We start from the raw sequence: 56,271 nt of genomic DNA, 5'->3' as shown, positions 1-56,271 counted from the left end.
GGTTCGGTTCGAGAACGGGCATGCCCGGATTCTCCCATCCCGAACACGCCCGTCCACCACCGGCCCCGCCGTCCGGCCGCTGCGTCCGCTCCCTCCGTCGGGCCGCTCCGCCGGGCCTCTCCGTCAGGCCGCGGCCGCGGCCTGCACCGGAACGGCCTCGTCCTCGATGTGCCGGGCCCGGGCCGCCCGCAGGCCGAACAGCATCTGCGGCACCAGCAGCAGCGCCAGGAAGCCCAGCGGCAGGTACCACTCGCCGGTCGCCTGGTAGAGCCGGCCGATCAGGATCGGGCCCGGGATGGAGATCAGGTAGCCGACGCCCTGGGCGAAGGCCGACAGCTGGGCCACCCCGCCGGCCGTCCTGGCGCGCAGGCCGATCATGGTCAGCACCAGCGGGAAGGCGCAGTTGGACAGGCCCACCAGGACCGCCCACAGCCACGGCGCGCCGGCCGGGGCGAACGCCAGGCCGAGGTAGCCGGCGATGCCGAAGGAGGCCAGCACCACCACGAACAGCCGCTGGTCGCCGCGGCGGGCGGCCAGGTTGGGCAGCACGAAGGAGACCGGCACGCCGATCACCATGGTCAGCGCCAGCAGCACGCCGGAGGTGCCCTCGGAGACGCCGGCGTCCTGGAAGATCTTCGGCAGCCAGCCCATCACCACGTACGCGCCGGTGGCCTGGCAGCCGAAGAAGCAGGCCAGCGCCCAGGCGGTGCGGCTGCGGGTGATCGGCAGCTTCACCCCGGCATCCTGGCCCTGCGACGGCCCGCCGGCCCCCTGGCGCCGGGTGAGCAGCGCCGGGATCCAGAGCAGCAGGGCGAGGGCGCCGAGCGCGGCCCACACCCCGAGGCCGAGCCGCCAGTCCCCGCCGAGCGCGCTGGTCAGCGGGACGGTGACGGCCGCGGCCAGCGCGGTGCCGGCCGACAGCGCCATCGAGTACAGGCCGATCATCGGCCCGACCTTCTCCGGGAAGTAGCGCTTGATCACCACCGGGATCAGCACGTTGGCGACCGCGACGCCGGCCAGCGCCAGCGAGGTCAGCAGCAGGAAGACGGCCGTGCCGCCGGCGAAGGAGCGGGCCAGCACGCCCGCGGTGATCGCGCCCATGCCCGCGGCGACCACGGCGACCGGACCGAGCCGGCGCGCCAGGCCGGGCGCGGCGAAGCCGAACAGGGCGAAACAGAGCGAGGGGACGGCGGTGAGCAGGCCGGCCACCGTCGGGCTCATCCCGAGGTCGGCGCGGACCTGGTCCAGCAGCGGCCCGAGGCTGGTGACCACGGGCCGGAGGTTGAAAGCGGCGGCGGCGATCGCGAGGGCGAACAGCCAGCCGAGGGAGCGGCGGCCGGCCGGGGAGGGCCGCCCGGTCTGCGGCCGGGCCTGCGCCGGGGCGGGGGCGTTGGCGGGATCTGCGGTGTCTGCTGCGGACGACATGCGGGCCATCATAGAATGATGGGATGAATTAGCGCACCCGTGAATTGGCATGATGGCCCGACCCGTCCGACCCAAGGAGTCCCCCGTGGCGCTGTCCTCGCCGAGGCGCACCCCGCTGTCCGACCAGGTGATCGCCCAGTTGCGCGCCCAGATCACCTCCGGCGAGTGGGCGGTCGGCTCGCGCATCCCCACCGAGGCCGCCCTCGTCGAACAGCTCGGTGTGGCCAGGAACACGGTGCGCGAGGCCGTCCGCGCGCTCGCCCACAACGGTCTGCTCGACATCCGCCAGGGCTCCGGCACCTACGTCCTGGCCACCAGCGAGCTCGCCGGCGTGATGCACCGCCGCTTCGCCGACGCCGACCGCGCCCAGGTCGCCGAACTGCGGGTCACCCTGGAGACCTCCGCCGCCGGCCTCGCCGCCACCCGCCGCACCGACCGCGACCTCGCCCTCATCGACGCCGCCCTGGCCCGCCGCGAGGACGCCTGGCGCTCCGGCGACGCCGAGGACTTCGTCCAGGCCGACGCCGCCTTCCACCAGGCCGTCGTCGCCGCCGCCCACAACGACGTCCTCGCCGCCCTCTACGCCGACCTCGGCGAGGTCACCCGCGCCCACCTGCGCCACGACGTCGGCCCCGAACTCATCGCCGAGCGCTACCTCGGCCACGACGAGATCGTCCACGCCATCCGCGCCCGCGACCCCCAGCGCGCCTCCCACGAAGCCGGCCGCGCCATCGGCGCCTGCAACACCTCCGCCGCCTGACCCGCCCGGCACCCGGGCAGAGCCCTCTCGCCTTGCGGGAGGGCGGTTTTGACGTGCTAACGTCCCGTGCAAATTCGCGGGCGGTCGGGCTTCGGCCGGGTGTGGACACGACGGGGAGAAGTGATGGCGGATCCGGATCTGAAGCCGGGCCGGGGGCCGGGTCGCGGGGGGCCGACGAAGGTGTCGACGCAGGCTCTCGACAAGGCGGCCACCGCGCTCGACGGCATCGCCGACGACAGCACCGCGGCCGGGAAGGCCGCCGACGAGTCGACGGAGGCGGCGGCCGGGAAGCTGAGTGGCTGGGACACCGCTTCGGCGCTGCGAGGAGCGCTCAAGGAGTGGCACGAGCAGGTGTCGCAGCTCAACGGCCGGATCAACCAGGAGGCCGGGATGATGCGCCAGACCCACACCAACTACCTGAACGTCGAGCACGGCATCGCCACGTCGTTCACCGGGAAGGCGTGAGCGCATGAGCCTGCTCGGTTTCGAGGACGTCATGAAGGCCGACCCGTCGGCGATGGCCAAGGCCGCCGCCGACTGGACGGAGATGGCCCGCAAGTACCAACTGGTCCAGCACCGGCTGGAGAACGAGGTGCTCTCGGTCACCGGCAACCAGGGCCTGTGGCTGGGCTCCACCGCGTTCGCCGCCAACGCCCACGTCAACCGGACCCGCCAGCAGAGCATCGACGCGCAGACCGAGGCCAAGGCCGTCGCCTCGATCATCACCGACGCCAAGAACGACTTCGAGGCGGCGCAGAAGAAGCTGAAGCAGACCGTCGCGGACGCCCGGGCCGACGGCATGAAGGTGACCGGCACCGGCGCCGTGATGTTCGACGTCGCCGCCCTCGACCCGGCCACCCGCTCCGCCTACCACCACGAGCCGGACTACCAGCGCGAGCGCGGCGAGGCCGCCGGCAAGTGGGCGCAGCAGATCAGGATCCACGTGGAGGAGGCGACGGCCGCCGACCAGCGGGCCGCCCTCCAGCTGCGCCGCGCCGCCAAGGTCGGCGACCTGGTGAACGAGTTCAACGGCCAGGCCGTCGGCGGCGGCGACCAGGCCGACGGCAGGCGGGCCGCCGAGCTCGCCTCCCGGCTCAAGGACGGCAAGACCCTCACGCCGGAGGAGCTCGCCGAGCTCAACAACCTGATGAAGGCCAACTCCGGCAGCCCGGTCTACGGCCAGACCCTGCTCAACGCGCTCGGCCCGCAGGGCACCCTGCTGCTCGCCGACGAGCTCCAGGTCCGGATCAACGACCGGGACGGCAGGAACAAGGGCGAGTACGGCGAGTTGCAGACCAACCTCGCCAACACCATCGGCGGCGCCACCCGGGACACCGGCGGCACGTTCTACCAGGACTTCCGCAAGGGCCTGCAGGAAGCCGGCGTCAAGAACGTCAACGAGCGCCACTTCGGCGGCAGGAGCGAGCCGATCTACGGCTACCAGACGCTCACCACCCTGCTGCAGAAGGGCAACGCCGGCTACGGCTCGCAGTTCCTGAACGACCTCGGCACCGACATCCTCAAGGCCGAGCGCGACGACGAGAACCGCTGGTCCTCGCACCAGTTCAACGGCCCGCGTCCGGACCTGGTGTACGACCCCGTGGACGGCGTGCTCAAGCTGATGGGCCAGAACCCGGAGGCCGCCACCCAGTTCCTCGACCCCAAGGGGCCGGGGGCCGACGACCGCCTCAAGTACCTGCTGCGCGACCGCGAGTGGCCCACCTCGTACGTCAACACGCTGTACGGCCCGCCGATCATCGACAAGTCCACCCACCAGGCCGGCCTCGCCGCCGCCCTGGAGGCCGCCGCCACCGGCGACGTCCCCGGCGAGGGCAGCCACAACGGCGGCCCGCACACCCCGGCGCAGGCACGGGTCATGCAGGGCGTGATCGACGCGCTGGACGCCGAGGGCAAGGGCGCGGAGAACGTGCACGACGACCTGAAGAAGCCGATCGCCAACGCGTTGTCGGACTACGTCGACGACACGCACCTGATACTCAGCGAGGACGTTTCCACCGTCCAGCACGACGGCGCCTGGGAGAAGAACGGCGAGGGCCACCTCGGCGGCAGCTCCGACCACATCATCCGGGTCATGCGCGGCGTCTCCGACGACCCGGAGGCCTACGCCACGCTGTACGCCGCCGAACGGGCCAAGGCGGCCGAGGCCTTGGCCGTCCTCCCGGCCGATCCGCAGCACGCCGCGGAGGAGCGGGACATCCCGGCGCGGCAGGTCGGAACGGCCCTCGGGGCCTACGACGCGATCCGGACCTCCGTCATCCTGGACGAGAAGGACGACCGGATGGAGTGGGCCGAGAAGACCGGTGAGTTCGCCTCCACGGTGAACGGCAGCGTGACCGGGTTCATCCCGGAGGTCGGTGACCTCGCGGGCGGGCTCGTCGACCTGGGCATCTCCGAGTGGACCGACAACATCAAGGAGGATGCCCAGAACGCGGGCAACTCCAAGTCCGCCGACGCCCACTACGCCGCGCTGACCCAGGGCAAGGTCATGGCGGCCGGCTGGGGCGAAGCGACACACACGAGCCCCGGGGCGGCCAACGTGGTCAACCAGGAGATGGGCACCGGTCACACCACCGGCCACGCGAACGCGATGAGCGCCCTCGGACGGAACGGCCAGAAGTGAAGCTCTCCCGGCGTGCCTGGATGCTCATGGCCGCCGCCCTCGTCCTCGTGCTGGGGGCCGGCGGCTTCGCGACCTGGCGCTACACCAACCTGTTCCTCCCGGACCGCCTCTGCGACGGCGCCGTCGCGACGAAGGACGTCCAGCAGGTCCTGGGTGACGGCAGGATCGAGGTCGTGCAGAGCCGCCTGGCGAAGGACCGCGCCGAGCCGGAGGGCCGTTGCGTGATCAAGGTGAGAGACGGCGCCGACCTCACTCTGCAGACACACGGCGTCGCCCGCTCCGACGAGCGCAGTCTCGTCGACCCCGCGATGTCGCAGCCGGACCGGGGTCCGCTCGGCGCCTTCGCCAACGACACCGGCTGGCTGGTACTGCCGTCGGGCTGCCGAAAGCCCTCGGACAGCGCGTCGGAGGCCTTCCCGGACCGGGACGCCGACATCCTCAGCGCCGATGTGCGTCACCGCGGCAAACGCGACCTCATGTGGCAGGACAACCCGTCCAAGGAGACTCCGGACCAGGAGGCCCGCTCCGCCCTGGCCCGGCTCGCCGCCGACTTCGGCGCGGCGCTCGCCAAGTCGTCCGGCTGTGGCTCCGGCGACGTCCCGGACATGCACCTCACGGCCCCCGGCCCGGCCGTCGAGCTCGCGACCGACGGGCAGCTCTGCCACCTGCCGGGCGTGGGCACCGGCGAGAACAGTCAGGAACTGGCCCAGCGGGTCAGCGACCCGACGGCGCCGCTGCAGTCCTGCTGGGTCTACAGCCAGATCATGAGCGAGCCCGCCATCCGATTCACCGTCACCACTGACACGCGATACCCGGCCTTCGTCGCCCAGCGGGCGACGCTGGACGCCCCCCTGCCGGCAGGCTGGCGGGGCGCGGGCTCGAACGGTGCCGTCCACGCGGAGTGCGGGAAGGACGACCTGTTCCTCCACCTGTCCGGACGGGACGAATTCGTCGCCCCCAGCGACAAGTCGGCCTTCAGCACACCCCTGTTCACCTCCTGGGTCAACGCGGTGGCCGCGCAGCGCGGCTGCGAGCCGGTCGCGCCCCAGTAGGACCGACGCCGCTGCCCGGCACCCCCTCCGAAGGAAGAGGGGTGCCGGGCAGCGGCGTGCGCGGGAGGCGTCAGGCGCCGATGGCGTGCAGGCCGCCGTCGACGTGGACGATCTCGCCGGTGGTCTTCGGGAACCAGTCCGACAGCAGGGCGACGACGCCGCGGCCGGCCGGCTCCGGGTCGCTCAGGTCCCACTTCAGCGGGGAGCGGGTGTCCCAGGTGGCGGCCAGGTCGGGGAAGCCCGGGATGGACTTGGCGGCCATCGAGGCGAGCGGGCCGGCCGAGACCAGGTTGCAGCGGATGTCCCGCTCGCCCAGGTAGCGCGCCAGGTAGCGGTTGGTGGACTCCAGGGCGGCCTTCGCCGGGCCCATCCAGTCGTACTGCGGCCAGGCGAACTGCGCGTCGAAGGTGAGGCCGACGACCGCGCCGCCGTCGCGCATCAGCGGCAGCAGCGCCATGGTCAGCGACTTCAGCGAGTACGCCGAGACGTGCATGGCGGTGGCCACGGACTCCCACGGCGTGTTCAGGAAGTTGCCGCCCAGGGCGTCCTGCGGGGCGAAGCCGATCGAGTGGACGACGCCGTCCAGGCTCGGCAGGTGCTCGCGCACCTTGTCGGCGATGCCGGCCAGCTGCTCCTCGCTGGAGACGTCCAGCTCCAGGACCTGGACCGGGTTCGGCAGCTTCTTGGCGATGCGCTCGGTCAGGCTCGGCCGCGGGAAGGCGGTCAGGATGACCTCGGCGCCCTGCTCCTGGGCCAGCTTGGCGGTGTGGAAGGCGATGGAGGACTCCATCAGCACACCGGTGATCAGGATGCGCTTGCCCTCAAGGATTCCGCTCATGACTCAGTGACCCATGCCCAATCCGCCGTCGACGGGAATGACGGCTCCGGTGATGTACGCGGCCTCGTCCGAACCGAGGAACCGCACGGTGGAAGCGACCTCGGCGGGCGCCGCGTAACGGCCCAGCGGCACGTCGGCGACGATCTCCGCGCGGCGCTCCTCGCTGAGCACCGCGGTCATGTCGGTGTCCACGAAGCCGGGGGCGACCACGTTGACGGTGATGTTGCGCGGGCCCAGCTCGCGGGCCAGCGACCGGGCGAAGCCGACCAGGCCCGCCTTGGACGCGGCGTAGTTGGCCTGGCCCGGGGAGCCGGAGAGGCCGACGACCGAGGAGATCAGCACGATCCGGCCCTTGCGGGCGCGCATCATCAGCTTGGACGCGCGCTTCACCACGCGGAAGGTGCCGGTGAGGTTGGTGTCCAGCACGGACGTGAAGGCCTCCTCCGACATCCGCAGCAGCAGGGTGTCGTTGGTGATCCCGGCGTTGGCGACCAGCACCTCGACGGCGCCGTGCGCGGCCTCGACCTCGGTCAGCGCGGCGTCCACCTGGGCGCTGTCGGTGATGTCGCAGCGCACCGCGAGCACGTCGTACTTGGCCAGCTGCTCGGGCACCTCACCCGACCGGCTGGTGATGGCGACCTTGTCGCCCGCCTCGGCGAAGGCCTGGGCGATCGCGAGGCCGATGCCCCGGTTGCCTCCGGTGACGAGAACCGAGCGGCTCAACGATCCACCTCTCTCCGTTGTGTGCGCACGCCGTGATGCCCGCGTACCACTCCGTGATGTCGACGTACGCCGTAACGATGTACGCGGTGTGACGCTATCGGTCGTTCCGGCGCCGCGGCGAATCGGGCTCCCACAGCGCCGCAGCGGAGGAACTGTGGGTACCCGACAATCCGCGTCCGGCCGGATTTCGCGCGATTCGCCCACCGCCCCGCGCCGGGTTGTCGTTTCCGATGAGCGGCCCCTCCGGGGAACCCGGCGGCGGGGCACGCCCGTTGTGCCCCCTGGTGCGGCACGAGGCCGGGGCCGCCGCACCGGGGCCGACGACGGCCCGCAGCCGGACACCGGGCCCCGGTGACGAGCGGAGGCGAAGCGCGCAATGAGCGAGGCACGGGCCGGGACCACCCAACGGCGCGGACGACTGGCGGCCCTGGCCGCACTGGCGGCCGGCGCGGGAGCGGTCGCCTGGGCGCTGCGCGATCTCCCGGCGGCGTTCGGACGCCGGCCGGACGGCGAGCGGGAGGAGCGGCTGCGCAACTCCCCGCAGTACCGCGACGGCGTCTTCCACAACGCCCCCTCCAAGCTGGCCCGGGCGGCCGCACCGTCCGGCATCGACCCGGAGACGGTGCGCCGGGCGCTGTTCCAGCGCGCCGACCGCATGCCGAACGGCGCGGTGCCGGTCGTCCGCCCGCCCGACGGCGCCGGGGCGGCGGCCGAGGGCGTGGCGGTCACCTGGTACGGGCACGCCTCGGCGCTGGTCGAGATCGAGGGCTCGCGGGTGCTGCTCGACCCGGTCTGGAGCGAGCGCTGCTCCCCCGCCGCCCAGGTCGGCCCGCGCCGGCTGCACCCGGTACCGGTGGAGCTGGAGGAGCTGCCGCAGGTGGACGCGGTGCTCATCTCGCACGACCACTACGACCACCTGGACATGGCGACGGTCCGGCGGCTGGTGCACAGCCAGTCCGCGCCGTTCGCGGTGCCGCTCGGCATCGGCGCCCACCTGCGCCGCTGGGGCGTCCCCGAGCACCGGATCATCGAGCTGGACTGGGACGAGACCTGCACGCTCGGCGACCTGGCGCTCACCCTGACCGCCGCCCACCACTTCTCAGGCCGCGGCCTGACCCGCAACACCACCCTGTGGGGCTCCTGGGTGGTCGCCGGGCCGAGCCGCAAGGTCTACTACACCGGCGACTCTGGCTACTTCGAGGGCTACGCCCGGATCGGCGCCGAGCACGGCCCGTTCGACGCCGCGCTGGTCCAGGTCGGCGCCTACGACCCGGCCTGGGCGGACATCCACATGACGCCCGAGGACGCCGTCCTCGCCCACCGGGAGCTGAACGCCGAACTGCTGCTGCCGGTCCACTGGTGCACCTTCAACCTGGGCCTGCACCCGTGGTCCGAGCCGGTCGAGCGGCTGCTGGTGGCGGCGAAGGAGCACGGCGTGCGGCTGGCCGTCCCGCGCCCCGGCGAGCGGGTGGACGTCGACAACCCGCCGGAGCTGGACGGCTGGTGGGAGGGCGTCGGGTAGCCGGCCGGCCGCCGCACCGGAAATGCGCTGGCCGAAACCCCTTTGACGGGCAATGATGCGGTTCGGGAACCCCTGTGGCGACACCTGCACGCACCCGGGGCGCCCGAGCCGCCGTCCGCCCGACCAGGGAGCCCGATTGCCTCCGCTGCCCCCGACCAGCACGCCGCCCGCCGGCGCCCCGCGCGCCGTCGACCCGCTCTTCCTCGCCTACCCGCTGCACGCGCTGGCCGACGCCGCCCTCACCCGGGCCCGCGAACTCGGCGCCGCGCACGCCGACTTCCGCCTGGAGCGGGTCCGCAGCGCCTCCTGGCGGCTGCGCGACGCCCGCCCGTCCGGCACCTCCGACAGCGTCCAGCTCGGCTTCGCCGTCCGGGTGCTGCTGGACGGCGCCTGGGGCTTCGCCGCCGGGGTGGACCTCACCCCGCAGGCCGCCGCCTCGGTGGCGGCGCAGGCCGTCGCGGTGGCCCGGCTGTCCGGCGGGATCAGCCGCGCGGCGGGCTCGGCGGAGCGGGTCGAGCTGGCCGACGAGCCGGTGCACCGGGACGCCACCTGGATCTCCGCGTACGAGGTGAACCCCTTCGAGGTGCCGGACGCCGAGAAGACGGCGCTGCTCGCCGAGTGGAGCGGCCGGCTGCTGGCCGCCGAGGGCGTCTCGCACGTCCAGGCGACCCTGCTGACCGTCCAGGAGAACAAGTTCTACGCGGACACCGCCGGCACCGTCACCACGCAGCAGCGGATCCGGCTGCACCCGGTGCTGGAGGCCACCTCCGTGGACGGGCGCACCGGCGCCTTCGACTCGATGCGCACCCTGGCGCCGCCGGCCGGGCGCGGCTGGGAATATCTGACGGGCACCGGCAGCGGCTGGGACTGGGACGCCGAGCTCGCCGAACTGCCGGTCCTGCTGGCCGAGAAGATGAAGGCGCCGAGCGTCGAGGCCGGCCGCTACGACCTGGTGATCGACCCGTCCAACCTCTGGCTGACCATCCACGAGTCGATCGGCCACGCCACCGAGCTGGACCGCGCGCTCGGCTACGAGGCCGCCTACGCCGGCACCTCCTTCGCCACCTTCGACAAGCTGGGCTCGCTGAAGTACGGCTCCGAGCTGATGCACGTCACCGGCGACCGCACCGCCGAGCACGGCCTGTCCACCGTCGGCTACGACGACGAGGGGGTGGCCGCGCAGTCCTGGGACCTGGTCAAGGACGGCGTCCTGGTCGGCTACCAGCTCGACCGCGCGATGGCGAGGCTCAAGGGCTTCGAGCGCTCCAACGGCTGCGCCTTCGCCGACTCCCCCGCGCACGTCCCGGTTCAGCGGATGGCCAATGTCTCGCTCCAGCCGGCCGAGGACGGCCCGTCCACCGAGGGCCTGTTCGCGGGCGTCGAGAACGGCCTCTACATCGTCGGAGACCGTTCGTGGTCGATCGATATGCAGAGGTACAACTTCCAGTTCACCGGGCAGCGCGCCTACGCCATCAGGAACGGCGAACTCGCCGGCCAGGTGAAGGACTTCGCCTACCAGGCGACCACCACCGACTTCTGGGGCTCGATGGCCGCCGTCGGCGGCCCGCAGACCTACGTGCTGGGCGGCGCGTTCAACTGCGGCAAGGCGCAGCCCGGCCAGGTCGCCGCGGTCAGCCACGGCTGCCCCTCGGCGCTGTTCCGCAACGTCAACGTGCTCAACACCCAGCAGGAGGCGGGTCACTGATGACCGCGACGACGCAGCCCCACGAACTCGTCGAGCTGGCGCTCGGCCTCTCCCGCGCCGACGGCTGCGTGGTGATCGCCGACGAGGAGTCGACCGCCAACCTGCGGTGGGCCGGCAACGCGCTCACCACCAACGGCGTCACCCGGGGCCGCCGGCTCACCGTGATCGCCACGGTGGCCGGCGCCGAGGGCACCGCCTCCGGCGTGGTCTCCCGCGAGGCCGTCGGGCCGGACGACGTGGCGGAGCTGGTCCGCGCCGCCGAGGAGGCCGCCCGCGCGGCCGGTCCGGCCGAGGACGCGCAGCCGCTGGTCACCGCCGCCGAGCAGCCGAACTCGCCGCACTTCACCCAGCCGCCCGCGGAGACCTCGATCGCCGTGTTCGAGGAGTTCGGACCGGCCCTCGGCCGGGCCTTCGCCCGCGCCGCCGAGCAGGGCGAGCTGCTGTACGGCTTCGCCCGGCACGAGATGGTCACCAGCTACCTGGGCACCTCCACCGGCCTGCGGCTGCGCCACGACCAGCCGACCGGCATGGTCGAGCTGAACGCCAAGACCGCCGACCTGTCCGGCTCGGCCTGGACCGGCGCCGCCACCCAGGACTTCTCCGACGTCGACGTCACCGCCCTGCACGCCGAGGCCACCCGGCGGCTCGGCTGGGGCCGGCGCCGGATCGACCTGCCGGCCGGCCGCTACGAGACGCTGCTGCCGCCGTCCGCCGTCGCCGACCTCATGGTGTACCTGACCTGGTCGGCCGGCGGACGGGACGCCTTCGAGGGCCGGACGGTGTTCTCCAGGCCCGGAGGGGGCACCCGGATCGGCGACGAGCTGGCCGGACTGCCGCTGACGCTGCGCTCCGACCCGCGCGAGCCGGGGCTGGAGTCCGCGCCGTTCGTGCTGGCGCACGCCAGCGAGGACGAGGCCTCGGTGTTCGACAACGGCCTGCCGCTGGCCGCCACCGACTGGATCCGCGACGGCGAGCTGTCCGGCCTGGTCACCAACCGGCACTCGGCCGCCCTGGGCGGACTGCCGGTGCGCCCGGCGGTCGACAACCTCGTCCTGGAGACCTCCGACCAGGAGGCGGCGCCGACCCTGGAGGAGATGATCGCCCGGACCGAGCGCGGTCTGCTGCTCACCTGCCTCTGGTACATCCGCGAGGTGGACCCGGCGCGCCTGCTGCTGACCGGCCTCACCCGGGACGGCGTCTACCTGGTGGAGAACGGCGAGGTGGTCGGGGCGGTCAACAACTTCCGCTTCAACGAGTCGCCGGTGGAGCTGCTCGGCCGGATCACCGAGGTCGGCCGCACCGAGCGCTGCCTGCCGCGCGAGTGGAGCGACTGGTTCACCCGGACGGCCATGCCGCCGGTACGGGTCCCGGGGTTCAACATGAGTTCGGTCAGCCAGGCCTCCTAGCCGGAGGCCGGAGGGGGGAAGGGGTGGACGGCGTGGACGAGAAGCGCACGGTCAGGACCAGCAAGATGCTGTCGCGCATCCTGCGGCACGACCCGGGCCGGGTGGGGATCAGCCTGGACCCGGCCGGCTGGGTCCGGGTGGACGTCCTGCTCGGCGCGCTGGCGGCCCGGGGCACCCGGCTGACCAGGGCCGAGCTGGACCACGTGGTGGCGACCAACAACAAGCGCCGCTTCGCCTACTCGCCGGACGGCCTCTCGATCCGGGCCAGCCAGGGGCACACGGTGGCGGTCGACCTCGGTCTGGCCGCCACCGAGCCCCCGCCGGTGCTGTTCCACGGCACGGCGACCCGGAGCCTGGCGGCGATCTTCGCGGAGGGCCTGCGCCCGATGGCCCGGCAGGACGTCCACCTGTCGGCGGACGCCGAGACGGCGACCCGGGTGGGCGCCCGGCACGGCAGGCCGGTGCTGCTCCTGGTGGACGCGGCCGCGATGGCGGCGGCGGGCCACGAGTTCCGGGTGAGCGCCAACGGGGTCTGGCTGACCGACGCGGTGCCGCCGGAGTTCCTCTCCCAGGGCCCGCAGGGCCGACAGGGCCAATAGGAGCAAGCCCGCGGCCCCGGTCTCGTCGGCTCCCCTCCCCCGGCGTACCGTGAGAAGGCCGCGCGGCGAGGCGCGCGGGCGCGTGGACGAGGGTGGTTTGGGACATGGGCAAGAGCGCCGGCGACGGACAGGTCTACCGGATCACGGGGGCCCGCAGCAGCCTCAGCGAGGACGTCCGCGGCCGGCAGCGCCGGTACGTGGCCTCGATGCTGCTGCGGACGGCCTGCGTGCTGCTCGCGGTGGTGCTGTGGGACGTCCAGCGGTGGCTGGCCTTCGCCGCGCTGGCGGGCGGGGTGCTGCTGCCGTACTTCGCGGTGCTGCTCGCCAACGCGGGCCGGGAGCGGGCGCCGGGCCTGCCGTCGACGTTCGACGTGCCGGCGACCACGCCGCTGATGCTGGGCCCCGGTGGCGCCGGGCCGCGCGGTGCGGATGTGACGCAGGGTACTGATGGGACCGGGCGTGTGCCCACCGATTCTTCACAGGACCGGAGCTGACCGTCCGTTTTGAGCCACTATCGACCGCTTGCCGGGCCGGAAAGCTCAAAAGAAGCTCAGATTAATCATGCAAGACCTCCCCATACCCACCCCATGCCGTGACATACTGCGTACGCGCTCCGCATCCCCCGTCGGAGCGACGGACCGACGCCGGGCAGCTCCCCCCGTGGCTGCCCGGCGTCGCCATGCGCGCTTCCTTCCGGACTCCCGGTGCGTGACACACTGACGGTGACACCTCCCGCCCCACCGTTCCGAGGACGACCGCCGATGCTGCTGCCCGACGCCCCCCAGCCGGAGACCCCGATCTGCTCCGCAAAGGGCTGCCGCGCGGACGCCGTCTGGGTGCTGGTCTGGAACAACCCCAAGCTGCACACCCCGGACCGCCGCAAGACCTGGCTGGCCTGCGAGGAGCACCGCGAGCACCTCTCCCAGTTCCTCGGCGTGCGCGGCTTCCTCAAGGAGGTCCTGCCCTTCGCCGACCAGCCCCCCGCCGACCAGCCCCCCGCCGAGGGCTGAGCCTCAGCCGCCGATGGCCGACATCGGGCGGGACGGCTGGTGGAAGTCCGGCTCGCCGATGCCGGCGCCGGCCTTCTTGCCCCACATCGCGGCCCGCCACAGCGCGGCCAGTTCGGCGTCGTCGGCGCCGGAGCGCAGCGCCGTGCGCAGGTCGGTCTCGCCGGTGGCGAAGAGGCAGTTGCGGACCTGGCCGTCGGCGGTGAGCCGGGTGCGGTCGCAGGCGCGGCAGAACGGGCGGGTCACCGAGGCGATCACGCCGACCCGGCCCGGGCCGCCGTCCACCAGGAAGCGTTCGGCGGGGGCCGCGCCGCGGGCTGCGGAGGACTCGGGGGCGAGGGTGAACCGGGCGGACAGCCGCTCCAGGATCTCCTCGGCGGTGATCATCGAGGAGCGGTCCCAGCCGTGCTGGGCGTCCAGCGGCATCTGCTCGATGAACCGCAGTTCGTAGCCGCGCTCCAGGCACCAGGCGAGCAGCGCCGGCGCCTCGTGCTCATTGACCCCCCGCATCAGCACCGCGTTGAGCTTGACCGGGGTGAGCCCGGCGTCCTCGGCGGCGGCCAGGCCGGCCAGCACGTCGTGGTGGCGGTGGCGCCGGGTGAGGGTGTGGAAGGTGGACTCGTCGAGGGTGTCGAGCGAGACGTTGACCCGGTCCAGGCCGGCCGAGCGCAGCGCGGCCGCGGTGCGGGCGAGGCCGATGCCGTTGGTGGTGAGCGAGAGCTCGGGGCGCGGGTCGAGCGCGGCGCAGGCCTCGACGATGCCGATCAGCCCGGGGCGCAGCAGCGGCTCGCCGCCGGTGAAGCGGACCTCCTGGACGCCGAGGTCGCGCACGGCGAGGGTGACCAGCCGCACGATCTCCTCGTCGGTGAGCAGCTCCGGCTTGGCCAGCCACTGCAGGCCCTCCTCCGGCATGCAGTAGGTGCAGCGCAGGTTGCACCGGTCGGTGAGGGAGACCCGCAGGTCGACGGCTCGGCGGCCGAAGGTGTCGAGCAGCACGGCGGTCCCTTCCCGAGTGAGGTGCCGCCGGGAGGCGGCCGGCCCGGCCACCGTCACGGCGGGGCCGGGCCAGCTTAGTCATGACCCGCCGGTCAGTGGGCGCCCAGCCCGGTGAGTGAGCGGACCTCCAGTTCAGCGTACTTCGCCGGGTCGGCCTCGTGGCGGGAGAGCACGGTGCCGACCCAGCCGGCCAGGAAGCCGACCGGGATGGAGACCAGGCCGGGGTTCTCCAGCGGGAACCAGTGGAAGTCGGAGTGCGGGAAGAGCGAGTTCTTCGCGCCCGAGACGACCGGCGAGAAGACCACCAGCAGCACCGAGGAGAGCAGTCCGGCGTAGACGGAGCTGACGGCGCCGGTGGTGGTGAACCGCTTCCAGAACAGCGAGTACAGCAGGGTGGGCAGGTTCGCCGAGGCGGCCACCGCGAAGGCCAGGGCGACCAGGGCGGCGGCGTTGAGCTTGTCGGCGAACAGGCTGAGCACGATCGCGACCGCGCCGATGCCGGCGGCGGCCCACTTGGCGACGTGCACCTCCTCACGCTCGGAGACCTTGCCGCGCCGGATGACGTTGGCGTAGAGGTCGTGGGCGAAGGAGGCCGAGGAGGCCAGGGTGAGTCCGGCGACGACGGCGAGGATGGTGGCGAAGGCGACCGCGGAGATCACCGCGAGCAGCACCGCCCCGCCGGTGGTGCCCGGGCCGCCGCCGAGCTGCTCGGCGAGCTGCGGGGCGGCGGTGTTGCCGGCCGCGTTGGCGGCCTTGATCGCCTTGGGGCCGACCAGGGCGGCGGCGCCGAAGCCGAGCGCCAGGGTCATCAGGTAGAAGCCGCCGATGATGCCGATCGCCCAGAGCACCGACTTCCGGGCGGCCTTGGCGGTGGGCACCGTGTAGAAGCGGACCAGGATGTGCGGCAGGCCGGCGGTGCCGAGCACCAGGGCGAGGCCGAGGCTGAGGAAGTCGAGTTTGCTGGTGCCGGTGATCCCGTACTTCAGGCCCGGTTCCAGGAAGGCGTTGGCCTTGCCACTGGCGTCGGCGGCGGCGCCGAGCAGCGTCGAGAGGTTGAAGTGGTACTTGGCCAGCACCAGTACGGTCATCAGCGCGGTGCCGGCGATCAGCAGTACGGCCTTGACGATCTGCACCCAGGTGGTGCCCTTCATGCCCCCTATGGCGACGTAGAGGACCATCAGCGCGCCGACCGCGACGATGGTCCACCGCTTGGCGGCGTCGCCGCTGACCCCGAGGAGCAGGGCGACCAGGCTGCCGGCGCCGACCATCTGGGCGAGCAGGTAGAAGATCGACACCACGATGGTGGAGATGCCGGCGGCGGTGCGCACCGGGCGCTGGCGCATCCGGAAGGCCAGCACGTCGGCCATGGTGTAGCGGCCGGAGTTGCGCAGGGGTTCGGCGACCAGCAGCAGCGCGACCAGCCAGGCGACCAGGAAGCCGATGGAGTAGAGGAAGCCGTCGTAGCCGAACAGCGCGATGGCCCCGGCGATGCCGAGGAAGGACGCGGCGGACATGTAGTCGCCGGAGATGGCGAGGCCGTTCTGGAAGCCGGAGAAGGCGCGCCCGCCGGCGTAGAAGTCGGCGGCGTCCTTGGTCTGCCGGCCGGCCCAGACGGTGATGCCGAGGGTGGCGAGCACGAAGGCCCCGAACAGGGTCATGGTGAGGCCGCGGTGGTCGGTGGCGGAGCTGGCGAGCAGGTTCATTCGGTGGCCTCCCGGGGACCGTGGACGACCGCACCGCGCGCCTCGCGGATCGCGGACGCGCTCGGGTCGATCCTCCGGTCGGCGTAGCGCGCGTACCAGGCGGCGATGGCGAAGGTGGTGAGGAACTGCAGCAGCCCGAGCACCAGGGCGACGTTGATGTGCCCGACGACCTTGGTGCCCATCAGCGCGGGCGCGTAGCCGGAGAGCAGCACGTAGAGCAGGTACCAGAGCACGAAGCCGATGGTGACCGGGAACGCGAAGTTCCGGAACGAGCGCCGGAGGGTGCGGAACTCCGCGCTCTCCTCGATGAGTTGGTTTTCGCTGGGGGTGGTGGTGATCGGCGGCGATTCCACTCTGACTCCTCACTCCTTCGGCGTAGCGGTCGCACCAGTGGAAACGATCGGACGTGAGCGAAGTCACAATCCTGATGCGCGCCGCGCCATGCTAGGAGGGCCTCGCTTCACCCGAAAGAGTTTGACCGTGATCAGCCAAACCTTCACCCCTTCGCCGCAACCGAGTGACCGAAAACCACCTGTCCGGGCACACTTGAGGGGTGGCCCGGCGAGCCGGACCACCCCTGGCGGTGCGTCAACAGCGGTACGTCAGAAAGCGATCCGCACCTTCAGGGCCGAACGGTCGTCCATCGCCCGGTAGCCGTCCGGGACGCCGTCCAGGTCCACCACGCGGTCGAAGACCAGGCCCGGCTCGATGGCGCCGGACAGGACGTCCGGCAGCAGCTCGGGGATGTACGCGCGGGCCGGCGCCACACCGCCGCCCAGCGAAACGTTCCGGCCGAACATCTGACCGATGTCGACGCCCGCGCTGCCGCCGTGCGGCACGCCCACGTAGCCGACCGCGCCGCCGTCCCGGGCGATCGACACGGCGGTGCGCATCGACTCCTCGGTGCCGACCGCCTCCAGCACGGAGTGCGCGCCCAGTCCGCCGGTCAGCTCCCGGACCGCCTCGACCGCCGCCTCGCCGCGCTCCGCCACCACGTCGGTCGCGCCGAACCGGCGGGCCAGGTCGGTCCGGGCGGCGTGCCGGCCCAGGGCGATGATCCGGCCGGCGCCCAGCCGGTTCGCGGCCAGCACTCCGCACAGGCCCACCGCCCCGTCGCCGACCACCGCCACCGTGCTGCCCGGCCGCACCCGCGCCGAGACCGCCGCGTGGTGCCCGGTCGCCATCACGTCGGAGAGCGCCAGCAGCCCCGGCAGCAGCTTCTCGTCGCCCTGCGCCTCCTTGGGCAGCTTCACCAGGGTGCCGTCCGCGAACGGGACGCGCACCGCCTCGCCCTGCCCGCCGTCCGAGCCGACCTGCCCCCAGAAGCCGCCGTGCGGGCAGGAGGTCTGCAGGCCCTCGCGACAGAAATCACACGTGCCGTCGGACCAGACGAACGGCGCCACCACCAGGTCGCCCCGCCGCACGCCGCGCACCTCGGCGCCGGTCTCCTCCACCACCCCGAGGAACTCGTGCCCGATCCGCTGCCCGGCCACCCGCGACGCGACGCCGCGGTACGCCCACAGGTCGCTGCCGCAGATGCAGGCGTTCACCACCCGCACCACCGCGTCGGTCGGTTGCTGCACGACCGGGTCCGGCACCTCCTCGATCCGGATGTCGCTGGGACCGTGGATGACGGTGGCGCGCATGAGGGTTCGTCCTTCGCAGAGGTGCCCGCCGGGGTGCCGCGGGCGACCGGGGAACAATCGACCAGGTGTACGACGACTGCACCGTCCACTCTATTCCGGGCGGCCCCGGACAACCTTCCGGACGACCCCGGACCTCGGCGAACCGCCGTCCGCGGTCCGCGGAGGGCCTTATTCTGTTGGACCATGTACGCGATCCAACCCGAGACCCCCGGCGCGGCCCCGCGGAGCGCCGCGGTCCCGGCCCAGCGCTCCGCCGCCCCCGCCGGCGGTTTCGCGGTGGTCGACGTCGAGACCACCGGCCTCGGCCGCACGGACCGCGTCATCTCGGCGGGCGTCTACCGACTGGACGAGGACGGCGACGTCGTCGACCACTGGTACACCCTGGTCAACCCGGAGCGCGATCCCGGCCCGGTCTGGATCCACGGCCTCACCGGCGACCAGCTGGCCGACGCGCCCACCTTCCCGCAGATCGCCGAGGAGTTCGCCGAGCGGCTGCGCGGCCGGGTGATGGTCGCCCACAACGCGCTCTTCGACTGGAACATGATCTCCCGCGAGTTCTCCCGGGCCGGCCTGCACGCCCCGGTCGAGCAGCGGCTCTGCACCATGGTGCTGGCCCGCGACCTGCGGCTGCCACTGCCCAACGGCAAGCTGTCCTCGCTGGCCGAGTACTTCGGCGTCCACCAGCGCCAGGCGCACAACGCGCTGGACGACGCCCGGGTGCTCGCCGAGGCGTTCCGCCCCAGCCTGGCGCTGGCCCGCTCGGGGGGCGTCCCGCTGCCGTTGCAGGCGTGCGTGGCCGTCACCGACCTCGGCGAGGACGCGCCGGCCTCCCCCGCCCGCGCCTCCTGGACCGGCGCCTCCTACCGGCAGGCCAGGAAGCGCCCGCCGTGCCCGTACCCGAACCCCGGGCGCTGGCAGGACGGCAGGCCGCTCGTCCAGGGCATGCGGGTGGCCATCACCGGCGACACCGCCACCGACCGCGAGCTGCTGGAGGACCGCGCGGTCGAGGCGGGCCTGCACATCGCCACCTCGGTGAGCCGGCTCACCAGCCTGCTGGTCACCAACGAACCGGACAGCTGGAGCGGCAAGGCCCGCAGGGCCCGCGAGGTCGGCACCCCGGTGGTCGGCGAGGACGCCTTCCTCCAGCTGCTGCGCGAGGTCGCCCCGCACCCCGGTGCGTGAGGCGGTTGTGAGCAGGGCGTACGGTGCCCGTGTGTACCGTTTTCTGCTCTCCCGGCGCTGGCTGATCGCCCTGCTGATCGCCCTGCTGCTGATCCCCACCACCATCCGCCTGGGGTTCTGGCAGCTGCACCGCCACGAGGCGCGGGTGGACCGCAACGAGCTGGTCGCCCGGTCCCTCGCCGCCGAGCCCGTGCCGTACGACACCCTGTCGGCGGCACCCGGGTCCGCCGTGCCCAAGGACCTCACCTGGCGCCCCGTGACGGCCGCCGGAGAGTACGACCCGGTGCACGAGTTCGTGGTCCGCAAGCGGACCGACTCCAGCGGGGACAAGATCGGCTACTTCGTGGTCACCCCGCTGGTGCTCGCCGACGGCGGGGGGACCGTCCTGGTCAACCGCGGCTGGGTGCCCTCCGGCACCTCCGCCACCGACTACCCTGCCGTCCCCGCCGCACCGGCCGGCCAGGTCACCCTGACCGGCCGGCTGCGCGCCGACGAGACCGCCACCGGCAGCCTCAAGGACCGGGCCGGCCTGCCGGACCGGCAGTTCAACCTGATCAGCACCGCCCAGCAGACCAAGGAGAGCGGCGCCGCGCTGCTCGGCGGCTACCTGGAGCTCACCGCCACCGAGCCCTCCCCCGCCGACCAGCCCGAGCTGCTGCCCGAGCCCAACCACTCCGACATCGGCCCGCACATGGCGTACGCGATCCAGTGGTGGCTGTTCACCGCGATGATCCCGGTCGGGTTCGTGGTGATGGCGCGGCGCGAGGCCAAGGACCGCCGCAAGGAGGCCGCCGGGGCCGAGGGCCCCGCGGTCGCCGTCCCCGCCTGAGCCGCGCCCGGCCCGTCGGCGGAGGCGTCAGAGCACGTCCTCCAGCTCGCGCAGCAGCCGGGCCTTGGCCCGGGCGCCGACCACCGACTTCACCGGCTCGCCGCCGCGGAACACCATCAGTGTCGGCATCGACAGCACCCCGTACGCCGCCTGGGTCTGCGGGTTGTGGTCGACGTCCAGGCTGACCACGGTCAGCCGGTTCGCCTCCTCCCGGGCGATCTCCGCCAGCACCGGCACCATCTGGCGGCACGGCGGGCACCAGTCGGCCGTGAAGTCCACCAGCACCGGCCCCTCGGCCGCCAGCACCTCGGCGGCGAAGGTCTCGTCCGTCACCGCCGCCACCCCTGCGATCCGCACCATGGCCTACCTCTTCTCCCACTCGTCCCGGTCCAGGGCCGCCGGTGCGGCGACCCATTCGCACTGCGGCGGCTCCGCGGCGGCCCCCGCGGCGAGCGCGTCGCGCTCCCGCTCGGCCCGGGCGTACTGCTCGGACACCCGGGTACGGACCTCCTGGAGCCGGGCGATGCACTCGTCCAGCTCGGACAGCTTCCTCCGGTAGACCTCCAGCGAGGCCGGGCAGGAGTCGCCGTGGGGATGACCCGCTTGCAGGCACTCGACGAACGGCCTGGTCTCCTCCAGGCCGAAGCCGAAGTCCTGCAAGGTGCGGATCTGCCGCAGCAGCCGCACGTCCTCCTCGCCGTACGCGCGGTAGCCGTTGCCGGCCCTGCGGGCCGGGAGCAGCCCGAGCTGCTCGTAGTACCGCAACGCCCTCGTGGTGGTCCCCGCCCGCTTCGCCAGCTCACCGATCCGCATGTCCGGACCCTGCCCTTCCGGCAGCCGTTCGAACGCCGCCGGGAACGACGGTAGACCTTGACGCGGGCGTCAACGCCAGCGCCGGGGCGGCGGAGGGGTCAGTGCCGCATCCAGGCGGACCACCCGGCCGGCGTCGTCGGGTCCCGTTACCCGCCGTCCGGGCCGACCCGGCAGGATGGCTCCATGGATCTTGGACTGCAGAACAAGGTGTACGTGGTCACCGGCGCGACCCGGGGCCTGGGCCTGGCCACCGCCCGCGAACTCGCCGCCGACGGCGCCCGGGTGCTGGTCACCGGCCGGAGCCGGGAGTCCGTCGACGCGGCCGTCGCCGGACTCGCCGCCCTCGGCGGGGAACCGGGCGCGGTGCACGGACTGGTGGCCGACAACGCCGACCCGGCGACCGCCGAGCGGCTGGTCACGGCGGCCGTCGAGCGCTTCGGCCGGCTGGACGGCGTGCTGATCAGCGTCGGCGGACCACAGGCCGGCCCGGTCGCCACCGCCCCCGAGGAGGCCTGGCGGGGCGCCTTCGAGTCGGTCTTCCTCGGCGCCCTGCGGATCGCCCGCGCCGCCGCCGGGGCCCTCGGCGAGGGCGGAGTGATCGGCTTCGTGCTCTCCGGCTCCGTCCGCCAGCCCATCGCGGGCCTCGGCATCTCCAACGGCCTGCGCCCGGGCCTGGCGATGGCCGCCAAGTCGCTCGCCGACGAACTCGGCCCGCGCGGCATCCGGGTGGTCGGCCTGCTCCCGGCCCGGATCGACACCGACCGGGTGCGCGAACTCGACGCCCTCGGCGGCGACGCCGGGGCCGCCCGCGCCCGCAACAGCGCCGACATCCCGCTCGGCCGCTACGGCACCCCCGAGGAGTTCGGCAAGGTCGCCGCCTTCGTGCTCTCCCCCGCCGCCTCCTACCTCACCGGTGTGATGATCCCGGTCGACGGGGGCGCGCTGCGCGGCCTGTGAACACCGCCGGGCGGCGTCACACCACCCGCGGCCGCCTGCCGCGGTGGCGGTGGCGTCGCCCGGTGACCTCCGGCCGGGCCGCGACCACCCGGATCCGCAGGTCCGCGGGCAGCTCCGGCAGACCCATGCTGGCCAGCACCCCGGTGCGCGGACCGGTCTCGAAGTGCTCGGCGAGCGCGGCCGGATCACCGCCCGGCGTCATCCGGACGGCCGCCCGCAACCGCTGCTGCCCGGACCCGCGCACCAGCCGCACGCCCACCCGCTCCACCTCCGGCAGCGCCACCGCCTCGGTCTCCACCGCCTCCTCCAGCGCCCTGGTCCGCAGCCGCAGGCGCAGCCCCGACGCGCCGGGCGTCGGCAGCACGACGGTCGTCGGACCGCTGCGGCGCACCTGTGCCAGCAGCCACCAGGCGGTGCCCGCCACCACCACGGCCAGCCCGGCGATCACCGCCGGCCACCACCACGACTCGCCCGTCCACCGGGTGCGCGAGCGCGCGCTCACCACCGGCTGGTCGGGCGAGGTGAGCGGCCACCGGGACGGCGGATCGACGCCGAGGCGCCCGTACAGGTCCAGCCCGCCGGCCAGCACCAGCACCCCGGCCACCAGCAGCGCCGTCCCGACCACACCCAGCAGCAGCCGGTTGACGGTTTCCCGGTTCACTCGGCTCCACCGCCCGCCCCGATGTCCTCCGCCTTCCCGGCACGCTTGCGAAGGCCCGCCGTCCGCACGTCCAGCCGCAGCGGCCGGGCCGGCGCAACCGCCGCCAGCTCCTCCCGCAGCCGACGCTCCACCGAGGCCGGGTCGGCCGGACCGGAGAGCGCGATCCGCACCCGGCGCCGACCGACCCGCACCCGCAGGTGCTCGACGCCCGGCATCCCGGCTGCCCGGTCGGCCAGCAGCGCCGCCACCCCCGAGCGGTCGATGACCACGGCGGTCTCCCCGTGCGGGCGCAGCGGCAGCCACCGCCGCAGACCGGGCGCGAGTGCCAGCCAGAGCAGCCAGCCGCCGACCAGCACCCCGGCGCCGGCGCCGATCAGCACGGCCGGGTCGTCCAGCTGCCGGGTGGCCAGCTCATCCGCCAGCTCCGCCCGCCACCGCCGCGCCTGATGCCCGGTCCGAACGGCGACCACGTCGTACAGCAGCCCCCCGGCCACCACCAGCACCACGGTCGCCACCACCGCCGCAGCCACAGTGCGCGGAGCCCGCAACCGCCGGACCTTCACCTGCCCGCCCCCGTCGACGACCTGCCCGACCCCACCCCCCTCCTCCACCCCTGCCCTCACCGAGCCACCTCCATGACCCGCACCCCGGCGATCATCGGGTGGGCTCCGGGAGCAGGCACCCGACCACCACGGCCGCCGGACGCAGGGCGCGCTCCGGCGGTCATCGGGTAACCCCCGGAACAGCCGCCGGACGCAGGGCGCGGCACGGCGACGACCACCACCTCCCGCCGCACGCTCACCCGGTCGGCTCCGCGAACGACCACCCGACCACCGGGAACCGGGCGTGGCTCGACCACACCTGCCACCCGGCCACCTCCACGCGCCCCGGCGACCGTCGAACAGCCACCGGACACGGACACCTGGCCACCACCACCGCCAGGCCCCGGGCACGACCCGGCGACAACCACCACCTCCACCCGCGCCCTCACCGAACCACCCCCACCGCCACCGGCCACCGGCCGCGCTCCGGCGGCCATCGGGCAACCCCCGGAACAGCCGCCGAGCACAGGGCGCAGCTCGACAACGGCCGCCGCCTGCACGCCCGGGCGCTGAGCCGGTCGGCTCCGCGACCGGTCACCGATGCGGGGTCCGGGGGTCATCGGGTGGGCTCTGGGAGCAGGTGTTCGATCACGACGACGACTTCGGCCACTCGGGTGCCGGTCAAGGTGCGGGTGTCGGCGGTGATGCGGTCGCGGACGGCGCGGCCGAGGGTGGCGAGGTCCGACGGGAAGGGGAGGTCGACGGAGACCCGGACGGTGATCGGGGCGCCCGGGTGCGCGGGGCCGCCGACCGAGACCCTCGGCGGGCCGCCTCGCGCGGTGCGGCCGTGCCAGGCGTCGGCGAGTGCCTCGCGGGCGGCGCGGGCGGCGATCCGGGCGTAGACGCGGTCCGCTATCCGCAGCCGGCCGCGGTCGCCGGGTTCCCGGTGGGCGGGGACCGGCGCCAGGGCCGCCATCAGCGGCGCCGGTCGCGGCCGCGCAGCAGGTCGCCGAGCTCGCCGGGCTCGATGTCGCCCTCCAGTAGGCGGCCGACCACGAAGCCGGCCGCCCCGAGCACCGCCACCAGCAGGAAGGCCGCGAAGCCGCCGAAGTATCCGGCGAAGCCGAGGGCCATTCCCACCACCAGGCCGACGATGGCCAGGTTCATCCGTTCCACCTCGTCTTACGGTCTTGCGCCGGGTACCGCTACGGACTACTTCAGCTTGGGCCGCTGCCCGGAGGAGGAGGGTTCCTCCTCTTCCTCCTCCTCGACGTCGGGCTCGTCGGGCAGGTGGACGTCGTTGACGGCGATGTTGACCTCGACGACTTCCAGCCCGGTCATCCGCTCGACCGCGTCGATGATGTTCTCCCGCACCTGGCGGGCGAGTTCGGGGATGACGACGCCGTACTCGACGACCAGCGCGATGTCGATGGCGGTCTGCTTCTCCCCCACCTCGGCCTTGATGCCGCGCCCGACGCTGCCGCGCCCGCCGGGGACCCGGTCGCGCATCGCGCCGAAGGTGCGGGAGAGGCCGGAGCCCAGGGCGTGGATGCCGCCGATCTCGCGCGCGGCCATCCCGGCGATCTTCTCGACCACGCCGACGGCCAGCGCGGTGCGGCCGCGCTCGCCGACCGCCTTGGCGGCCTCCGTGCTCGCCGGCGACGCGGCGGAGGCGGCAGCGGCGGAGGCGGGCGTGGCGGCGCCGTGCGGGGCGTTCTTGTGCAGGGTGGCGGGCGTCGGAGTGTCAGGCATGGCTCATCTCCCGTCGTGCGGCTCCAGCTATATCGCAAATCGCTCCAACTCTGGCATTTCGCCACGAATCCCGCCCCCGGAGCAGCCGGAAGGCCCGAACGCCGGGAGGCCCGGCCCCGTGGGTCGTCCCACGGGACCGGGCCTCCCGGTGCGGTCGCGGCCGGTCGCGGCCGGTCAGTCGCCGATGCCGGCGAGGTCTCGCAGCCGGCGGGCCTGGGCCGCCCGTTCGGCCGAACGCTGCTCGTCGTAGGAGCGGCCGGCGGCACCCTGGAGCAGTGCCTTGGTCTCGATGACCGCGTTGCGCGGTGCGGCGAGCAGGGCGGCGGCGAGGTCGCGGGCGGCGGCGTCCAGCTCGTCGGCCGGGACGGCGAGGTTGGCGAGGCCGATCGCGGTGGCCTCGGCCGCGCCGACCCAGCGGCCGGTGGCACAGATCTCCAGGGCCCGGGCGTAGCCGACCAGTTCGGTCAGCGGCTTGGTGCCGGCCAGGTCGGGGACCAGCCCGAGCGAGGTCTCCTTCATGGAGAACTGGACGTCCTCGGCGACCACCCGCAGGTCGCAGCCGAGGGCGAGCTGGAAGCCGGCGCCGACGGCGTGGCCCTGGACGGCGGCGACGGTGACCAGGTCGGGGCGGCGCCACCAGGTGAAGGCCTCCTGGTAGCCGGCGATGGTCTCGTCCAGCTCCTGGTCGCCGGCGGCGGCCAGCTGGAGGAAGCTGGGCTCGCCGGGGATGCCCTCGGGGGTGAACATCGCGCGGTCGAGACCGGCGGAGAAGGAGACGCCCTCGGCGCGCAGCAGCACCACCCGGACGGTTCCGGGCAGCTCGCGACCGATTGCGGTGAGGGCGCGCCAAAGGGCGGGTGACTGGGCGTTGCGCCGCTTGGGCTGACAGAGGGTGACGACGGCGAGTTCACCGTCGATCTCCAGGCGGACGCCGTCCTGCTCCCGGTGCGGGGTCTGCGGATCGGTGGCGGGAGCGGTCATGCGGGGACCTCCGGTGGCGAGGGTGCTTGGCTACCGGAGAGTAACAAAACTGGCGGCGCGACGGCAGGGGGCAGCCCGCGGACGCCTCCCGACGGCGCACGGCGGGGCCGGCGCGCGGCCCCGGCATGACGATCGGCGGCCGGTTCGCCCTCGCCGGGGGCGGACGATCAACGGTCGTCCCCCCGGACGGCGCCCTGCCGCCGAGTCATCCGTCCAGTGAATTGACGGGGCGTCAGGAACCAGCTCCAGCAGTAGCTTTGTTCTTGCCCCGCGTGGCACCGCCGCGGCCCCGGAGAATCACCCCGGACTCGCTCAGCATGCGGTGCACGAAGCCGTACGAGCGACCGGTCTCCTCCGCGAGGGCGCGAATGCTCGCCCCGGAGTCGTACTTCCTCTTGAGATCGGCCGCGAGCTTCTCACGCGCGGCACCGGTCACCCGGCTGCCCTTTTTCAGAGTCTCGGCCACCCGTGCCTCCTCGTAGCGTTGCTCGGTCAGATTCCCATGATCACCCATCCACCGCGTCCTGGCCACCCATTCGACAAGGTCCATGTCCGCAACGGGCGGTCCTGCGGTGGTGATCCGAGCGCACAAGGGCGCTCACGCTGAGTGCACGCCCCCGGGGGCGTACCGCCGTTCGATGCGAAAGGGCTGATCAGCAGCATGGGCCCGACCACGATCGAGCGGCGGGCCAACGGAAGCTCCTCAAACGGAATGCGGGACCTCTTCATTCCCGGACACGCCGAAAGGACTAGTTTTTCTGGCTCAAAGAGCGGATGCCATGTCTACACCCGGCCGGGCGGGACGCCGAAGGCCCGGTCCTCCGTACGGACGACCGGGCCTTCGGGCGGAAGCGGCGGGCAGAAGCGGCGAGCCGGGGTCAGGCCAGCGTGACCAGGTCCGCGTAGGCCGGGCTCCAGAGGTCCTCGACGCCGTCCGGGAGCAGGATGATCCGCTCCGGCTGGAGCGCGTCGACCGCACCCTCGTCGTGGGTGACCAGCACGACCGCGCCGGAGAACTCGCGCAGCGCGCCGAGGATCTCCTCGCGGCTGGCCGGGTCCAGGTTGTTGGTCGGCTCGTCGAGCAGCAGGACGTTGGCGCTGGAGACCACCAGGGTGGCCAGCGCGAGCCGGGTCTTCTCGCCGCCGGAGAGCACCCCGGCCGGCTTGTCCACGTCGTCCCCGGAGAACAGGAAGGAGCCGAGGATCTTGCGGACCGCGACCAGGTCCATGTCCGGTGCCGACGAGCGCATGTTCTCCAGGACCGTGCGCTCCGCGTCCAGCGTCTCGTGCTCCTGGGCGTAGTAGCCGATCTTCAGACCGTGGCCCGGGACCACCTCACCGGTGTCCGGCTGCTCCACCCCGGCAAGCATCCGCAGCAGGGTGGTCTTGCCGGCGCCGTTGAGGCCGAGGATGACGACCCGCGAGCCGCGGTCGATCGCCAGGCCCACGTCCGTGAAGATCTCCAGCGAGCCGTAGGACTTGGAGAGCCCGCTGGCCGTCAGCGGGGTCTTCCCGCACGGGGCCGGGTCCGGGAACCGCAGCTTGGCGACCTTGTCGTTGGCCCGGACGGTCTCCAGGCCGGACAGCAACTTCTCCGCCCGGCGGGCCATGTTCTGCGCGGCCACCGTCTTGGTCGCCTTGGCGCGCATCTTGTCCGCCTGCGCGTTCAGCGTGGCGGCCTTCTTCTCGGCGTTGGCCCGCTCGCGCTTGCGGCGCTTCTCGTCGTCCTCGCGCTGCTGCTGGTACTGCTTCCAGCCCATGTTGTAGACGTCGATCGCGGAGCGGTTGGCGTCCAGGTAGAAGACCTTGTTGACGACCGTCTCGACCAGCTCGACATCGTGCGAGATGACGATGAAGCCGCCCTTGTAGGTCTTCAGGAAGTCCCGCAGCCAGGCGATCGAGTCGGCGTCGAGGTGGTTGGTCGGCTCGTCGAGCAGCAGCACGTCGGAGTCCGAGAACAGGATCCGGGCCAGCTCGACGCGGCGGCGCTGACCACCCGACAGGGTGTGCAGCTGCTGGTTGAGGATGCGGTCCGGCAGGCCGAGCGCGGCGGCGATGGTGGCGGCCTCGGCCTCGGCGGCGTACCCGCCCTTGGTGAGGAACTCGGTCTCCAGGCGCGCGTACTTCTTCATCGCGTTGTCGCGGGTGGCGCCCTTGCCGTTCGCCATCCGCTCCTCGTTCTCGCGCATCTTGCGCAGCACGCTGTCCAGGCCGCGGGCGGAGAGGATGCGGTCCTTGGCCAGGACGTCGAGGTCGCCGGTGCGCGGGTCCTGCGGCAGGTAGCCGACCTCGCCCGAGCGGGTCACCGTGCCGGCGGCCGGGATGCCCTCGCCGGCCAGCACCTTGGTCAGCGTGGTCTTGCCGGCGCCGTTGCGCCCGACCAGGCCGATCCGGTCACCGGGGGCGACCTTGAAGCTCGCGGACTCGATCAGGATCCGGGCACCGGCGCGCAGTTCGAGGCCGTTGGCGGAAATCATGGCTGGGACAACTCCTGGGACGTGGGCGGGCGACCGGACGGGATCCGGGCCGAAGCGGGAAGGGGCGTCGTCGACGGGGCGCTGCGGGACCGCACGGGGGCGGTGCCGTTCGCCCGTCACACACCGGAGAAATCAGCCATGGCGGCAAGTCTACCGGGCCGCGCGAGCGACCCGGGAGAGTTACCCGACCGGGGTACCCCCGCCGCTACTGCCCCCGGGCCTCCTGCGCCCCGTCCGCCGCGCAGCCCGCGCCCGGGCGGACGGCCGCGAACGGCTCGGCCGGGCTGCCGCAGGCCGCCTCGGGCGCCGCCGCCCAGGTGTCGAAGACCTTGGGCGCGACGATCGGCCCGTCCGAGATCAGCACCCGCCGCTCGTCCAGCGCCTTCATCTCCACGCCCGGACCGGCGTTGAGCTGCCAGCCGCTGCTGTCCATCCGGTAGCCGGAGATCCCGCCGGAGACCTGCTGCCCGGTGCTGTTGGTGCAGCTGCGCGGCACCAGCACCGCGAAGTCGGTGGACACCGTGCGCTCCGGGTCGTAGACGCAGTTGCCGGCCGGCTTGGAGTTGTAGCGCAGGTCGCCGTCGGCGTCCCGGAAACCCATCGTCAGCTCCGGTGTGACCACCGCCACCCAGGGCGCGGACTCCCGGACGGTGTGCAGCGAGGCCGCGGCCCGCTCGGTCGCCAGCTGCTTGCGCTGCTCCTCGGTGCGCTTGTCGGCGCCGGGCTCGCCCGCGCCGCGCAGCCAGTCGGCCAGGCCGGGCACCGCGCGGTGCCAGCGCACCTGGTGGTCGCCGGGCCGCACCGAGGTGACCAGGCCGTCGTCCCAGACCACCACCGCGTTCTCCCCAGCCATCGACAGGTGGAGCGCGGTGGCGCCCTCGCGCTGGTAGGACCAGGCGTGCTCGCCGGTGGCCCGGTGGTACGCCTCCAGGCCCGGGCCCACCCGCAGGTCCAGATCGGCCGCGGCCAGTGAGGCGGTGGGGTCGGCGCTCGCCTCCGCCGTGCCCTTCGCGGCCACCCGGTCGCCGAACGGGACCGGCTTGTTGGCGTGCGCGGCGGCGCCCGCCACAAGGACCAGCAGCACCGCCAGGGCAGGGAGGATCGATCGGGGGCTGAGGGCACGCGACTTCCAGGACACGGGCGGAGCGTACCTTTCGGCACCCGCACGAGTCAGCCGGACTTTCCCGTACGGCCGAACGGCCGAACCCGGTCCGAGGGTTCCCGGCGCCCCGCGCCCGCCCGCCCGGCGACCTGCGCCGTCGGGCCCCGCGCCGCCCGACCGGGCCCGGGGAGGGGCCGTCGGGGTAGGGCTCCCGGGGCCGCCAGGACTGTTACGGAGGTGATACACGGCACACCGCCGGACGGCGTTCGAATATCGCCCACTTTAGGGTGACATTCGGCATTTCCTCGCCAGGTCGGCCCTACTGTCGGCGAAGGGTCCGCCACGCAGCGTGCCCCTCCCCGCCCTGCCCTGCTCCGCCCAGCCCGTGGCACCGTCCGGGGGCGCCGCCCGAGGAGACACCATGCGATTCGGCCGCCTGGCGCTGGCCGCCGCCACCCTGCTGCTGCTCACCACCGCCAGCGTCCCCGCCGGGACACCGCTGGGCCAGACCGAGCGGCACTCGCTCTCCTCCGACGCGATCGCCCCGCGCGGCCCCGCGCCCCGCCCGGCGGTCCAGCGCCCGGCGCACGAACCGCCGTTCGGGGCGTTCGTCGGCTCCTGGGACAACTACATCCCGCAGATCGGCCGGTTCGCGCAGTGGCTGGACGACGCCAACCTCCAGGTCGGCCACACCTATCTGGCGGGCAACGGCTGGGGGGACATCGAGGGCGAGCCGGCGGTGCTCGCCATGTGGTCGCAGTGGCGGCAGGCCGACCCGTCCCGGGTGCTCGTGCTCGGCGTGCCGATGCTGGTGCCGAACGAGGCGGACGTACCGGACGGCGAGGTGGCCCGGCTGCTCGGCGAGGGCGCCCGCGGCGACTTCGACCGGCACTTCCTGCGGCTGGCCCGCCGGCTGGTCTCCCTCGGCGGCGCGGACACCGTGCTCACCCTCGGCTGGGAGATGAACGGCGTCACCTACACCCACCGCTGCAAGCCCGACCCGGCCGCCTGGAAGACCTACTGGCGACGGATCGTCACGGTGATGCGCTCGGTGCCCGGGCAGCGCTTCCGCTTCGACTTCGCGCCCAACCGGGGGCTGGACGCGATCCCGTGGACCAAGTGCTACCCGGGCGACGACGTGGTGGACATCATCGGCATGGACAACTACGACCAGCCGGCCGGCGGCACCTTCGACGACTACGTGCGCGAGCCCTACGGGCTGCAGGACCAGGTCGAGTTCGCGGCCAAGCGCGGCAAGCAGGTCTCGTACCCGGAGTGGGGACTGTTCCGCAACGGGGACAACCCGGAGTTCGTGCAGCGGATGGTGGAGTGGATCCGCACCCATGACACCGCGTACCAGACCGTCACCGACTACTGTCCGCACGGCTTCTGGCAGTGCGACCGCAACCCGCGCGCCGGCGCCCGGTTCCGGCAGCTGATGTCGGGCTCCGCGGGGGCCCCGGTGCCGGGCGCCCCGACGGCACCGGCCGCGCCCACGGCTCCGGCCGCCCCGACCGCCCCGGCGGTGCCCGGCGGGCGGTAGCGGGGCGGCCTGGCGGGCGGGTCAGCCGCGGCGGCGGGCGGCCAGCGCCTCCTTGAGCCGCGGCGCCCGGGTGTCGAGCAGGTGCACCGCCTTGCGCCTGGCGCGCACCGCGCCGCTGCGGGCGGCCGCCGCCGGGGCGGCGCCGCGCGGGCCGAACAGCAGCCGCTGGTTGGGCAGTCCGTCCGGACGCCAGCGCTGCTTGTACGGCTCCTGGCCGCGCAGCAGGCTTATCACCGGGATCCCGGCACCCAGCGTCTCGTCCAGCGCGGCGCCGAACAGCAGGCCCGCGATGTCCAGCCGCTCCCGCAGCCCGGGGTGCGCACCGTACAGGTAGAGGCCGCTGAAGGACGGGCAGAGCAGCACCAGGTCGACCGCCACCAGCTCGCCGTCCAGCCAGAACTGGTGGACGGCCGCCCGGCCGGTGGCGACCAGCCCGGCGGTGGACTCGGCGAGGTGGCGGCGGAACCGCTCGGTGCGGTGCTCCGGGGTGACGCCGCGGTCCCGCCACTGCTGGAAGTGCAGCCGCAGCAGCCCGTCCAGCGCCTGCGGCACGTCCTCCGGGGCGGTCGCGCGCACCTCCACGCCCGACTCGGCGATCTTGCGCAGCTTGACCCGGCTGCGCTGGGCGGTCCTGCCCGGCACCCGCTTGAGCAGCTGGTCCATCGGGGCGGCCGGCAGGTACTGGCAGAGCGAGTCGGGGTACCGGCGGCGCCGCCCCCGCCAGTGCTCGAAGACCCGCTGGACGGCGGCCTCCGGGTGGACCTCGCGCAGCTCCAGGCTGTGCCAGGGGCGGGTGAGCGGGAGGGCGGCGGCGAACTCGGCGGCGGCGCGGTCGGCGCAGTCGTCGTCGAGCAGGACGTCGGTGAAGTCGACCAGTCCGGCGCCCAGGCCGGTCAGCCCGCCGAGCGGGCCGCCGCGCCGGCGGAACGCGCCCGCGCCGACCAGCCGGCCGTCCCGGCGCACCAGCACCACCAGCAGGGCGCCCGGGCTGCCGTACTGGCGCCACCAGGAGCACTGCCAGACGGCGGACTGGAAGAAGGTGGCCGTCCGGCAGCGGGCGACCAGGTCGTCCCACTCCTCGGCCAGGGTGTCCAGGGCGTCGTCCTCGCGGCGCAGCTCGGTGGTCCAGCGCGGGGCGCGGGCCTGGGCGGGGAGGCCGGCGGTGGGGGTGGCGGCCTCGGTGCTCATCGCCCGCTCCCGGCGGCGGCCCCGGCCGCCGCGAGCTCGGGTTCGGCAGTGCCCGGCCCGGCGGGCTCGGGCAGAGCCGGCGCGGGCCCGGCGGCACGCGGACGCGGGGTGGTCGCGGCGGGCGGCTCCCCGTCGACGGCCCCGGCGGGCACGGCGTTTCGGCGCCGGGTCATCATCACCAGCGCGCCGATCAGCAGCCCGGCCGCGCCGCCGACCGCGACGTCCAGCCGGCCGGAGGGCGTGGTCGGCGCGGCGGGCTCCGCGGCGGCGGCCAGCGGGACCAGCCGGACGCCGGTCTCCCTGCTGTTGGTGTTGGCGAAGGCGACCAGCGAGCGGGCCACGGCGTCCGCCGCCCGGACGGCGTCCTGCCGGTCGGCGCCGGTGCCGGTGATCTCGATCACCGGGGCGTCCGGCGAGGTGGTGCCGTGCACCAGGGACTCCAGCTCGGCCAGCCGGTGCCCGGTCTCGGCGGCGGCGGGCGCGAGCACCTGCGGTTGGCCGGCCAGCCGGCCGTAGGCCTGGGCGAAGCTGACCGCGGTGGCGGCCTCGCCCTGCGTCTCGGGCACCACGATCACATAGGAGTTGGCGGCGTACGAGGGGTGGGCGACGACGGCGTACCCGGCGCCGGCGACGGCGCCCAGCGGCACCGCGAGGACCACCGGCCACCAGCGGCTGACCAGCCGGCGGACACTCCTGCGCGGTTCGGTCATGGGGACTCCTTGGCTATGAGGGCCGCCCGGCCGGCGGCCCGGCGTCGTTAAGGGTGCTGCCGTCTCAAGCCCGGGCCAGCCGGTCGTAGAGGGCGCCGAGGTCGGCGGCCACCCGGACGATGTCGTAGTGGCCGACGGCGGGGGGCCGGGGCAGCGGGTCGGGGCAGCGGTCGCCGAGGTGGCGCAGGTCGCGCAGCGCGGCCGTGTAGGCGGCGGCCTCCGAAGGGATCCGGCGGGCGTTCGGGGCGGCGCCGGGCGGCAGTTCGTCCAGCGCCGGGCAGGCGCTGTGGCGCACCGGCAGTCCGGCCGCGAGCCCTTCCAGCACGCCGAGGCCGAAGGTCTCCTCGGTGGAGGGGGCGGCCAGCACGTCAAGGGCGGTGAGCAGGTCGGGTACGTCGTCGCGCTCGCCGGTGAGCACCAGGCGGTCGCGGACGCCGAGGGCGGCGGCCCGCTCCTCCAGCGCGGCCCGCTCGGGGCCGTCACCGATCAGCACCAGGCGGGCGGCGTCGTCCAGCCCGGCCAGCGCCTCCAGCAGGACGTGGAAGCGCTTGCCCGGCACCAGCCGGCCGATCCCCCCGATGACCCGCTTCCCCGACGGCAGGCCGAGTTCGGCGCGCACCCGGGCCCGGGTGGCGGCCCGCTCGGCGGGCGGGAGCCGGTAGCGGGCGGCGTCGATGCCGTTCGGGATCAGCTCGACCCGCCCCGGCGGGACGCCCCAGGCGTGCAGGGTCCGGGCGACCTGCCGGGAGACCGCGACGGTGGTGGTGCCCAGGCGTTCGGCGGCCAGGTAGAGGCCCTTGACGCCGCGGGTGACCGGGCGGCCCTCGATGACCCCGGCGTGCAGCGAGTGCTCGGTGGCGACCACCGCCCGCACCCCGGCCAGCCGGGCGGCCGGGCGGCCGTACAGCCCGGCCCGGAAGAGGTGGGTGTGCACCAGGTCGTAGCGTCCGGCGCGGATCCGGCGGACCAGCCGGGGCAGCGCGCCGAGGTCCCGGTTGCCGCCCATGCCGAGGTGGTGGACGGTGACGCCCTCGGCGCGCAGCGCGTCGGCCACCGTGCCGGGGTTGGTCAGTGTGAGCACCTCGCAGTGCTGGTGGGGCGGCAGGTGGCGGAGCAGCAGTTGGAGCTGGCGCTCGGCGCCCCCGGAGGCGAGGCCGGTGACGATGTGCAGGACCCTCATGGCGTGTTCGCCCGCTCGCCGTCGGCGTGCTCGGGGCGGGCGCGGCCCTTGCTCGCCCAGTCGCGCAGCCGGTGGCGGCCGCGCTTGGCGCGCAGGCGCCAGGCGCCGTCGCGGTCGCCGACGTAGCAGCGCGGCAGCGCGTAGCGGCCGGTGAGCGGGGAGTGCGCGATCGCGCAGGCGTAGTCGTAGCCGGCGTCCCGGACGGCCCGGGTGGCGGCCGGGTCGACCGCGCCGTAGGGGTAGCAGAAGCCGGTGACCGGGCCGCCGACCACCTCCTCCAGGACCCGCCGGCTCTCCCTGGTCTGTGCGGCGAGCACATCGGCGGGCAGGCCGGGCAGCGCCTGGTGGCCGAGGCCGTGCGAGCCGATCTCCCAGCCGGCGGCGGCGAGGTCGGTGACTTCCTGGACGGTGAGCAGGGTCTTCCTGGGGCCCTCGGCGTCCCAGTCGTTGGCGCGGCCGAGCAGGTCGGCGACCACGTACGCGGTGGCGGTGAAGCCGTACGCCTGGAGAATCGGTACGGCGTGGCGGGCGAAGTCGGCGTAGCCGTCGTCGAAGGTGAGGCCGACCAGCCGGTCGGCCCGCCCGGCCGCCCTGGCCCGCATCAGCTCGCGCACCGAGACCCCGCGCTGCCCGCGCCGGTGCAGCCAGGCGATCTGCTCGGCGAACCGCTCGGGGCTGACGGTGAGCTGGTACGGGTCCTCCTCCTCGACCGCCACCGAGTGGTACATCAGGATCCACGGCGAGGTGGCCCCGACGGCCGGCGCCCCGGGCAGCGGGCGCCGGCTTCCGGGCAGCCGCGCCGGTGGCCGGTGGATGCCGGAGCCCGGCATGTCGGTCCGTGGCGCGTCGGTGCGCGGCAGCTCGGGGCGCCGGGCGCCGGCCGCCGGCGCGGCGGGGCGGAGTGTGCCCGACGGGACCGACCGGACTGATCCCCGTTCAGCATCCATGGGGAGGCTTCCCTTCATCGGCGACAGGAGACGGGCCGGGGACCGGTCCCAGGACCCGGAGGGCGGCCCGGACCGGGCCGCGCACCTCGCGGGCGCCGAGGCCGGCACCCAGGGCGGCGAAAGCCAGCGCGACGGTGAGACCGCCGAGCGCGGTGGACAGCAGGGGGTCGGCGGCGAGGCCGGCGGCCGGCATGCCGAGCGCGGTGGCGCCGGCGGCGGCGGCCAGCAGCCGGGCGTGGCCGCCGAGGACCAGGCGCAGCCGCAGCGGGATGCCGCGCAGGACCAGGCCGTGCAGCAGCAGCGCCGCCGTGGCGGTGATGCCGGCCGCGTTGCCGGCGGCGAGGCCGAGGGCGCCGAACCGGGGGGTGGCGAGCACGCCGACGGCGACGGTGACGACCAGGCCGAACGCCATGGCGCCGGCCGGGTACCAGTCGAGCAGTCGGCGGCCGCCGTCCTCGGGGCTGGGGTCGCCGGCCCGGCGGACCACCGGGCGCAGCGAGAAGTAGGGGCGGATCATCACCCCGATCAGGGCCTGGGCGAGCAGTCCGAAGCTGTAGACCCGGATGACGGCGGCGGTGGCGGCGGTGTCGCGGGGGCCGAAGGCGCCGCGTTCGAAGAGCAGCTCGACCACCGAGGGGGCGCAGGCCATCAGGAAGGCGGTGCCCAGCAGGACGACGGCCGCCGCCTGGCCGAGGTCCTTCTCCACCCGGTCGCGGGCGGTGGTGAGGTCCCCGGCGGCAAGCGCCCTGGCGACCAGCGGGAAGGTGACGGTGCAGATCAGGATCCCGGCCGTCATGGCGAGTTGGGAGACCTTGGCCGCGTAGTTGAGGTGCGAGATGGTGCCGGGCGGCAGCGCCGAGCCGAGGAAGCGTTCGATGAAGACCTGGGCCTGGCGGGTCAGGGTGAACACGCCGACCGGCAGCAGGGCGAGCGGGATCAGCACCAGGGCGTTGCGCGAGGGCCGGCCGCGGCTCGGGCGGCCGCCGCCGGCCCGCAGCCTGCGCAGGAACGGGCCGACCAGCAGGCCGGCCATCAGCAGGCTGCCGAAGGCCACGCCGATCGCGGCGGCCCGTACGCCCCACAGCGCGTGGCAGGTGAGCAGCACGCCGAGGATGCCGAGGTTGTAGGCGACGTAGATGCCGGCCGGGGCGGTGAACCGGTGGTGGGCGCGCAGCGCGGCGGCGAGGTAGCCGGCCACGCCGAACGGCAGCACGGTGATCGCGGTGATCCGCGTGCAGGTGACGGCGAGGTCGGGGTTGGCCAGGCCGGGGGCGAGCAGTTCGACCAGCCGGGGGGCGCCGAGCGCGGCGCCCAGGGAGAGGGTGGAGAGGGCGAGCAGCAGCCAGGGCAGGGTGGCGCGGACCAGTTGGCGGACCGGGTCGGGGCCGTCGGGGCGCTCCTCGCGGAGCACCAGGGCGAGCGCGAAGGCGGGCACCATCAGGAAGGACATGGCGTCCTCGATGAGCAGCGGTGCGGCGGTCTCGGGGACGGTCCAGGCGACGAGGAAGGCGTCGGTGCCCTGGTTGGCGCCGAAGTAGCGGGCGAGCAGGAGGTCGCGGAGCAGGCCGAGGGCGGAGCCGGCGGCGCTGAGCACGGCGGTGACGCCGAAGGCCCTGGCGAGGAAGCCGCGGCGCGGGCCGGCGCTGCTCGGCGCCTGCCGGGGGGCGGGCAGCGTGGTGGACCCGAGGGTGGCGGGCTGTTCCGTCGTCATGCGCTCGCCCCGCGGTGCTGCGCCGTGTGGGCGGCGAGGCCGAGGATGACCGAGGTCAGCACGGTGGTGGTGCCGCCGATGTCGGCGTAGAGGAAGTCGACCAGGACCCAGGTGAGCAGGGCGAGGGCGGCGAGGCCGGGGCCGCGGGCGCCGCGCAGGCAGCCGAGGAGGAGGCCGAGGAAGAGCACGCCGTAGGCGGCGATGCCGATGAGGCCCTGCTCGCTGAGCACCAGGAAGTACATGTTGTGCGGGGAGAGCAGCGGTTCGCGCTGGAAGCCGATGGTGGCGTCGGCGGCGTCGCTGCCGGAGGAGAGCCGCAACGGGGCGTGGCTGTCGCGCAGTTGCTGGAAGGCCTTGGGGCCGGCGCCGGAGACGGGGTGGTCCTGCCAGATCCGCCCTGCGGTGGACCAGAGGTCGTAGCGGTCGGAGACCGACTGGTCGGGGGCCTCGGAGACGGAGCCGATCGAGGTGAGCCGGGCGGTGACGCCGGAGCCGCCGAGGCCGAACCCGCCGACCAGGACGACGGCGGCGGCCGTGCCGAGGACGGCGCCGCGGACGGCGAGCCGGGCGTCGGCGCGCAGCAGCAGGACGGTGGCGGCCGCGGCGGTGGCGATCCAGCTGCCCCGGCTGAAGGAGACGGCGAGCGGGAAGGCGAGGAAGGCGGCGGTGGCGAACAGCGCCCGCCGCAGCCGGGCGTTGCCGTCGGGCCCCCGCTCGGCGAGGCCCAGGGCCAGCGCGGCGAGCAGGCCGTAGCTGACGACGGTGGACATCGCCATGATGTCGAGGGCGCCGAAGGTGCCGACGGCGCGGATCGGGCGGCCGGTGTAGGAGGCGCCGGTACCGGTGAGGAACTGGTGGGCGCCGACCGCGCCCTGGATCAGCGCGGCGATCACGAAGGAGCCGAGCACCAGCCGCTGGTCGGTGCGGTCGCGCAGGGCGCACAGCACGGCGGCCGGGACGAGCACGAAGACCTGGGTGAGCCGGACGAAGCCGGTGAGGCTGGTCGCCGGGTCGGTCGAGCCGACGGTGGCGACGGCGGCGGCGAGCACGACCGCGCCGAACCGGACGGCGTCGGCGCGGCCGATCGCGGGGGTGCGGCCGCGCAGCAGGTGGACGGCGGTGAGCGCGACCAGGGCGAGCGAGGCGAGGTCCGCGGCGGTGACGTGGACGGCGGCGGCGACGTCCTTCTCCCCGGTGGGGACGCAGACCAGCAGCACGGTGGCGGCGGCCAGCAGGCTGGGGCGTTGGTGGACGACGCCCCCCGCGCGCCGTAACAGCCCGGCGGGGCGCGGGGGTGCGGCGAGGGTCAGGGCCACGGCGTTGATCAGCTCCCGTCCGGGTGGAGCATGAGGGCCGCGGTGCGGCACAGGATCTTGACGTCCTGCCAGAGGCTCCAGCTCTCGATGTAGCGGTTGTCGAAGCGGGCCCGGTCCTCGATGGAGGTGTCCCCGCGCAGGCCGTTGACCTGGGCGAGGCCGGTGAGGCCGACCGGGACGCGGTGGCGGTCCGCGTACTCGGGGTAGGCCTGGCTGAACCGCATGACGAAGTAGGGGCGTTCGGGGCGCGGGCCGACCAGGCTCATGTCGCCGCGCAACACGTTCCACAGCTGGGGGAGCTCGTCCAGCGAGCTGCGGCGCATCAGTCGGCCGACGGCGCCCATCCGGTGGTCCTGGGAGATGTTCCAGCGGGTGGCGGACTCGTGCTCGTTGCTGGGCCGCAGGGTGCGGAACTTGAGGACGGTGAAGACCCGGCCGTCGAGGCCGGTGCGCTGCTGGCGGAAGAGCACGCCGGGGCCGGTGTCGAAGCGGACGGCGAGCGCGCACAGGGCGAGGACGGGGGCGAGCAGGAGCAGGCCGGCCGCGGCGGCGGTCACGTCCAGGGTCCGCTTGGCGGCCCAGCCGGGGCGGCGCATCGCGGCGCGGCCGACCCGCAGGCAGGGGAAGCCCCAGAGGTGGTCGGCGCCGGCCAGCCGCCCGGCGGCGAGCGAGCCGTACTCGCGCAGTGCGGGGACCAGCCAGACCTGGCAGCCGAGCCGGGCGGCGTCGCGCAGGGTGGCGGCGGTCTCGGCCTCGTCGGCGGCGCCGGCGGTGGCCACCACGTGGTGGACGTGGTGGCGGCGGACCTCGCGCTCCAGGACCTCGCGGCCGCCGAGCACCGGCAGGTCGGTGTCGCCGGCGAGCAGCGGCGGGTCGGCGTCCAGGAAGCCGACCGGGCGCATCCCGTACTCGCCGCGCTCGCTGAGGGCGGCGGCGACCCGGCGGCCGAGCCGGCCGGCGCCGAGCACCAGCACCGGGCTCGGGCGACTGCGGCGGATCCGGCGGACCAGGTGGTAGAGGACGGCGCGGAAGCAGACCGCGAGCACCAGTTGGGTGCCGAGCAGGACGGTGAGCCGGGCCGGGGTGGCGGGTCCGGAGTCGGGCCAGCGGCCTTCCAGGCAGCCGGCCAGGGTGATCGCGAAGGCGGCGGCGACCAGGGCCCGCGCGGTGAGGGCGGGCAGTTCGTCGAGCACGGACAGGGTGAGCCGGGTGCGGTAGAGGCCGCCGGCCAGGTTGAGCAGGACCAGCAGGGGCAGCAGGGCGGCGACGCCGAGCAGCGGCGCGACCCGGACGACGGGGTCGAGGACGCGGTTGGCGGTGCCGGTGGCGGTGCACAGGGCGAGCGCGTCGACGGCGACCAGGGCGACGGGCAGCGCGAGCCGGGCGCGGACCGGGCGGCGGTGCCGGCGGGCCGGCGCGGCACTGCGGGTCTGCGCGGAGCGCGTCGGGCGGTCGAGCAGCCCGGTGGCGGGCCGGCTGGGGCCGGTCAGGGACCGGCCGGGGCGTGGCACGCTGTCGTGGTCAATGGTCATCGGCGGACGAACTCCCCTGCTGTGTGCCCGGGGTGACGGCGGTCCGGCTCCGGTTGGCCCGGGGAGGCCGTCCAGGCCCGGTGAGTGCGGTCCTGACAGCACCTGCTACCGCTGGCGGGTTTCGGTTCTCTCGCGAATTCCGGGCGTGAAATCGAAACGAAGCAGGCAAAATCAGACGTTACCGAAAACGGGCTTGAATGCTGGAAGTTGACTTGCCGATTCATTCCAGCCGCCCATTAATAGGTATTTCCGACTTGGCCTCTCGCTCACAACCGGCGGAGGGTGCGAATACGGGAGCGCCGGTCCGGCGCCGCATTCACGGCATGTGAAACGATCAGATCCGCTGCGGGACACGGGCGCGGCGCCGTCCGGGCACCGGGCCGGCGCCCAGCAGGTCCCGGTAGAGCGCGTCGACCTGTTCGACCACCGATCGAACGTCATGACGGGCCGCGGCGTGCTCGCGCAGCAGGGCGCCGCGCCGCTCGCAGTCGATCGGATCGGACAACGCTTCCGCCATCCGGGTGATGAGCGCGGACACGTCCTCCGCGGGCACCAGGGCGCCCGCGCGTTCGGACGGCGGCAGGCACTCCCGGGCCCCGGGCACGTCGGTCAGCAGCACCGGCCGCCCGCAGGCCATCGCCTCCAGCGGGGCCAGCGCCATGCCCTCCCACCGCGAGGGCAGCACCACCAGGTCGGCGGCGGCCAGCCAGGGCCGCGGGTCCGCGACGTCCCCGACCATCCGGACCCGGGACGGCTCGGCGCCCTCCCGGACCATCGCGGCCAGCCGGGCCTCCTCCGGACCGCCGCCGACCAGGGCCAGCCGGGCCCCCGGCACCCGGCGCCGCACCTCGCGCCAGGCGGTGAGCAGCACGTCCTGGCCCTTCTGGCGGCAGAGCCGGCCCACGCAGACCGCCAGCGGGGCGGCCGGCTCCAGGCCGAGCGAGATCCGGGCGGCCCGGCGGTCGGCGGGCGCGTAGTGGCGAACGTCCACGCCGTTGGGCACCACCGCCCAGTCGGCGTGCAGGCCGGCCGCGACGCCGTCGGTCCGCTCCTGGACCGAGACGCAGAGCAACCGGTGCGCCCAGCGGGTCGCGTACCGCTCCCAGCGCAGGGTGGCCGCGGCGAGCGCGCCGTCCACGGCGGCGAAGGACCAGGCGTGCGGCTGGAAGACGGTCGGCACCGCGCCGCGCACGGCCAGCCGGCCGGCCAACCCGGCCTTGGAGCTGTGCAGATGGAGCACGTCGGGCCCGGCGGCCCGGACGATCCGGCGCAACTGCCAGGCCTCCGCGGCGGTGGCGAATCCCGGCGAGCGCCGGGCCGGCCAGTCCTGGACCAGCGCGCCGACGGCGGCGGCCTCGTCGGCGAGCCGGCCGCCGGGCGGGCAGGCGACCAGCACCCGGTGGCCGGCCTCGCGCTGGCCGCGGACCAGGTCGACCACGACGCGGGCCACTCCGCCGTCGACGGGCTGCGAAATGTGAAGGATCGTCATATGCACGGCGGCGAGCCTAGGGTGGCCGCGGTGCGCCCGGGGGCGTCGTCACCCGCAGGTGGCGGGGCGTCCACCCGTACGGCACGCGGCTCGCACGGGTGGACGAACTCGTCGAATTCCTGGACGAGTTGAGGGTGAGGTCCGGGAGGCCGGAACTCAGCGCACCTCGGCGGCCAGATTGTCGAGCACCTGGCCGTGGATCCGGTTCAGGCCCTTGGGGGCGAAGGTCCGCTCGAAGAATCCGCCGATGCCGGTCGCGCCCTGCCAGGTGGCCGTGACGGTGACCTTCGAGCGGCCCTCGCCGGCCGCCGCGACGGTCCAGGTGATCACCATGGTGGAGTTGGCGTCCTTCTCCACCAGCTGGTCCGGCCGCGGCGCCGAGACGGTGAACAGGCAGTCGCGGATCCGCTTCTCGGTGGCCTGGAGCTTCCAGTGCACCTGGGTGCCGGCGCCGGTGCCGCCGACCCGGACCTCGTACTCGCTGTACTGCTCGGGCAGCAGCTTGGGGCGGATCACCTGGTAGTCGGCCAGGGCCTCGTACACCCGCTCGGGGGCCGCGTCGTAGACCCGCTCGGTGGTGGCCTGCACCTGTCCCATGGTCGTGCTCTCCTTGTACGGTCGCCCGGCGCCGGATGGTCCGGGGTGGTCCGGGGTGGTACCGGCAAGCCAATCACAGCAGGCCGCGGACGGCGGGCGGAGGCCTCCCCGGCGGAGCGGACGTTAGGGTGTCGGGTGTGCTCGAACAGGTGACAGCAGTGCGCTACGTCGACCCGCTGCGGGCCGGCGGTTCCGTGCCCGGCGTGGTGGAGACCGACGACCTGGGCACCTACGTGGTGAAGTTCCTCGGGTCCGCCCAGGGGCGCAAGGCGCTGGTGGCCGAGGTGATCGTCGGCGAGCTGGCGCGGCGGCTCGGCCTGCCGGTGCCCGAGCTGCGGCTGGTGGACTTCGATCCGGCGGTCGCCGACGGCGAGCCGGACCCGGAGATCCAGGAGATCCTGCGGGCCAGCCGCGGGCTCAACCTCGGCATGGACCTGCTGCCCGGCGCCCGCGACTTCCGGCCCGGCATGATCGACGTCGACCCGGTGGACGCCGGGCGGGTGATCTGGCTGGACGCGCTCACCGGGAACGTCGACCGGACGGTGCACAACCCCAACCTCATGGTCTGGCACCGGCGGCTGTGGCTGATCGACAACGGCGCCGCACTGGTGTTCCACCACCGCTGGTCGGCCGCCGAGGGGTCGGTCGGCAAGCGGTACGACCTCAGCGCCCACGCCCTCGGCGGGTACCGCCCGGACGTCCGGCTGGCCGACGAGGAGCTCGGGCCGCTGGTCACCGTCGGGCTGCTGGAGGAGGTGGTCGCGCTGGTGCCGGACGCCTGGCTGGCCGACGAGCCGGGGTTCGGCTCGGTCGGCGAGCTGCGCCGGGCCTATGTGAACCACCTGGCGGCGCGGGCGGTGCTCTCGGCCGAATGGCTGCCGGAGGGGTTCGCCACCCCCGAGCAGCTGCGCGAGGCGGAGCGGCGGCGGGCCGCGCGGAGCAGGGCGGGTCGGCCGGCCTGGTTGCAGGAGGTGCCGGACCTGCACGGCAAGCCGTCGGTGGAGACGGTCTGGGAGCACCATTTCGAGTGAGCCGGCCCCACGCCGGCCCCGTCGGCCCCGTCAGCCCCGTCGGCCCCGCCGGAAGCGCGGACGGGGGCGGGACCCGGAGTCCCGCCCCCGTCCGACGGTTCAGGCCGTCAGCCGGTCAGCCGTGGCTCAGCGCCACCACTGGGCCGCCTTCTCGGCGTTGATGATGCCGGCGCCGTAGAAGCCGTTGTCGTCCACGCCGCCCTCGCAGGTGGCGGTCCAGACGCCGGTGCCGCCCGGGTTGTACGGGGCGGACGGGCAGGCGTGCGACTCCGCCTGGTTGGTGAGCAGCTCGGTCAGCTCGTCCGCGTTGGCCCACGGGTGGGTGCTGGCGAGCAGGGCGAGCACGCCGGCGGCGTGCGGCGAGGCCATCGAGGTGCCCTGCATGTAGCCGTAGCCACCGCCGGGGATGGTGGACAGCACGCGGCCGTTCTTGTCCGGGGTGTTCGGGATCTGGTACAGGCGGTCGCCACCGGGGGCGGCCACGGTGACCTTGTTCTTGCCGTAGCTGGAGTAGTACGACTTGTCGCCGTTGACGCCCACCGAGGAGACCGCGACCACGCCGTCGAGCTCGGTCGGCAGGTTGAGGCAGTCCTGGGTGATCGGGCGCTCGCCCGGGGTGGTGTCGTCCGGGCTGGCGACGTCCTTGGTCTTGTGGGCCAGGTCGATGTTCTCGTTGCCCGCCGCGGCGACGTTGAGGACGCCCTTGCGCTGCGAGAACTCGACGGCGCGGCGGACGGCGGTGGTGATCGCCGCCTGGTCGGCGTCGTTCTGGCAGTTGAACATCCACGGGTCGACGAAGTAGCTGTTGTTCGTGATCTTGAACTTGTGCTCGCCGGCCCAGACGAAGCCGCAGATGGCGTACTCCGGGTAGATGAAGCCGCCGTCGTCGACGACCTTCACCGCGGCGAGCTTGACGTTCGGGGCGATGCCCTCGATGCCCTTGCCGTTCTTGGCGGCGGCGATGCTGCCGGCCACGTGGGTGCCGTGGGCGCCGTCGACGCCCGGCTGCCAGGCGTCCCAGGCGGTGTTCGGCTTGCCGCCGTCGATGCAGGAGACCGACTGCGAGGCGTCGATGTTGGCGGCGAGGTCCTCGTGGGTGCCGTCGATGCCGGAGTCCAGCACGCCGACGGTGACCTTGTTGCTGCCCAGGGACAGCTTGTGGGCCTTGTCCACGCCGATCTGGCGCATGTCCCACTGGTTGGCCCAGTAGGGCTCCTCGCCCGCGGCGGAGGCGCCGGTCGGAGCGGCGGCGACCTCGGCGGTGCGGTCCTCGGAGGCGGTGATGCCCTTGGTGCGGCTGGCACCGACCGACTCGACGCCCTTGGCCTGCCGCAGCTTGGCGGCGAACTGGGTGTCGGTGGATCGCGCGATCACCACACCGATCTGCTCGTAGGAGTACACCACGGTGCCGCCGAGGGTGGTGATCGCCTTCTCGACCTTCTGCACCTGACCGTGGTTGGCCTTGGTGTTGACGACGTAGCTGAGCAGCGGACCGGTCGTCGACTCCGGCCCGGAGGCGGCGACGGCGGTGCCGGACGGCAGCGCGAGGGCGCCGGCGGTGGCGAGGACGATGCCCACCGCCGCATACCGGGTCCGGCTGATCCGAGGAACACTCATAGGGGTTGGCCCTCCCGAGTCGTCATGCAGCAACTGCGGTTGGCAGGTGCATTTGGAATGATCGGGACGCTAGTGAACAAGTGTGGCAATCCGCAAGAGGTAGTCATCTAATCGTCACAAGTCGGCCACCCGCGGAAGGTATGACTCCGCTTCTGCCGGGCAGGACCGTGCGACCGGACGACGGCGGAGGCGCACCGCACCGGGAGCCACACCCTAGTCAGCGCGGGTGACGCCGGAACAGGCGTCCGGGCGGCCGGAAGCGGCCAGTGGCGGATCACCGCCAAGCCCGGGCGGCGGACGGTCAGAGCGCGTACAGTCGGCGGGCGTTGCCCGCCGCAGTGCGGCTGGAGAGGGCGTGGTCCGCGAGGACGTGGTCGACGGTGCGGACGTGGTCGGCGGCGCAGGCGTGATCGGCGAGGGCCTCGGCGGCGGGTTCGGCCGTCAGCACGCCGCGGCAGCGGCGGTCGAGCGCCGCGGGGAGGTGCGGCGGGTCAGTACCGCCAGCGGGTGGCGGCGGCCAGCTCCTCGGGGGTCGCGTCGGCGTACTGCTCGCGCTCGGCCTCCCGGACGGCGAGCACGGCACCGTACAGCGGCTCGCCGAGCGCCTCGCGCAGCAGGGCGGAGCGGCGGTACGCGGTGAGCGCCTCGTCCGGGCCGGCCGGCAGCCGGGGGACGGCGCCGGGCCCGGCCTGCGCCGGGTCGCCGGTGACCTCGGGCGGCAGTGCCAGCCGCTGGTCCAGCCCGGCGAGGCCGGCCGCGAGCACCCCGCCGACCGCGAGGTAGGGGTTGGCGGTGGCGTCGAAGCACTTGATCTCGGCGTTGGCGGCCGAGGCGCGCTCGCCGGAGGAGCCGGTGACCAGGCGCAGCGCGGCCTCCCGGTTCTCCAGGCCCCAGCACTGGTAGGCGCCGGCCCAGTGCGAGGGGACCAGCCGCAGGTAGCCGGCCGGGCTGGAGCAGCCGAGCACCAGCAGCGCGGGCAGTTCGCCGAGCACCCCGGCGAGGAAGCCCTCGGCCTCGGCGGTGAGGCCGTGCGGGCCCGGTCCGCCGTGGGTGAGGTTGTGCCCGTCCCGCCAGAGGCTGAGGTGGAGGTGGCCGCCGTTGCCGACCCCGCCGGCCTCGACCGCCGGGGCGAAGGAGACCCGCAGGCCGTGCCGGGCGGAGACGGCGCGGACGGTGTGCCGGACCAGCACCGAGGTGTCGGCGGCCTCGACCGGGCCCTCGGGGGCGACCGAGACCTCGAACTGGCCGGCCGCGTACTCGGGGTGGATCTGGAGCACGGTCAGGCCCTGCTCGCCGAGGGCGCGGAGCACGTCGCGCAGGTAGTCGGAGAGCTCGGTGAGCCGCTGCATGCCGTAGGCCGGGCCGGCCGTCGGGTAGCGGGGCTCCTCGTGCGGCGGGCCGGCCAGCGCGGCCACCCATTCGATCTCGATGCCGGCCTTCAGGGTCAGCCCGCGTTCGGCGGCGGCCGCGACCGTCCGGCGGGCGAACAGCCGCTGGCAGCCCGGGTGCGGGGCGCCGCCCTGGGTGTAGCGGTCCCCCGGTGCCCAGGCCCAGCCCGGCTGGGCGGCGAGCGGGACGATCCGCTCGACGTCGGGGTAGAGCCGCAGGTCCCCGGTGGGGCCGCCGATCAGCGGGCTGGTGACGATGGTGTCGTCGGCGAGGAAGACGTCGAAGCAGGGGGCCGCGCCGACGCCCCACTGGGCGGCGTGCACCAGGCCGCCGAGCGGCACCGCCTTGACCCGGGCGATGCCGGCGTTGTCCACCCAGGTGACGGCGACCGCCTCGACCCCGGCGGCGCGCAGCCGCTCCACCGCCGCCTGGGCGCGCTCCCCGCGCTCGGCCCGGTCGGCCCGGGGCGACGGCACGGCGCCGTCGTCGGCGTGCCCGGCCGCCCCGGGGGCGGCGGGCTCGGGACGGTCCGTGGCAACGGCTCCACTGGTCATGTCCCCATGCTGCCCAGCGGCGCGGGCACGCGTAACTCCCCTATCGGGTGGTCCGAACGGACGTCCGTCCACCGCCCTCACCCGTGGGGGTGATCGCGCGCCGGTGAGCAGTGGAGAATCAGCGCCCCACCCCCTTCCTACCGGCGAGTAGCTTCGCTACAGTGTCCGCACGCACCACCGTCGGGCTTCGGGAGCCGCACCGACGGGGGCGCCGTCCGCCGTGCGGGACTCGCGCGGAGCGGGCGGCGCGTGGCGGCGTCCCCCTTCCACCGGCCGGTGCCGCGGACCGCGGCCACCACCGGGGCTTCTCCTCCTCCGTGTTCGGCGCCGCCTTCCGTGCCGCGCCCGAGTACCACGGCACACCCGCAGCACCGCCGGAGCGGACCGGCGGCTGCGCGGTGGCCGCAACCGTCATCCCCCGCCCCCGCGCGCGGACCCTCCTCCGGGGGCGCGCCCTCCGGAGCGCGCGCGGGCCTTCCATGACAAGGAGTCAGGACTGATGGAGCGTCCCTTCCCCACGGTGGCCGTGGTCGGCCTCGGCACGATGGGCGCCGGCGTCGCGGTCGCGGTCGCCCGCAGCGGCCGCCGGGTGATCGGCATCGAGGCCGACGAGGCCTCCGCCGCCCGGGCACTGGCCCGGATCCGGGAGGCGACCGCGCACGCGGTGGCCCGTGAACGGCTGACCGCCGAGGAGCGGACCGGGCTGCTCGCCCGGATCGCCGTCGGCCACGCGCTGGACGCCGCCGCCGGGGCGGACCTGGTGATCGAGGAGGTCCCCGAGCGGCTGGAGCTGAAGCGGGAGGTCTTCGCCGAGCTGGACCGGATCTGCCCGGCCTCGACGGTGCTGGCCACCGGTACCACCGCGCTGTCGGTGACCCGGATCGCCGCCGCCACCGCCCGCCCGGACCGGGTGCTGGGCCTGCACTTCTTCAACCCCGTGCACAGCATGAAGCTGGTCGAGGTGGTGCGCACCGTGCTCACCGCCCCGCAGGCGGCCGAGGACGCCGCGGCCTTCGCCCGGGACCTCGGCAAGGAGCCGGTGGCGGCCGGCGACCGGGCCGGCTTCGTGGTCAACGGCCTGCTCTTCGCCTACCTCAACCAGGCCGCCGCGATGTACGAGTCCAAGTACGCCACCCGGGAGGACATCGACGCCGCGATGCGGCTCGGCTGCGGCCTGCCGATGGGCCCGCTGGCGCTGCTCGACCTGATCGGCGTGGACACCGCCCGCACCGTCCTGGAGGCGATGTACGAGCAGTCGAAGGACCGGCTGCACGCGCCGGCGCCGATCCTCGGCCAGTTGGTCGCGGCCGGGCTGCTGGGCCGCAAGAGCGGCCGGGGCTTCTACACCTACGAGGCGCCCGGCTCCTCGAAGGCGGTCGACGCGGCCGCCGGCCCGACCCTGCCGAAGGCCGCCGGCCGGGAGGTGCGCACCGTCGGCGTCTGCGGCTCGGGCACCATGGCCACCGGCATCGTCGAGGTGTTCGCCAAGGCCGGCTACCCGGTGCTGCTGGCGGCCCGCAGCCAGGAGAAGGCGGAGCGGGCCAAGGCGCAGCTGGCGAAGTCGCTGGAGCGCTCGGTGGCCAGGGGCCGGCTGACCGGGGAGCAGCGGGACGCCGCGCTGGGCCTGGTCACGCCGGTCGGGCGGTACGCGGAGCTGGCCGGGGTGGACCTGGTGGTGGAGGCGGTGGCCGAGGACCTCGCGGTCAAGCGCGAGCTGTTCGCCGCCCTGGACCGGATCGTCCGGCCGGGCGCGGTGCTGGCCACCACCACCTCCTCGCTGCCGGTGATCAGCTGCGCCTCGGCGACCTCGCGGCCGCAGGACGTCATCGGCATGCACTTCTTCAACCCGGCGCCGGCGATGCGGCTGGTCGAGGTGGTCTCGACGGTGCTGACCGCGCCGGACGTCACCGCGACCGTGCTGGAGCTGTGCGCGAAGGTCCGCAAGCACCCGGTGGAGTGCGGGGACCGGGCCGGGTTCATCGTCAACGCGCTGCTCTTCCCCTACCTGAACGACGCGGTGCGGATGCTCCAGGAGCACTACGCGACGGTGGACGACATCGACACCGCGATGAAGCTCGGCTGCGGGTACCCGATGGGCCCCTTCGAACTGCTGGACGTGGTCGGTCTGGACGTCTCGCTGACCATCGAGCAGGTGCTGCACCAGGAGTTCCGCGAGCCGGGCCTGGCGGCGGCGCCGCTGCTGGAGCACCTGGTGGCGGCCGGCTGCCTGGGCCGCAAGACCGGCCGCGGCTTCCGCGACCACGCGCGCCGATGACCGCCCCGCCGTCCCCGGGGGGACAGCCCGGCCGGCCGCCGCTGGGCCCCGAGCGGGCCGGCCGGGGGCTCGGCGCGGTCCCGGCGCACCGGCCGGGGCCCGCGGCCGGCGGCCCGCTCCCCCCGGTGCGCCGGGCAAGGCCCGCGGGCGCGGCGCCGGGGGCGTGTAGCGTTCCGGGCATGGATCGGGTTCAGTCAGTCTCCCCGCAGCAATCCGCCCCGGCGCGGGACGGCCGGCCGGCCGGGAACGGCCAGGACGGGGGCCCGGGCGGCCGCCGGGCGGCGGCGCAGCGCCAGCAGATGCGCCAGGACCTGGCCACCGCGGCCATGGAGCTGTTCGCCTCGCAGGGCTACGAGGAGACCACCGTCGACCAGATCGCGGCGGCGGCCGGGGTGGCCCGGCGGACCTTCTTCCGGTACTTCCGCTCCAAGGAGGAGGCGATCTTCCCGGACCACGACGACACCCTGGTCCGGGTGGCCGACCTGCTGGCCAGCGCCGAGCCCGAGGAGCACCCGCTGGACGTGGTCTGCCGGGGCATCAAGGAGGTGCTGCGGATGTACGCCTCCACGCCCGGGGTCTCGGTGGCCCGGTACCAGCTGATCCGTCAGGTGCCGGCGCTGCGCGAGCGGGAGATCGCGGTGGTGGCCCGCTACGAGCGGCTGTTCACCCGCTACCTGCTGGGCCGGTTCGACACCGCCGGGGAGATCCCCTCGGGCTGGCAGCGCGGCGGCGAGGACGACTCGATGCTGGCCGAGGTGTCGGCGGCGGCCGTGGTCGCGGCCCACAACCACGTGCTGCGGCGCTGGCTGCGGGCGGGCGGGCGCGGCGACGTCGAGGCGCAGCTGGACCACTCCTTCGAGGTGATCCGGCGGACCTTCTGGGCGTCCAGCGAGCCGGGGGCGCGCCGGCGTGGTGCGCTGGTGGCACCCGGTGCCAGTGCGACGGAGGCGGAGGCTGCGACGGCCGGCGCACTGAGTGCCAGTCCCGGAGGTGAGGTGCTCATCACAGTCGCCCGGACGGACGCTCCGCTAGACGTCGTGGTGGAGGCCGTAAGAGCCGCCCTGGAGGGCGCCAAGCAGGCCTGATTACAGGCTTTTTCGCAGGTCACAGCAGTTCCAGGGGCCCGTGCCGGATTGCCGGCACGGGCCCTTCCGCTGCCCCCGGCGGGCTCCGCGGTAGGGGTGGCGACCGGCCGGAATTACTGGCACGCCGCGTCTTTACGAGTGGCACAGGGTGCCACTAACTTGTTACCCACCAGTCGCGGCGCCGCGGCTCCCCACCTCGGCGCGCCGTCGTACCGGCGTTCCCCGACCCCGGGAGCGACCCACCGCAGTGCCAGGCCCACCAGCCACCACCCACCACCCCGTTCAGCGAAGCCGGTGTCCGCTCCCGGCTCCCCCAGACGCCCTGTGCCCTCACACAGGTACGCCTTCGGAGGCAGCCATGAAGGAAATCCTCGACGCGATCCTCAGCCCCGACAGCACCTCGGCGGACTTCGCCGCCGTGAAGCTGCCGGAGTCCTACCGGGCGGTGACGCTCCACAAGGACGAGGAGCAGATGTTCGCCGGCCTCGACAGCCGCGACAAGGACCCCCGCAAGTCCCTCCACCTCGACGAGGTCCCGCTGCCCGAACTGGGCCCGGGCGAGGCCCTGGTCGCCGTCATGGCGAGCGCAGTCAACTACAACACCGTGTGGAGCTCGATCTTCGAGCCGGTCTCCACCTTCGGCTTCCTGGAGCGCTACGGCCGGCTCTCCCCGCTCACCAGGCGCCACGACCTGCCGTACCACGTGGTCGGCTCCGACCTCGCCGGCGTGGTGCTGCGCACCGGTGCCGGGGTCAACGCCTGGAAGCCGGGCGACGAGGTGGTCGCGCACTGCCTCTCCGTCGAACTGGAGTCCTCCGACGGCCACAACGACACGATGATGGACCCGGAGCAGCGGATCTGGGGCTTCGAGACCAACTTCGGCGGCCTGGCCCAGCTGGCCCTGGTGAAGACCAACCAGCTGATGCCCAAGCCCGCCCACCTGACCTGGGAGGAGGCCGCCTCCCCCGGCCTGGTCAACTCCACCGCCTACCGCCAGCTGGTCTCGCAGAACGGCGCCGGCATGAAGCAGGGCGACAACGTGCTGATCTGGGGCGCCAGCGGCGGCCTCGGCTCCTACGCCACCCAGTACGCGCTGGCCGGCGGCGCCACCCCGATCTGCGTCGTCTCCAGCCCGCAGAAGGCCGAGATCTGCCGGGCGATGGGCGCCGAGGCGATCATCGACCGCTCCGCCGAGGGCTACCGGTTCTGGAAGGACGAGCAGACCCAGGACCAGCGCGAGTGGAAGCGGCTCGGCGGACGGATCCGCGAGCTGACCGGCGGCGAGGACGTCGACATCGTCTTCGAGCACCCCGGCCGCGAGACCTTCGGCGCGAGCGTCTACGTCACCCGCAAGGGCGGCACCATCGTCACCTGCGCCTCCACCTCCGGCTTCATGCACCAGTACGACAACCGGTACCTCTGGATGTCGCTCAAGCGGATCGTCGGCTCGCACTTCGCCAACTACCGCGAGGCCTGGGAGGCCAACCGCCTGGTGGCCAAGGGGAAGATCCACCCGACCGTCTCCAAGGTGTACCCGCTGGAGCAGACCGGCCAGGCCGCGCTGGACGTGCACCACAACAAGCACCAGGGCAAGGTCGGCGTGCTCTGCCTGGCCCCCGAGGAGGGCCTGGGCGTGCGCGACGCCGAACTGCGCGCCAGGCACCTGCCGGCGATCAACCTCTTCCGCGAGCTCGGCGAGCGGAACGTCCAGTCCAGCCACGGCATCTGAGGACGATCCGATGAGCGAGCAGAAGCGCGACCGCCCCTGGCTGATGCGCACCTACGCCGGGCACTCCACCGCCGAGGACTCCAACGCCCTCTACCGGCGGAACCTGGCCAAGGGCCAGACCGGCCTCTCGGTGGCGTTCGACCTGCCGACCCAGACCGGCTACGACTCCGACCACGTCCTCGCCCGCGGCGAGGTCGGCCGGGTCGGCGTGCCGGTCGGCCACGTCGGCGACATGCGGACCCTGTTCGACGGCATCCCGCTCGAACAGACCAACACCTCGATGACCATCAACGCCACCGCGATGTGGCTGCTGGCGCTCTACCAGGTGGTCGCCGAGGAGCAGGGCGCCGACATCGCCCGGCTCACCGGCACCACCCAGAACGACATCGTCAAGGAGTACCTGTCGCGCGGGACGCACGTCTTCCCGCCCGGCCCCTCGGTGCGCCTGATCACCGACATGATCGCCTACACGGTCGGGAACATCCCGAAGTGGAACCCGATCAACATCTGCAGCTACCACCTCCAGGAGGCCGGGGCCACCCCGGTCCAGGAGATCGCCTACGCGATGTGCACGGCGATCGAGGTGCTGGACGCCGTCCGCGACTCCGGCCAGGTGCCGGCCGAGCGGATGGGCGAGGTCGTCGCCCGGATCTCCTTCTTCGTCAACGCCGGCGTGCGGTTCGTCGAGGAGATGTGCAAGATGCGGGCCTTCGGCCGGCTCTGGGAGAAGGTCACCCGCGAGCGGTACGGCGTCGAGGACCCCCGGCAGCGCCGGTTCCGCTACGGCGTCCAGGTCAACTCGCTCGGCCTGACCGAGGCGCAGCCGGAGAACAACGTCCAGCGGATCGTGCTGGAGATGCTCGCCGTCACCCTCTCCAAGGACGCCCGCGCCCGCGCCGTCCAGCTGCCCGCCTGGAACGAGGCGCTCGGCCTGCCCCGCCCCTGGGACCAGCAGTGGTCGCTGCGGATCCAGCAGGTGCTCGCCTACGAGTCCGACCTGCTGGAGTACGGGGACCTCTTCAACGGCTCCGAGGTCGTCGAGGCCAAGACCGCCGAACTGCTGGTCGGCGCCGAGGCGGAGATCGCCAAGGTGCTGGGGATGGGCGGGGTCATCCCGGCCGTCGAGTCCGGCTACCTCAAGTCCAACCTGGTCGCCTCGCACGCCGCCCGCCGGGCCCGGATCGAGTCCGGCGAGGACCGGATCGTCGGGGTGAACTGCTTCGACACCACCGAGGAGAGCCCGCTGACGGCCGACCTCGACACCGCGATCATGGTCGTCGACCCGGCCTCCGAGCAGTCCGTGCTGTCCGCCCTGGAGGCCTGGCGCGGACAGCGCGACGAGGCCGCCGTGCTGACCGCCCTGGAGGAGCTCAAGGCCGTCGCCGCGACCGACCGGAACCTGGTGCCGGCCACCCTGGCCTGCGCCCGGGCCGGGGTCACCACCGGCGAGTGGGCCTTCGCGCTGCGCGAGGTGTTCGGCGAGTACCGCGCGCCCACCGGCGTCGGCGGCGCCCCGGTCGCGGTCGCCGCCGAACCGGGCGGCGAGCTGGCCGCGGTCCGCGAGGCCGTCGCCGCGACCGCCGCCGAGCTGGGCGCCGGCAAGCTGCGCCTGCTGGTCGGCAAGCCCGGACTGGACGGGCACTCCAACGGCGCCGAGCAGATCGCCGTGAGGGCCCGCGACGCCGGGTTCGAGGTGGTCTACCAGGGCATCCGGCTCACCCCCGAGCAGATCGTCTCGGCCGCCGTCGCCGAGGACGTCCACTGCGTCGGCCTGTCGATCCTCTCCGGCGCCCACTGCGAGCTGGTCCCGGACGTGCTGCACCGGCTGCGCCGGGCCGGGGTGGAGGATGTCCCGGTGATCGTGGGTGGCATCATCCCGGCAGCGGACGGCGAGGCCCTCAAGGCCGCCGGCGTCGCCGCCGTGTTCACCCCGAAGGACTTCGGCATCACCACCATCATCGGCCGGATCGTGGACGAGATCCGGCTGGCCCACAGGCTCCAGCCCTGGACGCCCGCCCCGGCCGCCACGACCAGCTGACCCCGGAAGGACCACCCCTCTGATGACGACGAACCGCCTGCGCCCGCGCCGCTCCTGCCTCGCCGTACCCGGCAGCAACCCGCGCTTCCTGGAGAAGGCCCAGGGCCTGCCCGCCGACCAGGTCTTCCTCGACCTGGAGGACGCCTGCGCCCCGCTGGTCAAGGAGAGCGCCCGGCACACCATCGTCGACGCGCTGAACAACGGCGACTGGGGCGGCAAGACCCGCGTCGTGCGGGTCAACGACTGGACCACCCACTGGACCTACCGCGACGTGATCACCGTGGTCGAGGGCGCGGGCCCGAACCTCGACTGCATCATGCTGCCCAAGGTCCAGGACGCCGAGCAGGTCAAGGCACTCGACCTGCTGCTCACCCAGATCGAGAAGACCATGGGCTTCGAGGTCGGCCGGATCGGCATCGAGGCGCAGATCGAGAACGCCAAGGGCCTCATCAACGTCGACGCCATCGCCCAGGCCTCGCCCCGCCTGGAGACCATCATCTTCGGCCCGGCCGACTTCATGGCCTCGATCAACATGAAGTCCCTGGTCGTCGGCGAGCAGCCGCCCGGCTACCCGGCCGACGCCTACCACTACATCCTGATGCGCATCCTGATGGCCGCCCGCGCCCACGACCTCCAGGCGATCGACGGCCCCTACCTCCAGATCCGCAACCAGGAGGGCTACCGCGAGGTGGCCAGCCGCGCCGCCGCGCTGGGCTTCGACGGCAAGTGGGTGCTGCACCCGGACCAGGTCGCCGCTGCCAACGAGATCTTCTCGCCCTCGCAGGAGGACTACGACCACGCCGAGCTGATCCTCGACGCCTACGACTGGTGCACCTCCGAGGCCGGCGGCTTCAAGGGCTCGGCGATGCTCGGCGACGAGATGATCGACGAGGCCAGCCGCAAGATGGCGCTGGTCGTCTCCGGCAAGGGCCGCGCCGCCGGCCTGCAGCGCACGTCCAAGTTCGAGCCCCCGCAGGCCTGAGAACCGCCGACCCAAGGAGCCACTGAGACATGCAGTTCGGACGCACCTACGAGGAGTTCGAGGTCGGCGCGGTCTACAAGCACTGGCCCGGCAAGACGGTCACCGAGTACGACGACCACCTCTTCTGCCTCCTCACCATGAACCACCACCCGCTCCACCTGGACACCAACTACGCCGAGCGGACCACCGACTTCGGCAGGAACGTGGTGGTGGGCAACTACGTCTACTCGCTGCTGCTCGGCATGTCCGTCCCGGACGTCTCCGGCAAGGCGATCGCCAACCTGGAGATCGAGTCGCTGCGGCACGTCGCGCCGACCTTCCACGGCGACACGGTCTACGGCGAGACCACCGTGCTCGACAAGTGGCCCTCCAAGTCCAAGGACGACCGCGGCATCGTGTACGTCGAGACCAAGGGCTACAAGCAGGACGGCACGGTCGTCTGCATCTTCCGCCGCAAGGTGATGGTGCCGACCGCGACGTACACCGAGGCGCGCGGCGGCGAGCAGCCCGGCCGCCCGACCCCGCTCGGCTGAGCCCCGCTCCTCCCCCAGAGCCCCGGACGGGGCCGGCCGCCGTCATCGGCCGCGCCCCGGCCCGGTCCACGGGGGCTCCGCGGAAGCCACGCCCGCGGAGCCCCCGTCCACCCCACTCCTCTTTCCCTCAGGCATGACAGGAGCCGCACGATGGGACGCCTCGCACAGACCGACGGCCTCACCGAGATCCAGCGGGACATCCTCGCCACCGTGCGCGAGTTCGTCGACAAGGAGATCATCCCGGTCGCGACCGAGCTGGAGCACAAGGACGAGTACCCGGCCGCGATCGTCGAGGGCATGAAGCAGCTCGGCCTCTTCGGCCTGACCATCCCCGAGGAGTACGGCGGCCTCGGCGAGTCGCTGCTCACCTACGCCCTGGTGGTGGAGGAGATCGCCCGCGGCTGGATGTCCGTCTCCGGCATCGTCAACACCCACTTCATCGTGGCGCACATGATCAACGCCCACGGCACCCCGGAGCAGAAGGAGTACTTCCTGCCGAGGATGGCCGCCGGCGAGATCCGCGGCGCCTTCTCGATGTCCGAGCCGGGCCTGGGCTCGGACGTCGCCGCGATCAGCACCAAGGGCGTGAAGGACGGGGAGTCCTACGTCCTCAACGGCCAGAAGATGTGGCTGACCAACGGCGGCACCTCCACCCTGGTCGCGGTGCTGTGCAAGACCGACGAGGGCGGCTCCACCCCCTACAAGAACATGACCGCCTTCCTGATCGAGAAGACGCCGGGCTTCGGGCCGAACCCGGCCGTCCCGGGCCTCACCGTGCCCGGCAAGATCGAGAAGATGGGCTACAAGGGCGTCGACACGACCGAGCTGGTCCTCCAGGACGTCCGCGTCCCGGCCGACCGGATCCTCGGCGGCGTCCCCGGCCGCGGCTTCTACCAGATGATGGACGGCGTCGAGGTCGGCCGGGTCAACGTGGCCGCGCGCGGCTGCGGCGTCGCCCGGCGCGCCTTCGAGCTGGGCATCGCCTACGCCCAGCAGCGCACCACCTTCGGCAAGCGGATCGCCGAGCACCAGGCCATCCAGTTCAAGCTCGCCGAGATGGCCACCAAGGTCGAGGCCGCCCACCAGATGATGGTGATGGCCGCCCGCAAGAAGGACGGCGGCGAGCGCAACGACCTCGAAGCGGGCATGGCCAAGTACCTCGCCTCCGAGTACTGCAAGGAGGTCGTCGAGGACTCCTTCCGGATCCACGGCGGCTACGGCTTCTCCAAGGAGTACGAGATCGAGCGGCTCTACCGGGAGGCCCCGATGCTGCTGATCGGTGAAGGTACTGCGGAGATCCAGAAGATGATCGTCGGCCGCCGCCTGCTGGAGGAGTACCGCGCGGCGGAGTGATCCGCGGCCCACGCGGCCCCCGCGAGCCGCCGGTCGACGGGCGTGCGGGCCCGTCCCGGCACCGCGCCGTGCCCCCGCCCGGCGGCCTGGTCCGCCCCGGGTCCGGCACGGCCCGCCCGGGCGGCCGCAGGGCGTACGGCAGCAGCCGTACGC

Annotated in this window: 53 protein-coding genes (1 of these 53 only partly in view); 22 read left to right on the top strand and 31 right to left on the bottom strand. The window is 73.8% G+C overall.

What is annotated here, in order from left to right; translation table 11 throughout:
• On the bottom strand, positions 1-22 hold the 5' end (the start) of the coding sequence (locus ACFU74_RS08600; protein ID WP_380753821.1) for an SGM_5486 family transporter-associated protein. It extends 101 nt beyond the left edge of the window; 22 of the gene's 123 nt are visible here — the first part of the coding sequence; the start codon lies at positions 20-22; the stop codon falls past the left edge of the window.
• Positions 23-123: 101 nt separating this feature from the next.
• Entirely contained in the window at positions 124-1,425 is a 1,302-nt protein-coding gene (locus ACFU74_RS08595; RefSeq protein ID WP_380753818.1) for a CynX/NimT family MFS transporter, read from the bottom strand.
• A gap of 85 nt (positions 1,426-1,510) precedes the next feature.
• On the opposite strand from ACFU74_RS08595, the gene ACFU74_RS08590 reads away from it, so the two are divergent.
• The 4 genes from ACFU74_RS08590 (at position 1,511) to ACFU74_RS08575 (ending at position 5,878) form a co-directional block, all read left to right on the top strand.
• Entirely contained in the window at positions 1,511-2,185 is a 675-nt protein-coding gene (locus tag ACFU74_RS08590; protein ID WP_380753815.1) for a FadR/GntR family transcriptional regulator, read from the top strand.
• A 180-nt stretch (positions 2,186-2,365) separates the two neighbouring features.
• Positions 2,366-2,650 carry a hypothetical protein gene (locus ACFU74_RS08585; RefSeq protein WP_380753812.1) on the top strand — a complete coding sequence of 95 codons (285 nt, stop codon included), beginning with the start codon at positions 2,366-2,368 and terminating at the stop codon, positions 2,648-2,650.
• Positions 2,651-2,654: 4 nt separating this feature from the next.
• Positions 2,655-4,826 (top strand): DUF6571 family protein, encoded by a 2,172-nt coding sequence (locus tag ACFU74_RS08580; protein ID WP_380753809.1) that lies wholly within the window; start codon positions 2,655-2,657, stop codon positions 4,824-4,826.
• A complete protein-coding gene (locus ACFU74_RS08575) occupies positions 4,823-5,878 on the top strand; it encodes a hypothetical protein (RefSeq protein ID WP_380753806.1) in 1,056 nt (351 codons plus the stop codon). Before ACFU74_RS08580 ends, ACFU74_RS08575 begins: the two co-directional genes overlap by 4 nt.
• A gap of 70 nt (positions 5,879-5,948) precedes the next feature.
• On the opposite strand, the gene fabI is transcribed toward ACFU74_RS08575, so the two are convergent.
• Positions 5,949-6,716 carry an enoyl-ACP reductase FabI gene (fabI, locus tag ACFU74_RS08570; protein ID WP_380753803.1) on the bottom strand — a complete coding sequence of 256 codons (768 nt, stop codon included), beginning with the start codon at positions 6,714-6,716 and terminating at the stop codon, positions 5,949-5,951.
• A gap of 3 nt (positions 6,717-6,719) precedes the next feature.
• On the bottom strand, positions 6,720-7,439 hold the full coding sequence (gene fabG / locus ACFU74_RS08565) for a 3-oxoacyl-[acyl-carrier-protein] reductase (protein ID WP_380753800.1): 720 nt from the start codon (positions 7,437-7,439) through the stop codon (positions 6,720-6,722).
• Positions 7,440-7,815: 376 nt separating this feature from the next.
• Between fabG and ACFU74_RS08560 the strand changes: the two genes are divergently transcribed.
• The 6 genes from ACFU74_RS08560 (at position 7,816) to ACFU74_RS08535 (ending at position 13,681) form a co-directional block, all read left to right on the top strand.
• On the top strand, positions 7,816-8,961 hold the full coding sequence (locus ACFU74_RS08560) for an MBL fold metallo-hydrolase (RefSeq protein ID WP_380753797.1): 1,146 nt from the start codon (positions 7,816-7,818) through the stop codon (positions 8,959-8,961).
• Positions 8,962-9,106: 145 nt separating this feature from the next.
• Positions 9,107-10,666, top strand: a complete 1,560-nt coding sequence (locus tag ACFU74_RS08555) for a TldD/PmbA family protein (protein ID WP_380753827.1) — start codon at positions 9,107-9,109, stop codon at positions 10,664-10,666.
• Entirely contained in the window at positions 10,666-12,072 is a 1,407-nt protein-coding gene (locus ACFU74_RS08550) for a metallopeptidase TldD-related protein (protein ID WP_380753794.1), read from the top strand. Before ACFU74_RS08555 ends, ACFU74_RS08550 begins: the two co-directional genes overlap by 1 nt.
• Positions 12,073-12,104: 32 nt before the next feature.
• Positions 12,105-12,671 carry an RNA 2'-phosphotransferase gene (locus ACFU74_RS08545; protein ID WP_380753791.1) on the top strand — a complete coding sequence of 189 codons (567 nt, stop codon included), beginning with the start codon at positions 12,105-12,107 and terminating at the stop codon, positions 12,669-12,671.
• Positions 12,672-12,775: 104 nt separating this feature from the next.
• Positions 12,776-13,165 carry a DUF3099 domain-containing protein gene (locus tag ACFU74_RS08540; protein WP_380753788.1) on the top strand — a complete coding sequence of 130 codons (390 nt, stop codon included), beginning with the start codon at positions 12,776-12,778 and terminating at the stop codon, positions 13,163-13,165.
• 267 nt (positions 13,166-13,432) lie between these two features.
• Positions 13,433-13,681: a hypothetical protein gene (locus ACFU74_RS08535; RefSeq protein ID WP_380753786.1), complete on the top strand. Its 249-nt coding sequence runs from the start codon at positions 13,433-13,435 to the stop codon at positions 13,679-13,681.
• A 3-nt stretch (positions 13,682-13,684) separates the two neighbouring features.
• On the opposite strand, the gene moaA is transcribed toward ACFU74_RS08535, so the two are convergent.
• From moaA to ACFU74_RS08515, 4 genes are all read right to left on the bottom strand, one after another.
• The gene (gene moaA, locus ACFU74_RS08530; RefSeq protein WP_380753784.1) at positions 13,685-14,674 is read right to left on the bottom strand and encodes a GTP 3',8-cyclase MoaA; all 990 of its coding nucleotides are present in this window, start codon (positions 14,672-14,674) and stop codon (positions 13,685-13,687) included.
• 92 nt (positions 14,675-14,766) lie between these two features.
• Positions 14,767-16,377: a cation acetate symporter gene (locus ACFU74_RS08525; RefSeq protein ID WP_380753782.1), complete on the bottom strand. Its 1,611-nt coding sequence runs from the start codon at positions 16,375-16,377 to the stop codon at positions 14,767-14,769.
• Complete coding sequence (locus tag ACFU74_RS08520; RefSeq protein ID WP_380753780.1) at positions 16,374-16,730, bottom strand: DUF485 domain-containing protein; 357 nt, start codon at positions 16,728-16,730, stop codon at positions 16,374-16,376. The genes ACFU74_RS08525 and ACFU74_RS08520 overlap by 4 nt, the downstream gene beginning before the upstream one ends.
• Before the next feature lie 249 nt (positions 16,731-16,979).
• The gene (locus ACFU74_RS08515) at positions 16,980-18,023 is read right to left on the bottom strand and encodes a zinc-dependent alcohol dehydrogenase family protein (protein WP_380753778.1); all 1,044 of its coding nucleotides are present in this window, start codon (positions 18,021-18,023) and stop codon (positions 16,980-16,982) included.
• Positions 18,024-18,206: 183 nt separating this feature from the next.
• Here ACFU74_RS08515 and ACFU74_RS08510 point away from each other — a divergent pair, with 183 nt between their 5' ends.
• Positions 18,207-19,205, top strand: coding sequence for a DEDDh family exonuclease (locus ACFU74_RS08510; RefSeq protein WP_380753776.1), 999 nt, complete (start codon positions 18,207-18,209; stop codon positions 19,203-19,205).
• A gap of 31 nt (positions 19,206-19,236) precedes the next feature.
• Positions 19,237-20,034: an SURF1 family protein gene (locus ACFU74_RS08505; protein WP_380753774.1), complete on the top strand. Its 798-nt coding sequence runs from the start codon at positions 19,237-19,239 to the stop codon at positions 20,032-20,034.
• Positions 20,035-20,061: 27 nt separating this feature from the next.
• Here ACFU74_RS08505 and trxA read toward each other — a convergent pair whose 3' ends face one another.
• A complete protein-coding gene (gene trxA / locus ACFU74_RS08500; protein ID WP_380753771.1) occupies positions 20,062-20,394 on the bottom strand; it encodes a thioredoxin in 333 nt (110 codons plus the stop codon).
• Between the two features lie 3 nt (positions 20,395-20,397).
• A complete protein-coding gene (locus ACFU74_RS08495; RefSeq protein ID WP_380753768.1) occupies positions 20,398-20,847 on the bottom strand; it encodes a MerR family transcriptional regulator in 450 nt (149 codons plus the stop codon).
• A 183-nt stretch (positions 20,848-21,030) separates the two neighbouring features.
• Between ACFU74_RS08495 and ACFU74_RS08490 the strand changes: the two genes are divergently transcribed.
• Positions 21,031-21,804: an SDR family oxidoreductase gene (locus tag ACFU74_RS08490; protein WP_380753765.1), complete on the top strand. Its 774-nt coding sequence runs from the start codon at positions 21,031-21,033 to the stop codon at positions 21,802-21,804.
• 16 nt (positions 21,805-21,820) lie between these two features.
• On the opposite strand, the gene ACFU74_RS08485 is transcribed toward ACFU74_RS08490, so the two are convergent.
• The 9 genes from ACFU74_RS08485 to ACFU74_RS08445 all read right to left on the bottom strand — a co-directional run bounded on the left by ACFU74_RS08485 (position 21,821) and on the right by ACFU74_RS08445 (position 29,355).
• Positions 21,821-22,465: an alkaline shock response membrane anchor protein AmaP gene (locus tag ACFU74_RS08485; protein ID WP_380753762.1), complete on the bottom strand. Its 645-nt coding sequence runs from the start codon at positions 22,463-22,465 to the stop codon at positions 21,821-21,823.
• Positions 22,462-23,088, bottom strand: coding sequence for a DUF6286 domain-containing protein (locus tag ACFU74_RS08480; protein WP_380753759.1), 627 nt, complete (start codon positions 23,086-23,088; stop codon positions 22,462-22,464). Before ACFU74_RS08480 ends, ACFU74_RS08485 begins: the two co-directional genes overlap by 4 nt.
• 535 nt (positions 23,089-23,623) lie before the next feature.
• Positions 23,624-23,983: a hypothetical protein gene (locus ACFU74_RS08475; RefSeq protein WP_380753756.1), complete on the bottom strand. Its 360-nt coding sequence runs from the start codon at positions 23,981-23,983 to the stop codon at positions 23,624-23,626.
• Positions 23,983-24,174 (bottom strand): hypothetical protein, encoded by a 192-nt coding sequence (locus tag ACFU74_RS08470; protein WP_350548396.1) that lies wholly within the window; start codon positions 24,172-24,174, stop codon positions 23,983-23,985. Before ACFU74_RS08470 ends, ACFU74_RS08475 begins: the two co-directional genes overlap by 1 nt.
• A gap of 45 nt (positions 24,175-24,219) precedes the next feature.
• Positions 24,220-24,759 carry an Asp23/Gls24 family envelope stress response protein gene (locus ACFU74_RS08465; protein ID WP_380753753.1) on the bottom strand — a complete coding sequence of 180 codons (540 nt, stop codon included), beginning with the start codon at positions 24,757-24,759 and terminating at the stop codon, positions 24,220-24,222.
• Between the two features lie 174 nt (positions 24,760-24,933).
• Positions 24,934-25,740, bottom strand: coding sequence for an enoyl-CoA hydratase/isomerase family protein (locus tag ACFU74_RS08460; RefSeq protein ID WP_380753750.1), 807 nt, complete (start codon positions 25,738-25,740; stop codon positions 24,934-24,936).
• Positions 25,741-25,972: 232 nt separating this feature from the next.
• Entirely contained in the window at positions 25,973-26,206 is a 234-nt protein-coding gene (locus ACFU74_RS08455) for a helix-turn-helix domain-containing protein (protein WP_344338847.1), read from the bottom strand.
• Positions 26,207-26,618: 412 nt separating this feature from the next.
• Positions 26,619-28,217: an ABC-F family ATP-binding cassette domain-containing protein gene (locus ACFU74_RS08450; protein WP_380753747.1), complete on the bottom strand. Its 1,599-nt coding sequence runs from the start codon at positions 28,215-28,217 to the stop codon at positions 26,619-26,621.
• 205 nt (positions 28,218-28,422) lie between these two features.
• Positions 28,423-29,355 carry a hypothetical protein gene (locus ACFU74_RS08445; protein WP_380753745.1) on the bottom strand — a complete coding sequence of 311 codons (933 nt, stop codon included), beginning with the start codon at positions 29,353-29,355 and terminating at the stop codon, positions 28,423-28,425.
• A gap of 385 nt (positions 29,356-29,740) precedes the next feature.
• Between ACFU74_RS08445 and ACFU74_RS08440 the strand changes: the two genes are divergently transcribed.
• Positions 29,741-30,862, top strand: a complete 1,122-nt coding sequence (locus ACFU74_RS08440) for a glycoside hydrolase family 26 protein (RefSeq protein ID WP_380753742.1) — start codon at positions 29,741-29,743, stop codon at positions 30,860-30,862.
• Between the two features lie 21 nt (positions 30,863-30,883).
• On the opposite strand, the gene ACFU74_RS08435 is transcribed toward ACFU74_RS08440, so the two are convergent.
• The 9 genes from ACFU74_RS08435 to ACFU74_RS08395 all read right to left on the bottom strand — a co-directional run bounded on the left by ACFU74_RS08435 (position 30,884) and on the right by ACFU74_RS08395 (position 41,532).
• Positions 30,884-32,050, bottom strand: coding sequence for a GNAT family N-acetyltransferase (locus tag ACFU74_RS08435; protein ID WP_380753740.1), 1,167 nt, complete (start codon positions 32,048-32,050; stop codon positions 30,884-30,886).
• A complete protein-coding gene (locus ACFU74_RS08430) occupies positions 32,047-32,760 on the bottom strand; it encodes a lipopolysaccharide biosynthesis protein (protein WP_380753738.1) in 714 nt (237 codons plus the stop codon). Before ACFU74_RS08430 ends, ACFU74_RS08435 begins: the two co-directional genes overlap by 4 nt.
• Before the next feature lie 64 nt (positions 32,761-32,824).
• A complete protein-coding gene (locus tag ACFU74_RS08425) occupies positions 32,825-33,940 on the bottom strand; it encodes a glycosyltransferase (protein WP_380753736.1) in 1,116 nt (371 codons plus the stop codon).
• Positions 33,937-34,887, bottom strand: coding sequence for a polysaccharide deacetylase family protein (locus ACFU74_RS08420; protein ID WP_380753733.1), 951 nt, complete (start codon positions 34,885-34,887; stop codon positions 33,937-33,939). Before ACFU74_RS08420 ends, ACFU74_RS08425 begins: the two co-directional genes overlap by 4 nt.
• Complete coding sequence (locus tag ACFU74_RS08415) at positions 34,877-36,598, bottom strand: lipid II flippase MurJ (protein ID WP_380753731.1); 1,722 nt, start codon at positions 36,596-36,598, stop codon at positions 34,877-34,879. The genes ACFU74_RS08420 and ACFU74_RS08415 overlap by 11 nt, the downstream gene beginning before the upstream one ends.
• On the bottom strand, positions 36,595-37,914 hold the full coding sequence (locus ACFU74_RS08410; RefSeq protein ID WP_380753728.1) for an O-antigen ligase family protein: 1,320 nt from the start codon (positions 37,912-37,914) through the stop codon (positions 36,595-36,597). The genes ACFU74_RS08415 and ACFU74_RS08410 overlap by 4 nt, the downstream gene beginning before the upstream one ends.
• A gap of 8 nt (positions 37,915-37,922) precedes the next feature.
• Positions 37,923-39,446 (bottom strand): exopolysaccharide biosynthesis polyprenyl glycosylphosphotransferase, encoded by a 1,524-nt coding sequence (locus ACFU74_RS08405; protein ID WP_380753726.1) that lies wholly within the window; start codon positions 39,444-39,446, stop codon positions 37,923-37,925.
• A 334-nt stretch (positions 39,447-39,780) separates the two neighbouring features.
• On the bottom strand, positions 39,781-40,935 hold the full coding sequence (locus ACFU74_RS08400) for a glycosyltransferase (RefSeq protein ID WP_380753723.1): 1,155 nt from the start codon (positions 40,933-40,935) through the stop codon (positions 39,781-39,783).
• A 156-nt stretch (positions 40,936-41,091) separates the two neighbouring features.
• Positions 41,092-41,532, bottom strand: a complete 441-nt coding sequence (locus ACFU74_RS08395) for an SRPBCC family protein (protein ID WP_380753720.1) — start codon at positions 41,530-41,532, stop codon at positions 41,092-41,094.
• Between the two features lie 137 nt (positions 41,533-41,669).
• Here ACFU74_RS08395 and ACFU74_RS08390 point away from each other — a divergent pair, with 137 nt between their 5' ends.
• Entirely contained in the window at positions 41,670-42,563 is an 894-nt protein-coding gene (locus tag ACFU74_RS08390; RefSeq protein ID WP_380753717.1) for a HipA family kinase, read from the top strand.
• A gap of 126 nt (positions 42,564-42,689) precedes the next feature.
• Here ACFU74_RS08390 and ACFU74_RS08385 read toward each other — a convergent pair whose 3' ends face one another.
• The 3 genes from ACFU74_RS08385 to ACFU74_RS08375 all read right to left on the bottom strand — a co-directional run bounded on the left by ACFU74_RS08385 (position 42,690) and on the right by ACFU74_RS08375 (position 46,123).
• Positions 42,690-44,180 (bottom strand): S8 family serine peptidase, encoded by a 1,491-nt coding sequence (locus ACFU74_RS08385; RefSeq protein ID WP_380753714.1) that lies wholly within the window; start codon positions 44,178-44,180, stop codon positions 42,690-42,692.
• Positions 44,181-44,481: 301 nt separating this feature from the next.
• Positions 44,482-44,628, bottom strand: a complete 147-nt coding sequence (locus ACFU74_RS08380; protein ID WP_380753711.1) for a hypothetical protein — start codon at positions 44,626-44,628, stop codon at positions 44,482-44,484.
• Between the two features lie 43 nt (positions 44,629-44,671).
• A complete protein-coding gene (locus ACFU74_RS08375) occupies positions 44,672-46,123 on the bottom strand; it encodes a glutamine synthetase (RefSeq protein ID WP_380753708.1) in 1,452 nt (483 codons plus the stop codon).
• A gap of 499 nt (positions 46,124-46,622) precedes the next feature.
• Here ACFU74_RS08375 and ACFU74_RS08370 point away from each other — a divergent pair, with 499 nt between their 5' ends.
• From ACFU74_RS08370 to ACFU74_RS08340, 7 genes are all read left to right on the top strand, one after another.
• The gene (locus ACFU74_RS08370) at positions 46,623-48,398 is read left to right on the top strand and encodes a 3-hydroxyacyl-CoA dehydrogenase family protein (protein WP_380753705.1); all 1,776 of its coding nucleotides are present in this window, start codon (positions 46,623-46,625) and stop codon (positions 48,396-48,398) included.
• A 179-nt stretch (positions 48,399-48,577) separates the two neighbouring features.
• A complete protein-coding gene (locus ACFU74_RS08365; protein WP_380753702.1) occupies positions 48,578-49,483 on the top strand; it encodes a TetR family transcriptional regulator in 906 nt (301 codons plus the stop codon).
• Between the two features lie 358 nt (positions 49,484-49,841).
• On the top strand, positions 49,842-51,212 hold the full coding sequence (ccrA, locus tag ACFU74_RS08360) for a crotonyl-CoA carboxylase/reductase (protein WP_380753700.1): 1,371 nt from the start codon (positions 49,842-49,844) through the stop codon (positions 51,210-51,212).
• Between the two features lie 10 nt (positions 51,213-51,222).
• Complete coding sequence (locus ACFU74_RS08355; RefSeq protein ID WP_380753697.1) at positions 51,223-53,250, top strand: protein meaA; 2,028 nt, start codon at positions 51,223-51,225, stop codon at positions 53,248-53,250.
• A gap of 22 nt (positions 53,251-53,272) precedes the next feature.
• Complete coding sequence (locus ACFU74_RS08350) at positions 53,273-54,232, top strand: HpcH/HpaI aldolase/citrate lyase family protein (protein ID WP_380753694.1); 960 nt, start codon at positions 53,273-53,275, stop codon at positions 54,230-54,232.
• A gap of 29 nt (positions 54,233-54,261) precedes the next feature.
• Complete coding sequence (locus ACFU74_RS08345; protein WP_380753691.1) at positions 54,262-54,765, top strand: MaoC family dehydratase; 504 nt, start codon at positions 54,262-54,264, stop codon at positions 54,763-54,765.
• A 150-nt stretch (positions 54,766-54,915) separates the two neighbouring features.
• A complete protein-coding gene (locus ACFU74_RS08340) occupies positions 54,916-56,118 on the top strand; it encodes an acyl-CoA dehydrogenase family protein (protein WP_380753688.1) in 1,203 nt (400 codons plus the stop codon).
• Positions 56,119-56,271 lie beyond the last annotated feature (153 nt).

The organism is Kitasatospora sp. NPDC057500, from assembly GCF_042802195.1.
Classification (GTDB): Bacteria; Actinomycetota; Actinomycetes; order Streptomycetales; family Streptomycetaceae; genus Kitasatospora.
The sequence above is the reverse complement of the archived record's forward strand: the minus strand, read 5'-3'. Positions and strand labels throughout refer to the sequence as shown.

Bases quoted from the DNA above. Each gene is read 5' to 3' on its own strand.
- ACFU74_RS08515 (WP_380753778.1), bottom strand. From the start codon at position 18,023: ATGCGCGCCACCGTCATCCACGGTCCCAGCGACATCCGGATCGAGGAG.
- ACFU74_RS08450 (WP_380753747.1), bottom strand. From the start codon at position 28,217: ATGATTTCCGCCAACGGCCTCGAACTGCGCGCCGGTGCCCGGATCCTG.
- ACFU74_RS08350 (WP_380753694.1), top strand. From the start codon at position 53,273: ATGACGACGAACCGCCTGCGCCCGCGCCGCTCCTGCCTCGCCGTACCC.
- ACFU74_RS08405 (WP_380753726.1), bottom strand. From the start codon at position 39,446: ATGACCATTGACCACGACAGCGTGCCACGCCCCGGCCGGTCCCTGACC.
- ACFU74_RS08345 (WP_380753691.1), top strand. From the start codon at position 54,262: ATGCAGTTCGGACGCACCTACGAGGAGTTCGAGGTCGGCGCGGTCTAC.
- ACFU74_RS08340 (WP_380753688.1), top strand. From the start codon at position 54,916: ATGGGACGCCTCGCACAGACCGACGGCCTCACCGAGATCCAGCGGGAC.
- ACFU74_RS08560 (WP_380753797.1), top strand. From the start codon at position 7,816: ATGAGCGAGGCACGGGCCGGGACCACCCAACGGCGCGGACGACTGGCG.
- ACFU74_RS08495 (WP_380753768.1), bottom strand. From the start codon at position 20,847: ATGCGGATCGGTGAGCTGGCGAAGCGGGCGGGGACCACCACGAGGGCG.
- ACFU74_RS08580 (WP_380753809.1), top strand. From the start codon at position 2,655: ATGAGCCTGCTCGGTTTCGAGGACGTCATGAAGGCCGACCCGTCGGCG.
- ACFU74_RS08490 (WP_380753765.1), top strand. From the start codon at position 21,031: ATGGATCTTGGACTGCAGAACAAGGTGTACGTGGTCACCGGCGCGACC.
- ACFU74_RS08475 (WP_380753756.1), bottom strand. From the start codon at position 23,983: ATGGCGGCCCTGGCGCCGGTCCCCGCCCACCGGGAACCCGGCGACCGC.
- ACFU74_RS08440 (WP_380753742.1), top strand. From the start codon at position 29,741: ATGCGATTCGGCCGCCTGGCGCTGGCCGCCGCCACCCTGCTGCTGCTC.
- ACFU74_RS08535 (WP_380753786.1), top strand. From the start codon at position 13,433: ATGCTGCTGCCCGACGCCCCCCAGCCGGAGACCCCGATCTGCTCCGCA.
- ACFU74_RS08365 (WP_380753702.1), top strand. From the start codon at position 48,578: ATGGATCGGGTTCAGTCAGTCTCCCCGCAGCAATCCGCCCCGGCGCGG.
- ACFU74_RS08425 (WP_380753736.1), bottom strand. From the start codon at position 33,940: ATGAGGGTCCTGCACATCGTCACCGGCCTCGCCTCCGGGGGCGCCGAG.
- ACFU74_RS08355 (WP_380753697.1), top strand. From the start codon at position 51,223: ATGAGCGAGCAGAAGCGCGACCGCCCCTGGCTGATGCGCACCTACGCC.
- ACFU74_RS08430 (WP_380753738.1), bottom strand. From the start codon at position 32,760: ATGACCGAACCGCGCAGGAGTGTCCGCCGGCTGGTCAGCCGCTGGTGG.
- ACFU74_RS08525 (WP_380753782.1), bottom strand. From the start codon at position 16,377: ATGAACCTGCTCGCCAGCTCCGCCACCGACCACCGCGGCCTCACCATG.
- ACFU74_RS08395 (WP_380753720.1), bottom strand. From the start codon at position 41,532: ATGGGACAGGTGCAGGCCACCACCGAGCGGGTCTACGACGCGGCCCCC.
- ACFU74_RS08415 (WP_380753731.1), bottom strand. From the start codon at position 36,598: ATGACGACGGAACAGCCCGCCACCCTCGGGTCCACCACGCTGCCCGCC.
- ccrA (WP_380753700.1), top strand. From the start codon at position 49,842: ATGAAGGAAATCCTCGACGCGATCCTCAGCCCCGACAGCACCTCGGCG.
- ACFU74_RS08375 (WP_380753708.1), bottom strand. From the start codon at position 46,123: ATGACCAGTGGAGCCGTTGCCACGGACCGTCCCGAGCCCGCCGCCCCC.
- ACFU74_RS08510 (WP_380753776.1), top strand. From the start codon at position 18,207: ATGTACGCGATCCAACCCGAGACCCCCGGCGCGGCCCCGCGGAGCGCC.
- ACFU74_RS08550 (WP_380753794.1), top strand. From the start codon at position 10,666: ATGACCGCGACGACGCAGCCCCACGAACTCGTCGAGCTGGCGCTCGGC.
- fabI (WP_380753803.1), bottom strand. From the start codon at position 6,716: ATGAGCGGAATCCTTGAGGGCAAGCGCATCCTGATCACCGGTGTGCTG.
- ACFU74_RS08420 (WP_380753733.1), bottom strand. From the start codon at position 34,887: ATGGATGCTGAACGGGGATCAGTCCGGTCGGTCCCGTCGGGCACACTC.
- ACFU74_RS08435 (WP_380753740.1), bottom strand. From the start codon at position 32,050: ATGAGCACCGAGGCCGCCACCCCCACCGCCGGCCTCCCCGCCCAGGCC.
- ACFU74_RS08460 (WP_380753750.1), bottom strand. From the start codon at position 25,740: ATGACCGCTCCCGCCACCGATCCGCAGACCCCGCACCGGGAGCAGGAC.
- ACFU74_RS08370 (WP_380753705.1), top strand. From the start codon at position 46,623: ATGGAGCGTCCCTTCCCCACGGTGGCCGTGGTCGGCCTCGGCACGATG.
- ACFU74_RS08540 (WP_380753788.1), top strand. From the start codon at position 12,776: ATGGGCAAGAGCGCCGGCGACGGACAGGTCTACCGGATCACGGGGGCC.
- trxA (WP_380753771.1), bottom strand. From the start codon at position 20,394: ATGGTGCGGATCGCAGGGGTGGCGGCGGTGACGGACGAGACCTTCGCC.
- ACFU74_RS08465 (WP_380753753.1), bottom strand. From the start codon at position 24,759: ATGCCTGACACTCCGACGCCCGCCACCCTGCACAAGAACGCCCCGCAC.
- ACFU74_RS08385 (WP_380753714.1), bottom strand. From the start codon at position 44,180: ATGAGTGTTCCTCGGATCAGCCGGACCCGGTATGCGGCGGTGGGCATC.
- ACFU74_RS08595 (WP_380753818.1), bottom strand. From the start codon at position 1,425: ATGTCGTCCGCAGCAGACACCGCAGATCCCGCCAACGCCCCCGCCCCG.
- ACFU74_RS08400 (WP_380753723.1), bottom strand. From the start codon at position 40,935: ATGACGATCCTTCACATTTCGCAGCCCGTCGACGGCGGAGTGGCCCGC.
- ACFU74_RS08470 (WP_350548396.1), bottom strand. From the start codon at position 24,174: ATGAACCTGGCCATCGTCGGCCTGGTGGTGGGAATGGCCCTCGGCTTC.